Source organism: Streptomyces sp. NPDC020958 (assembly GCF_055562175.1).
This window is the reverse complement of sequence record NZ_JBVHFU010000003.1, coordinates 280,315-337,985: the sequence shown is the minus strand read 5'-3', so window position 1 is coordinate 337,985 and position 57,671 is coordinate 280,315. Positions and strand designations below refer to the sequence as shown.

The window sequence follows — 57,671 nt, the reverse complement described above, 5'->3', positions numbered from 1 at the left end:
GCGGCGGCAAGGGTGCCGCCCGGACCACGCCCGACCTCACCGCCGACGACATCATCCGCACCGCCTCCCTGACCGTGCAGGTCAAGGACGTGCCCAAGGCCCTCGACGCGGCCCGCGGCACCGCCGAGAGCGCCGGCGGCTACGTCGGCGAGGAGACCACGAGCCGGGACCCCGCGGGGCACGAGCGCACCCGCGTGGTCCTGCGAGTGCCCACCGAGCGCTACGACGAGGTGCTCGGCGACCTCCAGGGCGCCGGCAAGCTGCTCGACCGCACCGCGAAGGCGCAGGACGTCACCGGCCGGGTGGTGGACGTGGAGAGCCGGATCAGGTCGCAGCGGGCCAGCGTCGCACGGGTCCGCGAGCTGATGGACCGCGCGGACAAGATCGGTGACGTGGTCACCCTGGAAGGGGAGTTGAGCAGCCGCGAGGCCGATCTGGAGGCGCTGCTCGCCCAGCAGGCGTCCTTGAAGGACCGCACGAGCCTGGCCACGATCACGCTGTCGCTCACCCGGACGCCGGCCCACCGTGCCGCCGGGGACGACTCGCCCGGCTTCGTGGACGCCCTGGCCGGGGGGTGGCACGTCTTCGTGACCATGCTGCGCTGGATCGCCCTGGCGCTGGGCGCGGCCCTGCCGTTCGCGGCCCTGGCGGCCCTCGTGGCGCTGCTGTGGTGGAAGGTGGTGCGCCGCCGCGGTACGACCGCCCGGCCCGGCAGCGACACCTGAGCGAACCCGAGGTGCCCGCGCCCCGTAGCGTGTTCGCATGAGCATGGACAGTGGGCGGGAACGACTGGTCGTGATCGGCGGTGACGCCGCCGGCATGTCCGCGGCGTCCCAGGCGCGTCGGCTGCGGGGACCTGACGAGTTGGAGATCGTGGCCTTCGAACGCGGCCACTTCAGCTCCTACTCGGCGTGCGGCATCCCGTACTGGGTCGGCGGTGACGTGGCCCAGCGGGACCAGCTGATCGCCCGGTCCCCCGCCGAGCACCGCGCGCGCGACATCGACCTGCGGATGCGTACCGAGGTCACGGAGATCGACGTGGCCGGGAAGCGGGTACGCACCCGTGCCGTCGATTCCGGCGCCGAGTCCTGGACGTCGTACGACAAGCTCGTCATCGGGACCGGGGCGCGCCCGATCCGCCCGGACATGCCGGGTGCGGACGCTCCGGGCGTGCACGGTGTGCAGACCCTCGACGACGGCCAGGCCCTGCTGGACACGCTGGGACGCACGCGTGGCCGGCGCGCGGTGGTCGTGGGCGCCGGTTACATCGGGGTGGAGATGGCCGAGGCGCTGATCAACCGCGGGTACGAGGTCACGGTCGTCAACCGGGGCAGCGAGCCCATGTCCACGCTCGACCCGGACATGGGCCGCCTGGTGCACAAGGCCATGGAGGGCCTGGGCATCACCATGGTCGACGACACGGAGGTCACCGGACTGCTCACCGGCGAGGACGGCAGGGTGCGCGCGGTGGCCACGGAGGACGCCGAGTACCCGGCGGACGTGGTGGTCCTCGGCATCGGCGTCCGCCCCGAGACGCGTCTCGCCGAGGCGGCGGGCCTGCCGCTGGGCCGTCACGGGGGACTGCTGACCGACCTCGCGATGCGGGTGCGCGGCCATGAGGACATCTGGGCGGGCGGGGACTGCGTGGAGGTGCTCAACCTGGTCTCGGGCCAGGAGCAGTACGTCCCGCTGGGCACCCACGCCAACAAGCACGGGCAGGTCATCGGCACGAACGTGGGCGGGGGGTACGCCACGTTCCCGGGTGTCGTCGGCACGGCGGTGAGCAAGGTCTGCGACCTGGAGATCGCCCGCACCGGCCTGCGCGAGAAGGACGCCCTGCGGGTGGGCCTGCGGTTCGAGACGGTCACCATCGAGTCCACGAGCCGCGCCGGCTACTACCCCGGCGCGAGCCCCATGACCGTCAAGATGCTCGCGGAACGCCGCACGGGCCGCCTGCTGGGCGTCCAGATCGTCGGAAGGGAGGGCGCGGGCAAGCGGGTCGACATCGCGGCGGTCGCCCTGACCGCCAACATGACGGTGGAACAGATGACGGCCCTGGACCTGGGCTACGCCCCGCCGTTCTCACCGGTGTGGGACCCGGTACTGGTGGCGGCCCGAAAAGCGGCGGCCAAGGTGAGCGCCTCGCAGGGGCCCGCGACAACGGTCAAGCCGTCCCGCTGATCCGCGGCAGAGAAGTGACCCCGGCCCCTCCCGGCGCAGCCGCGGCGGCAGCCTGCTGCTCGGCCCCGGGACGGGCGTGTGCCGCCGCGGGCCGGGTCGAGCGCAGCCGGTTGCTCACCGCCTCGTCCAGCGTCACCGGCCGCTGCATCTGCGCCGCCAGCCGCCCGGCCTCCTGACCGAGGCGCGCCACGTCCTCCCAGGGAAGCCGCACGACGAGGGAGAGCTCCGCCTCGCCGTCGGGCAGGGCCTGCATGGGAGGGAACGCCTGAGGAGCAACCCGCTCGTTCATCGCCTGTCCTTACGTCGCCTGAACCAGAAGTCGGTTGCACAGACATACGCACGCGGCCGGTGCGACGTTCACATGAACGCCCGGCTTTGGCCGGGCACTCCCTGGGCACTACTTAGCTGTGGTCATTCCCGTCCATGACGTCAACCCGGTGCGTCGCACGCCGTACGTGACGTACGCGCTGATCGCCGCGAACGTCCTCGTGTTCCTGTTCACCCCCGGCATAGCCGGCTCCGTGGCCGGCGGCAGCGACCTGGCACAGCTGTGCCACCTGCAGGCCTTCACGGACCACTACGCGGCGGTCCCCAGAGAGCTGATCCACCATCAACTGCCGCAGGTCGTACCGACCGGGGAGGTGGGCGTCGGCCGCCACGGTGCCGGCTGCGTCGTCGGCCCGCCGAACTACCACAAGTCGCCGGCGCTGTCCGTCCTCACGGCGATGTTCCTGCACGGCAGCTGGCTGCACCTGCTGGGCAACATGCTGTTCCTGCTGATCTTCGGCAACAACGTGGAGGACCGGATGGGACACATCCGGTTCCTCCTCTTCTACGTCTTCTGCGGCTACGCGGCCGGCTACGGCTTCGCGCTCCTGAACGCGTCCTCGGGCGACCCTCTGATCGGCGCGTCCGGCGCGATCGCCGGCGTCCTGGGCGCCTATCTGGTGCTCTACCCGAGGGCCAGGGTGTGGGTCCTGGTGCCCTTCCTGATCTTCCTGCCGCTACGACTGCCCGCCTGGCTGGTCCTGGGCTTCTGGTTCGTGCTCCAGGCCGTGTACTCGTCCGGGGAGGGCGTCTCGGACGCGGGCACCGTGGCGTACGCGGCGCACATCGTCGGCTTCCTGGTGGGCATGCTGCTCGCCTGGCCGCTCAAGCCGGGCACGCCCCCGCCGCCGGAGCCGCGCGGCCTGCTGTTCGGCAGGCGGGCACGGCCCCGGCACGGCTGGTAGCGGAACGGGTCAGCGGGCGCTCTGGGTGTGGACGTACTCCACGAGGCGGGTCAGGGCGTCCGGGTCGGTGGACGGCATCACACCGTGGCCCAGGTTGAAGACGTGCCCTTCGAGACCGGCGGCCGCGTCGAGCACCTCGCGGGCCTTGGTCTCCACCGCCTCCTTGCCGGCGAACAGGACGGCGGGGTCGAGGTTGCCCTGGAGCGCCTTGCCGGGGCCGACCCGGCGGGCGGCCTCGTCGAGCGGGACCCGGTAGTCGACACCGACGACGTCGGCGCCGGCCTCGCCCATGAGGCCCAGCAGCTCGCCGGTGCCGACGCCGAAGTGGATGCGCGGGACGCCGTACCCGGAGACCGCGTCGAAGACCTTCGCGGAGGCGGGGAGGACCGAGCGGCGGTAGTCGGCGGGGGCGAGCGCGCCGGCCCAGGAGTCGAAGAGCTGGACGGCGGAGGCGCCGGCCTCGATCTGCACCTTCAGGAACGCGGCCGTGATGTCGGCGAGGCGGTCGAGCACGTCGGCCCAGAGCTCCGGGTCGCCGTACATCATCGCCTTGGCGTTCTCGTACGTGCGGGAGGGACCGCCCTCGATCAGGTAGCTCGCGAGGGTGAAGGGGGCGCCGGCGAAACCGATCAGCGGGGTCGCGCCGAGCTCGGCGGTGAGCAGACCGACCGCCTCGGTGACGAAGGAGACGTCCTCGGGGGTGAGGTCGCGGAGCTGGGCGAGGTCCGCGCGGGTGCGGATCGGGTTCGCGACGACCGGGCCGACGCCGGGCTTGATGTCGAGGTCGACACCGATGGCCTTGAGCGGGACGACGATGTCGCTGTAGTAGATCGCCGCGTCCACGTGGTGCCGGCGCACGGGCTGGAGGGTGATCTCGGCGACCAGCTCGGGCCGCGTGCACGACTCCAGCATCGGGACGCCCTCGCGCACCTTGTGGTACTCCGGCAGCGAGCGGCCGGCCTGCCGCATGAACCACACGGGGGTGTGGGGCACGGGTTCGCGCCTGCACGCCTTCAGGAAGGCACTGTCGTACGTCGCTGTCGGCTGCTGGCCCGCGGGGCTTCCGTTCGCACTCACGACGGCAAGTCTCGCACGCCCCGCCGGCCGGGCCTGCGGCACCCTCGGGGCCTTAGGTGGTGTCTCTCCCTGCGCGAAGGCGTCGTTCCCCTTACTCTTCCCCGCATGGCTGCGGCTCAGGGACGACTGTCGGACGGCGCTGGCGGGATGGACGAGGGTAAGGGCACCGGGGAGGGTGACGGACATACGGGGAGTACGGCGCCACCGCCGCCGCCGGCCTTCCGGGCCGCGGTCGACGCGCTGCGCGGCGCCCGGCTGCGGCCGCAGGTCGAGGTGGAGCCGACGCCCGCGCCGCAGCGCCTCGCGCCGTTCGCGTACGCCGTCGAGGCCGCGGTGGTCGACGGCGACCAGGACCTCGCCGACGGCCGGCTGGTGCTGCTGCACGACCCGGCCGGGCACGACGCCTGGCGCGGTACGTTCCGGCTGGTCACGCTGGTCCGTGCGGAGCTGGAGCCGGAGATGGCGGCCGATCCGCTGCTGCCCGACGTCTGCTGGTCCTGGCTGACCGGGGCGCTCCAGGCCCGGGGGCTGTCGTACGGGGAGCCGAGCGGGACCGTCACGCGGGCGAGCTCGCACTACTTCGGCGGGCTGTCCGAACGCCCGGCCGCCTCGCAGATCGAGATCCGGGCCTCCTGGACGCCCCGGGAGGGCCGCACCGGCGTCCCGGACACCGCGGCGCACCTCGCCTCCTGGTGCGATCTGCTGGCGCAGGTGGCGGGGCTGCCGCCGGCCGGTCCCGGCGACGCCTCGGTGGTCACCCTGCCGCAGCGCCGCGACCCGCAGGCGCGCTGACCCCTCCCCGGGCACGCCGGCCCGTCCACGGGCGTCCCGTCGACTCACCCTCCATTGACCATCTCTTTGTCGATACGGCCACTTTCTGTCCCGTACCGCAACGGCCCGAACCGATTCGATCTTCGGATGATCGATCGCGTGTCCGAATTGCACGTATTGTTACTCACCAGATCGTGATCATTCTCTAAAGGCGGACGGGTTTGGTGCCGAAGACGACTGTGACCTTGAAAGCACGGTTCGTCCCGGCTTCATCCCCACAAGCCGGCCCCGTCCCCCCACCCAGGAGGCCTGGTGTCCGTTCTCCTAGAGCAGCCCGCAAGCCTGGTCGCCTACCGCCCGAACAAGCCCACCGCCATGGTGGTCGTGGCCGACCCCCGCGTACGTTCCACCGTCACCCGCCACCTGTGGGCGCTCGGTGTGCGCGACGTCATCGAGGCCTCGTCCATCGCGGAGGCTCGTCCCCGCATCGGCAACCCCCGCGACATCTGCGTCGCCGACGTCCACCTTCCCGACGGCTCCGGCCTGACCCTCCTGTCCGAGACCCGCGCGGCGGGCTGGCCCAACGGCCTGGCCCTGTCCGCGGCCGACGACATCGGCGCCGTGCGCAACGCCCTGGCCGGCGGGGTCAAGGGCTACGTCGTCACCGGCACCCGCACCAACATCGGGCTCCCCACCCGACCGGGTGCCGCCCCCATCGGTTCCGCCGCCCGCATGCACCGCCGTCCCCCGGGTGCCCCGAGCCACCCGGGTGGCTACCGCGAGCTCTCCGGCCGTGAGGTCGAGGTGCTCCGACTGGTCGCGGAGGGCCAGTCGAACAAGGCGATCGGCGTCTCGATGGGACTGTCCGCCCTCACCGTCAAGAGCCACCTCGCCCGTATCGCCCGCAAGCTCGGCACGGGCGACCGGGCCGGGATGGTCGCCGTGGCCCTGCGCACCGGCATCATCCACTGATCCTCGTGGATCCCGTCACGTGAACCGGGTCGGCCGCAGGTCCGGTGTCACGTCGTATCCCGCTGTCCCCCGTTCGTGCATCTGATCTTCCACCGACCTGACTGGTTTACGACCCCCCGGCGCCCGTCGACGGAACGTTCCGTCGACGGGCGCCGTCCACACACAGATACCCTTGACAGGTGACCGACGCCCAAGACACCGCAGCAGACAGTTCACTGCGCACCACCGGGGGCACTCCCCCGGACGACGCCGAGTCTTCTGCGACGGAGGCGCCGATCCCTCTGCTGGAGCCGCGCGAGGGCATTCCGCCCGTGGTCGCCGACGAGGCCGCGCTCGCGCGCGTGATCGCCGCGTTCGCCGCCGGTTCCGGTCCCGTCGCCGTCGACGCCGAGCGGGCGTCCGGCTACCGCTACGGACAGCGCGCCTACCTGGTCCAGCTGCGCCGTGAGGGCGCCGGGACCGCGCTGATCGACCCGGTCGCCTGCCCCGATCTCTCGGGCCTCGGCGAGGCGCTGGCCGGCGTCGAGTGGGTGCTGCACGCGGCCACCCAGGACCTGCCCTGTCTGCGCGAGATAGGCATGCTGCCCAGCAGCCTGTTCGACACCGAGCTGGCCGGCCGGCTCGCCGGGTTCCCCCGGGTCGGGCTCGGCGCGATGGTCGAGGGCGTCCTCGGGTTCGTGCTGGAGAAGGGCCACTCCGCGGTCGACTGGTCGACCCGCCCGCTGCCCGAGCCGTGGCTGCGGTACGCGGCGCTCGACGTCGAACTGCTGGTCGACCTGCGGGACGCCCTGGAGAAGGAGCTCGACCGGCAGGGGAAGCTGGAGTGGGCCCGGCAGGAGTTCGACGCGATCGCGGCCGCGCCGCCGGCCGAGCCCAGGAAGGATCCCTGGCGCCGGACGTCCGGGATGCACAAGGTGCGGCGGCGCCGGCAGCTGGCCGTGGTGCGGGAGCTGTGGGAGATGCGGGACCGGATCGCGCAGAAGCGGGACGTGTCGCCGGGCAAGGTGCTCAGCGACGCGGCGATCGTCGAGGCGGCGCTCGGCCTTCCGCCGAACGTGCACGCCCTCGCCGGGCTGAACGGGTTCGGACACCGGATGGGCCGACGCCAGCTGGAGCAGTGGCAGAGCGCGGTGGACCGCGCCAAGGCGCTGCCGGACGCCGCGCTGCCGCAGCCGGGTCAGCCGGTCACGGGACCGCCCCCGCCACGGGCGTGGGCCGACAAGGACCCCGTCGCGGCGGCCCGGTTGTCCGCGGCGCGCGCCGCGGTGTCGGCCCTGGCCGAGCGGCTCAACATGCCGCAGGAGAACCTGATCGCGCCGGACACCGTACGGCGGCTCTGCTGGGAACCGCCGCGGGTGGTGGACGCCGAGTCGGTCGGGGCCGCGCTGGAGGGGTACGGCGCACGACCGTGGCAGGTCGAGCAGGTGACCCCGGCCCTGGTGACGGCGCTGACCCCGTAGGTGTGCCGACCGACGGGGCGCTGAGCCGCTCCCGGCTCCGGGGCGCGGCCCAGGCCCGGTCCGGGCCGGATCAGTCCCCCGCGCCCCGGAGGGAGGACCCTTCCGGGTCCGGGTCCCCGTCGGGGGCGGCCTCCGGGTCCGGGTCGGGGGTGGCTTCGAGGAACGCCGTGTAGAGGTGTTTGCCCCGGGTCACCGAGAAGTCCATCTCCGGCAGTACCTCCGGGACCGCGATCGCGGTCACCAGGTTGCGGTACATGCGCGAGACCCGCGCCTCCACGTTCCCCAGGTGCCGGTCGAGGGTGTTCGAGATCAGCACCACCCCGGCCCAGTTCCCCGCGAGCTGGTAGGCCTGCTCCGCCACGTCGACGAAGGGTTTCAGCTCGCCGCGCCGCTGGGCCTCGGTGAGCTGCCCGGTGTTGAAGACGATCCAGTCCGGCCAGGGAGTGCCGTAGGTCTCCGGCGCGCTGCTGTGGAACGACAGCATCAGGGCGGCCTGAAGTGCGCTCTCGTGGGAGATCCGGTGCGCCAGGATCATGCCGATGTCGACCACTTCCTGGAGCTTGAGCCGCTGCTCCCGCAGCCCGTCCATGGTCAGCGTGTCCGTCATGATGGCGCTCGCCACGTCGAGCTTCCCGCCGGGGAAGTGCCGGTAGAAGGCTCCCTTGCTGGTGCGCGCCGCCGTGATCAGGTCGCTGACCGAGGCCCCTTCGTAGCTCTCCGCGACGAACAGCGCGCCGGCCGTGTCGAGGATGCGCTGCCTGGTGTCGAGGGCACGCTGTTGCCGACGTCGCGGCCTGCGCGGGTTGGTCATGCACTCTCCCGGATGGCTCCACCGATTCCCGGGCCAAGGAATACCAGACGGACGGGGCCCACGACCGACGCCTGCTTGACGCCACCGGACGGGCGTTCCAGACTTGGCGGCGGAAGAAGAGACCGTTCGGTCCCTTCTGGCATCGTACAGAGCAGAGCAGCATGGCGATTTCATCGGTATTCCAGGTGAGAGCTGCTGCGACAGACGGGACCGTTCGGTCCCGACCAGGCCGGGAGCACTGCAATGAGCGTCTCCGACACCGTCGGCACCGTGGCGGTGATCGCCCCGTACGACGCCGGCGACGCGTATCCGTTCGTGTACGCCCGGCACGGCTGGCGGACGGTGGCCGTCGTACCGGAGCACCGGCTGCGGCCGCCGGCGTACCGGAACGCCACGGTGGCCGCCGGGTACACCGGCACGGTCGTGCACCGCGGGGTACGGCAGACGGTCAAGGCGTTGCGGGCCCTCGGGGTGTCCGCCGTCGTGGCGGGCGGTGCCGGGGGCGTCGAACCGGCCGAGCGGATCGCCTGGCAGCTCGGCCTCCCCGGAGCGGATCCGGCCTCCTCCCCGCTGCGGTACGACCGCGGGGCACAGGCGGCCCGGCTGTCCCGGCTCGGGATACCCGCCCTGCGGGGCGTCCGTACGACCAGTCCCGCCGCCGCGGTGGCCTGGGTGCGGGCCTGTCCCCTGCCCGGCTACCTGCTCGCGCCGGCGACGGCCGGATCCCCGGTCGAGCCGGTGGAGTGCGCGGACGCGCCCCAGATCATCGCTGCCTGGCAGGCCGTACGGGACGCGGCCGTCCGGTACTCCGGCAGCCCGGACCTGGTGCTGACCGAGCGGCCGCCGTCCCGCCGGTGCACGGTCCGCACCGTCACCCGGCCGGGCCCTGACGGCCGCCCCGAACACGTCGTCACCGCGCTGCGGGCGCACGGCCGCACGGGTCACGGCCGACCGGACCGCACGGCACGGCTCCTCGCACACCGCACGGCGCGGGTGCTCGACGCGCTCGGCGTGGTCTGCGGTCCGGCCACCACCCGGTTCGCCCTCGGGGCCGACGACGAGCCGCTGCTGGTGGACTCGCTCGCCGCCGGCGCAGCCTCACAACTCCCCCTCTTCCCAGGACAGTCCATGACCGAATGGCCACCGCCCGCCACCGCCCGCCCCGCCGACGTGCCGCCCACCATGACGCGGAACGCCCGCATCCTGGAGCTGCGCACACCGCGCGAGGAGCCGTCCGTCCCGCCTCGGACGGCTCGTCTCGTGGCACCCCGCACGGCCGGGACGGTCGCGGAGGTCGAGATCACGCCATGATGAGGCGCTTCGGCAGAGGTCCTCTCGTGTGACCTTCGCCGCTCCCGCCGCCAGGGGTGGGCAGTCACGTTACTGATAAGTAGCATGGGGCTGAGCGCGCGCTCAGCGCGGCCGCAGCAGTGCAGACCCGCATCTGGAGGAGAGCCATCGTGCCTCGTACCGTCAGGGACGTCGTCTTCGTCGACGGCGTCCGCACCCCGTTCGGCAAGGCGGGCCCGAAGGGCATCTACCACGAGACCCGTGCCGACGACCTCGTCGTGAAGGCGATCCGGGAGCTGCTGCGCCGCAACCCCGGCCTGGACACCAAGAAGATCGACGAGGTCGCCATCGCCGCGACCACCCAGATCGGCGACCAGGGTCTGACCATCGGCCGTACCGCGGGCATCCTGGCGGGTCTGCCGCAGTCCGTGCCCGGCTACTCCATCGACCGCATGTGCGCCGGCGCCCTGACCGCCGTCACCACGGTCGCCGGCTCCGTCGCCTTCGGCGCGTACGACGTCGCCATCGCCGGCGGTGTCGAGCACATGGGCCGCCATCCGATGGGCGAGGGCGTGGACCCGAACCCGCGGTTCGTCAGCGAGAAGCTGGTCGACGAGTCGGCGCTGTTCATGGGCATGACCGCGGAGAACCTGCACGACCGATACCCGGCGATCACCAAGCTGCGCGCGGACGAGTACGCGGTGCGCTCGCAGGAGAAGGCCGCCAAGGCGTACGCCAACGGCAAGATCCAGGCCGACCTGGTGCCGATCTCGGTGCGCCGGACCAACCCGGAGGGCGGCGAGACCGGTTGGGGTCTCGTGACCGCCGACGAGCCGATGCGCCCGGGCACCACCCTCGAGAACCTCTCGGGTCTCAAGACGCCGTTCCGGGTGCACGGGCGGGTCACCGCCGGCAACGCGGCCGGTCTGAACGACGGTGCGACCGCCTCGCTCATCGCCTCCGAGGACTTCGCCCGCGAGAACAACCTGCCGGTGAAGATGCGTCTCGTGGCGTACTCCTTCGCGGGCGTCGAGCCCGAGGTCATGGGCTACGGCCCGATCCCGGCGACCGAGAAGGCCCTCGCGCAGGCGGGGCTGTCCATCTCCGACATCGGCCTGTTCGAGATCAACGAGGCCTTCGCCGTCCAGGTGCTGGCCTTCCTCGACCACTACGGCATCGCGGACGACGACGAGCGCGTCAACCAGTACGGCGGCGCCATCGCCTTCGGTCACCCGCTGGCCTCCTCGGGCGTGCGTCTGATGACGCAGCTGGCCCGCCAGTTCGAGGAGCAGCCGCACGTCCGCTACGGCCTGACCACCATGTGCGTCGGCTTCGGCATGGGCGCGACGGTCATCTGGGAGAACCCGCACTTCGAGGGGGACAAGTGAGCACCACCGCCGAGCTTCTGAAGCAGGCCTCCGACCTGTTCCCCGACGAGGTCGTGACGTCGGCGCACGTACGCCACTTCGACCTCCCGTTCGGGGCCGGCCGGTTCGCGCTGATCACCCTGGACAACGGCCTGGACCACACCAAGCCCACCACCTTCGGCCCCGCGTCGCTGGCGAACCTCAACACCGCCATCGACCAGGTGGAGAAGGAGGCCGCCGACGGCACGATCGTCGGTGTCGGTGTCACCGGCAAGCCGTTCATCTTCGCGGTCGGCGCCGACCTCAAGGGCGTCGAGCTGCTCAAGGAGCACGAGCACGCGCTCGCCATCGGCAAGGGCGGCCACGAGGTCTTCAAGCGCCTCGCGGGCCTCGCGGTGCCGACCTTCGCGTACTACAACGGTGCCGCGATGGGCGGTGGCGTCGAGGTCGGTCTGCACTGCGAGTACCGCACGGTGTCCAAGGCCATCCCGGCGTTCTCGCTCCCCGAGGTCTTCCTCGGCCTGGTGCCCGGCTGGGGCGGCTGCACGCTGCTGCCGAACCTGATCGGTGCCGACAAGGCCGTCTCGGTCATCATCGAGAACAGCCTGAACCAGAACAAGCAGCTGAAGGGCCAGCAGGTCTTCGACCTCGGCATCGCCGACGCCCTCTTCGCGGGCGCCGACTTCCTGGAGCAGTCGCTGATCTGGACCGCCCAGGTGCTGAAGGGCGACATCAAGGTGGAGCGCCCGGTGATCGACCGCGGCGAGGCCTGGGACCAGGCCGTCGCGCGCGGCCGGTTCGTCGCCGACTCCAAGGTGCACGGGGCGGCCCCGGCCGCCTACCGCGCCCTGGACATCATCGCCGCCGCCAAGAACGGCGACCTCCAGCAGGGCTACGACGCCGAGGACCAGGCCCTCGCCGACCTGATCATGGGCGGTGAACTGCGCGCCGGCATCTACGCGTTCAACCTGGTGCAGAAGCGCGGCAAGCGGCCCGCCGGCGCCCCGGACAAGAACCTGGCGCGCCCGGTCACCAAGGTCGGTGTCGTCGGCGCCGGTCTGATGGCCTCCCAGCTCGCGCTGCTCTTCCTGCGCCGCCTGGAGGTGCCGGTCGTGCTGACCGACATCGACCAGGAGCGTGTCGACAAGGGCGTGGGCTACGTCCACGCCGAGATCGACAAGCTGCTCGGCAAGGGCCGGATCAACCAGGACAAGGCCAACCGCCTCAAGGCCCTGGTCACCGGTGTGCTGGACAAGGCCGAGGGCTTCGCGGACGCCGACTTCATCATCGAAGCGGTGTTCGAGGAGATCGGTGTCAAGCAGCAGGTGTTCGCGGAGGTCGAGGCGGTCGCCCCGGCGCACGCGATCCTCGCCACCAACACCTCCTCGCTGTCGGTGACGGAGATGGCCTCCAAGCTGAAGAACCCCGAGCGGGTCGTGGGCTTCCACTTCTTCAACCCGGTCGCGGTCCTCCCGCTCCTGGAGATCGTGCGCGGCGAGAAGACCGACGACGCGTCCCTCGCGACCGCGTTCGCCGTCGCCAAGAAGCTGAAGAAGACCGCGGTCCTCGTGAAGGACGCCCCGGCGTTCGTCGTGAACCGCATCCTCACCCGCTTCATGGGCGAGATCCAGAACGTCATCGACGAGGGCACCCCGGTCGAGGTCGCGGAGAAGGCGGTGGAGCCCCTCGGCCTGCCGATGTCGCCGCTCGTCCTCCTGGAGCTGGTCGGTCCCGCCATCGGCCTGCACGTCTCGGAGACCCTCAACCGGGCCTTCCCGGACCGCTTCACCGTCTCGCCGAACCTCGCGGCCGTCGTCAAGGCGGGCAAGCGCGGCTTCTACGTGTACGACAGCGGGAAGCCGGAGCTGGACCCCGAGGTCGCCGCGCTGCTGAAGCAGGGCGACTCGGTCCTCAGCGAGGAGCAGGTCCGCGACCGCGTCCTGGACGCCGTCGCCCAGGAGATCGGGCTCATGCTCGACGAGGGCGTCGTCGCCGAGGCGCAGGACATCGACCTGTGCCTGATCACGGGCGCCGGCTGGCCCTTCCACCTGGGCGGCATCACGCCGTACCTGGACCGCGAGGGTGTCTCGGAGCGCGTGAACGGCAAGAAGTTCCTGGCCCCGGGCGTGGCGTCGGTCCCGGCGTAACGGCCGGTCAGCCGCAGGGGGCCGCCGCAGTGCTGCGGAGGCCCCCTGTCGTCGTTCCGGCAAAATGCCGGTTGTCATGAGGAAATCGAACACGCTCACAGGTCCGGTGTCCGGCCGGAAGGCGCTGCTCGCGGTCGTGGTGGCGCTCGCCGCCCTGGCCGCGGCCCTCTCCTGGCCGGACCGGAACGGGCACGGGCACACCGACCGCACGTTCCGCGTCTGGCAGTGGAACATCGCGGGCAACGCCCTGCACCACGGCGCCGTCGACGACGGACTGGCCGAGGCCGCCGTCGACTCCGTACGCCACCGCGAGGCGGACTTCGTCTCCCTCAACGAGGTCTGCCGGGGCCAGTTCGACCGGATGAGGGAACTCCTCGCCGGCAGCGGCTGGCCCAGCGGTGGCGGGACGTTCGCCCGCTTCGCCGCCACGCGTGCCGCGTCGCCCGGACTGTGCGGTGGCACCGGCGACTACGGCATCGCCCTGTTCAGCAGGGACCCGCTCGGCGCCTCGCGGGAGTACGTCCTGCCCTCCGACGGCACGGCGGAACACCGGCGGCTGCTGTGCGCGGCGCTGCGGGACGACCCCCGGATGAAGTTCTGCACCGTGCACATCACCACCAGCAACGCCGTGGTCTCCGGGATTCCGGACAACGTCCGGCAGCTCAGGGCGGTCCTGAAGGTCCTGGACGGCTTCGACGCGGCCGGTCAGGCGTACATCATCGCCGGCGACTTCAACGCCCAGCCCGACTACGCCCGGCTGAACGCGTTCTACGCTCCCTCGGCGTCCACGGCCGCCAACCCCGCGAACACGGGGAGCCACCGGGAACTGGACGACGCGGACAAGGCCCACTGTCCCGGGTACGGGGCGTGGACGGCGCTGGGGACTCCCGGCGGCGCGCCGCCCTGCGGGGGCCGTGCCAAGATCGATGAGATCTTCGTGCGGGAGTCGCGTCTGGCCGGGCCGTACGCGGCCGTCGCCCTGTCCGTCCCCACCTCGTGCCGGGGGCTCGTCCGGTGTTCCGACCACCGTGCTCTCGTGGGCACGGTGCGGCTGCGCATGCCCTGATCCCCCGGGGTCCGTCCGGTCACCAGCGCCCGTGGAACGGCAGGTGCTCGCACTTCTCGTCCCCGCAGGCCTCGCGGGCGCGGACCGCGGACTCCCGGATCCAGTTGCCCTCCGGAATCCCGTGGATCCTCAGCCGCAGCGAGGCCGGCCGGGAGTGCAGGGCGCTGAACACCGACACGAAGTCGACCTGGTAGGTGCCGGGCTTCCAGTCGTGCGGATGGCGCACGCTCCAGGTGCCGTCGTCGCGGACCGGGGCCTCGGCGATCAGCCGGCCGCCCTCCAGCAGCATCACCTTGGTCACGCCGTGGTCGGCGGTGCCGGAGAAGCGCGGCCGCGGACCGCTGAAGGCGCCCTCGCGGGGGCCGAGGACGACCGGGGGCTCGACGTGGTCCCGGACGGTGAAGGGCACCGACGCGACCTCGGTCACGCCGGAGTCCCTGAGCCCGACCGCCTGCAGCAGGTGGTCACCGCCGGGCCAGCTGACCGCCCGGCGCCACTGCCAGGTACCGGTGGGACCGACGGAGGTGCCGCCGAGGTAGCCGCCGTTCTCGAAGAACAGCAGGTAGGACGTGCCGGGCGGGGCGGTTCCCGCGAACTTGTGCAGCGGGCTGACGATCTTCGAGGCGGTGGGGGCGGCGATCACGGGTGCCGGGCCGGTGATCTGGTTGCCGCCGTAGAGGACGGACTCGGGGTGGGCGACCGTGAACTCGGCGGTGACCGGCGGGTACTCGCCCGCACCGAGGCGGTCGGGGTCGACGAGGCCGGGTGGCAGGGTGCGGGCGTGCGGGAGCGCGGAGCAGAGGATGCGGGCCACCTCGCGGGCACCGGCCTCGTTGAAGTGGGTGGAGTCGACGATGCCCTCGGGGTGGTGGGGGTGCTCGCCCGGGTCGGTCCAGCGGAAGAGGCCCCGCGCCCGGGTGGGGCCGAGTTCCTGCAGCAGCCGCGTGGTGTAGTGGTTCAGGTCGATCAGGTCGGCGCCGGTGCCGGCCGCGACCTCGCGGATCACGTCCGGGTAGACGTCGTGGGTGTTCAGGACGTTGCCCTGGACGTCGAAGACACAGCGCGCCGTCGGGGTGAGCAGCAGCGGCACGGCTCCCTCACCGCGGATCGCGTCCACGTAGAGCCGCAGGAACTCGGTGAACTCGCGGGGGCTGTGGTAGCGCAGCGGGACGTTGACCCGCTGTTCGACGGCGCCGAAGTCGATGGCCACGACGTCACCGGGGACGAGCGAGTTGAGCAGGCTCGCCATCCGCTCGGTGTAGTAGGTCCGCGCGGTCATGGCGTCGCGGGCGTAGTTCTTGACCTCGTGGTGACCGGAGAGGAACGCGTCGACGTACTGGCCCCAGCCGGCCATGGGCGCCTCCTCCGGTCTCCGGGAGGTGGCCACGGAGTTGCCCAGGATGCAGAAGGTGTTCATGGTTCCTCTCAGAGCGGCCAGCCGGGCAGGCGCCCCGCGTGGAAGAGCCGGTTGCGGGGCGAGCCCGCCTCGAACTGGCTGGCTATCGGGAAGTAGCTGGGCAGGAACGCGGCCAGGGTGGCGTCCTGCTCGTCCTCGGAGATGTCCCCGTCGTGGAAGTCGTTGAGGCAGAAGACGTCGTTGGCCCGTTCCGCGAGGAGGTGGTTGAGCCTCTTCACCTGCTCGCTGAGACCGACGTTGACGAATCCGCTGGAGATGCCGCCCGGCACGCTGCGGCCCGTGTAGTAGCCGAAGTAGTGGTGCAGCGACGAGGCGACGGACACGTCCGAGGGGTCGCGCAGCTGGTTGCGGGCGGTGGCGCCGAGCGCGTCCGGGAACTGCTTCTCCAGGTCGTACATGACGCTGCGGCGCAAGGGGTGCGGGGCGTGGATGAACGAGTTGACGAGGGTCCGACCGAACATCCAGGCCACCAGCTGCCGGTTGTTCTTCGCCGCCATGCGGCTGAACTCGTCGCCCTCCGTGATGGGGTTCATCGGGATGGCGTTCGAGGACATGAAGTGCTTCGACTGGCCGTTGCCGAGGAAGAACAGACCGGGCTGGAGGGGGCGGGCGGCGAAGACGTCGTCGTTGAAGTACAGGAAGTGCTCGGCGAGTCCGTCGATGTGGTGCAGCCGGCTCTCGATGGCGTGCGAGTTGTACGTGGGCAACGCCCCTTCGCTGCCGAAGATCTCGGTGTGGTCCACCACGCGGACCCGGGGGTGGTGGGGGTCCAGCCACTGCGGGACCTGCCGGTCCGTGACCAGGTAGATGTTCCTGATCCACGGGGCGTACATGTCCAGGGACCGCAGTGAGTACCGCAGTTCGTCGCGGTTGCGGAAGCGGGCCGCGCTGGTGGCCGCGTCCTCCGTCTCGATCCCCTTGGCGGCCAGCACCGCGTTCTTGCGCTCCAGCCAGGAGACGTCGGAGCCGTCGACCCAGGTGTAGACGGCGTCGACCGGGAACGCGATGTCGTGGTGCAGGGTGCCCGCGAACGCCTCCAGGGTCGGGTACTGCCGCCCGCCCAGGACGGTCGGCACCCGGCGCAGCGCGCTCTTGGGCACCCGTGAGCCGATCAGGGTGCGGTACGGGGAGACGATGGTGCCGGAGTCCTCCGGGTCGTCCTCCCAGAACGCGACGGTGCAGCCGTAGGCAGCCCCGAGCCGCAGGGTGCGGGACGGTGTGACGACGCTCTGGTAGACGCGCACCCCGGCGCATTGCGTGCGCAGGTACTCGGTGGCGAGTCCGGCGAGCGTGGTGGCGACCGAGGCGTCGGCGTCGTTGAGCAGTGCCGTGTAGACGGCCTGCTTCGCGAAGTGCTGGGCGAGCGCCTTGAGGACGGCCTCGCGGTGGTCGGCGTGCACGGCGACGGTGTGCCGCACCTTCGTGGTCCGGGAGACGAAGTACGGGATGCGGGCCGCTTCCAGCGCGGCGGCCGTCATCGCCAGGTTCGCCTGGACGGTGTCGAAGGGGGTCTCCGCGTCGATCAGGCGGCACAGCTGTCCGCCGTCGCGCACCAGGTCGCCGTTCTCCTTGAGGAGCCGCTCCTCGGTCTGCTGGAGCCGGCTGGAGTGCTGGGTGCTGCGCGGGGCGGCGGCCGCGGCCCGGGCCTGGCCGCCCGCACCGGCGATCATGGCGTGCGCGGCGATCCGTTCGGCCTTCAGCGCGGCGCGGCGACCGCTCGCCCGGTCCGCCTCAAGGGTGGTGAGCAGGCCGTCCCACTGGTCGCCGGCCCGGAACCGCAGCGCCGCCTCGGCGGCGAGGCTGCCCATGCCCAGGCGCATCTCGGTGTTCTCGATCATGTCGAGCAGCGCGGCGGCCAGGGCCTCCGTGTCCCCGGGAGTGGTGAGGAGGCCGGTGCGCCCCTCGTGCACGATCTCCCGCGGGGCGTGGGGACTGTCGTACGCCAGGACGGGCACCCCGGCGGCCTGGGCCTCGCGCAGCGCCAGTCCCACGGCGTCCTCGGTCGCGGTGCTCAGGGCGATGCTCGCCTTGGCCCACTCCTCGGCGAGGCTGGGCGGCGCCTCCCCCACGAACTGGACGGTTCCGTGCAGGCCGAGCTGGTCCCGGTGGCCGGTGAGCCGGTTGCCGAGCGGGCCGTCACCGATGATCCGCAGGACCCAGGTGGGGTGCAGCGGGCTGACCCGCGCCCAGGCGGCCAGGGCGTCGGCGATCCCGGAGCGCTCCTCCAGCCGGGCGGCCAGGGTCACCATCCGGGTCTCCAGTGTGGAGCGGGGCCGGAACCCCTCCGGGAGCGCGGGCGGGATCACCACGAGCGGCGGGGCACCGGCGCCGAACGTCTCGGTGTACCACTCGTGGGAGCGGGCGCACGCCAGCGCCACCGCGTCGCAGCGCGTGATGTGCCGGAGCAGGGGTTCGGCGGCGGGGCCGGCCACTTCCGGCGCGCTCAATTCGTAGTGGACCGTGAGGACGTGCGGCGGGGCGAACCGCGCGGCGTAGGCGAGCAGGGCCGGCGAGGTGGTGACGAGGACGTCGACGTCGGCGTCCTGGAGCGCGTACTCCAGTTCGATGTCGGCGAGTCGGTGGAAGCGGTCGTCCCAGCGGCGTTCGACGACCTCGCTGGGTACCGCGCTCAGGGCGAGGCCGGTGCCGGCGTCCAGGGTCGAGCGGCGTACGGGCCGGTGCTGGAGCGCCTCGACGAGGAACCTGACCGGCACCCGGGGGTCGGGCGGTGTGAAGCGCCGGCGCCGCGCCTTGAACACGCTGATGACGCTGACCTCGTGCCGGTCGGCGAGCGCCCCGGCGTGACCGAGCACGGCTCGTTCCTCGCCGCCCAGCACATCGGCCTGGGTCAGCAGGAAGGCGATTCTCATGGGTTCCTCTGCTCCGCCCCGGCACCGTCACCGCAGGTGAACCGGAGGTTCCCGGCGGGGGTGTAGCGGGGTTCGATCATCATCAGGGTGTCGCGTCGCGGTGCCACGAGGATCTTCCGCATCGCGAACACCCGCCCCGGCGCCTGGACGTCGTGCAGCCGGCGTCCCAGGCGCAGGGGCGCGCGGGCGTCCGTGTGGACGAGGACGTCCCAGTGCACGTGCCGGCTTCCGGTGGGGACCATCTCGGCCAGCGGAACGTCCACCCGCCATACGCCGGGCTCCACTTCGTCCAGCGGGCGCGTCACACTCCGGCCGGCCGCGACGAACTCGGCCTGCCGGGCGCCGGAGCCGACTCCGAGCAGGCGCAGATCGACCTCGATGCGCGCGTGCTCGATGTGCACGTTGACCACCTCGGCGGCGGGCCGCGCCTTGGCGCACACCACGCGGGCGTCACCGCGCACGGTCCGGCCGAGCCGGTAGCGGTCGGCGGTGACCGGCGACGACCTCATCGGGCCGGTCGTGCCCGTCGGGGGCTTCGTCAGCTCCGCGAGCAGCAGCGGGAACTGGCGGACCCGGCGCCCGGTGCCCACGTCCAGCCGCAGTTTCCAGCGCCCCGGGGTGACGGGCACTCCTCTGGTCCCGGTGCCCAGCAGCACCGCCGCGTCGACGAGGAAGCGGCCGTCGCCCCCGGCGTAGACCCGGGCGGGGACCCGGTGCCGGTGGCGTCGACGCCGTACGACGATCTCGGCGTGGTCCGCCTCGGTCACCGAACCGGGCAGTTCGGCGTGCAGGTTGACGGTCTGGCCGTCCAGCAGGGCGGCGTAGCGCAGACGTGCGGTACGGCCGGCTCGGCGGGGCAGGAAGAGCCGGTTCATCAGCCAGGCACGCGGCCGGGCGAGCCGGACCGCGGCACGGCGCCGGACGGCGGCGAGAAGACGACGGCGCGCGCTCATCAGACGGGCGCCCCCTGCTCGACCTGGTGCCGCGCCGGGGACAGCGCCCGGTCGGGGAGTTCGTACGGGCTGGCGACCGGGAAGTAGGCGTCGAGGAAGCGGGCGACCATGCGCGTCTGCGCGTCCCGGTCCTCGGGGACGATCGTGTCGTTGATGCAGAAGGTGTCGAAGTCGCGCCGGGCGACCAGCCGGTTCAGCCGCTGCTGGGCGCGCTGCTCGCCGATGTCGATGTAGACGTAGCGCAGGTCGCCGACCGTGGCCCGGGCCGAGTGGTAGGCGTAGTAGTGGTGCAGCGACGAGGCGACGGGCGTGTCGTGCGGGGAGCGGAACCGCGAGTGCTGCGTGACCCAGTGCGCACGCGCGTAGACCTGCTCGATCTCGGCGAGGACGGAGCGCCTGAGGGCGTGCGGGGTGTGCTTCATCTTCTGCGAGACGAACGTGCCGAACTGCTGGGCGATCAGGCCCCGGCTGTTCTTGCCGGCGGCGTTCACGGGCAGGTCGTCGGGGGAGATCTGCCCGGACGGGATCAGCGCCTTGGACATGAAGAATTTGGTCAGGCCATTGGGATGGAAGAACTGCTCGGGGCGGACCGGACGTCCGAAGAACACGTCGTCGTTCAGGTAGAGGAAGTGTTCGGCGAGGTCCGGGATGTGGTGCAGCTGGCTCTCGATGGCGTGGGAGTTGAAGGTCGGCAGCGCACGGGAGTCGGAGAAGATCTCCCGGTGGTCCACCACCCGCAGGCCCGGGTACTCGGTGTCGAGCCAGCCGGGCACCTGCCCCGCGGTCACCAGGAAGATGTTGCGGACCCAGGGCACGAACTGGTGGATCGAGCGCAGGGAGTACCGCAGTTCGTCGCGGCTGGTGTACCGGGCGTCGTTGTCGGCCTGTTCGTGCAGCGACGCGGAGCCGCCGTCGTACTGCCGGCGTACGGCGTCCTTGTTCGCCCTCCAGACGGGGTCGGAGTCGTCGACCCAGGTGTAGACGATGTCGATCGGGTACCGGTGGTCGCCGATCAGGGCGGCCGTGAACTCGGGCAGCGTACAGGTCTGGCCGGTGCCGTAGAGGAACGGGACGGGGCTGAACAGGCGCTGTTCGGCGAGTCGCCGTTCCCCGCCCACCGGGGTGCTGGTGATCACGGAGTTGGGGCGGGGCGCGACGAGTTCGCCGTCCTCCTCCGTCCAGAACTCCAGCTCGCAGCCGGACTCGTGGCCGAAGGCGAGGTTCTCCGTGGGGTCGCACACGACCCAGGCCACGTTCAGCACCTTCTGGGAGCGCAGTTTCCGCCAGGCCTGCGCGGACGAACCGGCACGGGACTGGCCACCGGAAGCGGCGCGGACGTATCCCGGGTCGCGGCCGCAGACCAGTTGGAGGACGTCCTCGACGTCCTCGCGGAGCGCCGCGGGCACGGCCACTGCAGGAACGGTTCCTCCCGTGCCGCGCACGGCGAAGTACTCGATCTCCGCCTCTTCGAGGATGGCCACCAGGAGATGGAGGTTGCGTGCCCTGGCGGCCCATTCGGTGGCGCCGGGCACGACCATGGCCCGCACGTGCTGACCGTCGAGGCGGATCACCCGCAGGACGGCCCCGGCGCCCTGCCGGGCGGGACCGCCGGCCGCCCCGAGGACGGCCCTGGCCAGGGCGGTGCGCATGGCGTCCGCCGCCGTCAGGAACCGCATGACCCCCTGGCGCAGCGGACGGGGGATCCGGCGGACGATGCGCCGCCGGGCCCGTACCGGCACCAGTGATCGGTAGGTCGAAACGAGCGCGCTCGCCTCAGGATTACCCGGGCTCACCCCAACTCCTCAGCACCTTGGCAAGGGCTGAGACCCCCCTCATGCCCCGTACAAACGATTCAGCTCGCCCGCCGCTCGCTTCCGGACGAACGAATCAGGCCACCGGATCTTCACATCTTGGTCAACCCATTGTCTAGCTGTTTTCTTACCTGTGAGATGTGTGTCACTTACATTTTCTTCAACTGTGCTTCACCCGGTCACACCCGGACGGACCGGCCCAGCACCAGCCCCGCCTCGGCCGACTGGCGCGCCACGCACAGTGCGCCCGCCTCGTCCAGGAAGGCCAGGACGACCCGCCCGTACGCGTCCCGGGCCAGCGCGGGACCGTGCGCACAGCGCTCCCCGGTGGGCGACCACCACACGCCACCGCCCTCGTTCTCCGTGCCGAAGGCCGCGAGCGCGATCTCCCCCGCCTGGTCGCGCGCGGCGAGAACCGTGCAGTCGTACCCGTCGAGAGCGGTCCGCAGGGCCGCGATCCGGCCGACGGCGGGTGCCCCGCCCAGCGGGATGACCCAACTGCCGGGACGGTGCGCGACGATCCCGCCGGTCGCCGCGTCCGTCCAGTAGAAGGTCACCCGGTCCTGGGCGGTCTCCAGCACGGCGGGGCTGCCCTCGGCCACGGTGACGGCCAGGTTGGGGCAGCGCTCCGGGTCGCCGTCCGGCGCGGACTGGGACCAGCGCATCGCGGGTCCCTCCCCCGGCACGAACAGCTCGATCCGGCCGGTGCCGGTGGCGGCGGCCGTCATGCCCGGCCGGACGCCACCGCCGCGCAGATCCCGCCAGGGCTCCCAGCGGCCGTCCGGCGCCTCCCGGCGCAGGCAGACCCCGCCACCCGCGTTGCGGACGAACACGTGCACCCGCCCCGACGCGCTCACGGCCGCGGCCGGTGCCGCCACCAGCGCCGCGCGCTCCGGGGTCCGGCCGGGATTCCCCATCGAGCGCCACTCGGTGACCGGCCTGCCGGTCTGGTACTGCACCGCGTGCACGATGTCGACGGGGGCGGAGCCGCCCGGTTCCCGCCGGGCGACCAGGTGCACATAACCGTCGGCCCCCTGGGCGGCCGACACCTCCGTGACGCCCGGGGCGGCGAAGAAGTCCGGCCCGGTCCACGACGGTCCGCCGGGGCGCGCCTCGGTCCAGCGCAACAGCCCGCCGTCGGAGCGCGCGTAGGCGGTGAGTCTCCCGTCGCGACCGCGCAGGAGCCAGCGGCCGTCCACCACACCGACGGCCCGGGGACCTTCGTACGGCACCCGGCCCGCGGCCCATCGCGGTGCGCCGGCTCCTCGCGGTGTGCCCGCGCGTCCGCGCCCGGCACGCCCGGTCCTGGCCCCCATCCGGTGCCCCCTCTTCCCGTTCCTCCGGCAGCCCCCCGCCGGCGCCGACCGCCTCCCCGGCCTCCCAGAAAGTCGCTCGCCCGAGGGCCTGCGTTCATGTTTTCGTCACTCCGACCGCACAACTGTCCGGACGGGGTGTCTATAGTGCAACGTCATCCGGCAGATCACGGACCGGCCCTCCCCCACCCGAGTCCCCACGCCACCGCATTCGCCCTCCGGGGCACGACACATGAGGACTCGAACCAGGATGAGCCACGTATCGACGCCGTCCTCCGACGACACCGACGGCGCCGCCGGGCCCGGCGGCGGGCGCGGCCGCAGGCGTGGGCGTACCGGCAAGCGCCGGACCGGCCGCTGGATCCTGCTCTCCCTGGCCGTGCTGGTCCTCGCCGGGGCCGGCACCGCCTACTGGCTCTACAGCGGGATCGACGGCAACATCAAGGGCGTCGACATCAACAGGTCGATCGGCGACGACCGGCCGGAGAAGCTGCCCACCTCGGGCCAGAACGTCCTGATCCTGGGCTCCGACTCACGGGCCGGGGCCAACGCGAAGCTGGACGACGCCAAGGTGTCCGGCGCCCGTTCGGACACCGCGCTGGTGATGCACATACCCGAGGGCCGCAAGCAGGCCGTCGCCGTCAGCATCCCGCGCGACACCCTGGTGACCCGCCCCGGGTGCACCAAGGCGGACGGCACCCAGGTCGCCTCCGCGAAGCGCGTGATGTTCAACTCCATCTACTCACAGGTCGGTCCGGCCTGCGTGGTCAAGACGGTGGAGCAGATGTCCGGCGTCCGCATGGACCACTACGTCGAGGTCGACTTCGCCGGCTTCAAGGGCCTGGTGGACGCGATAGGCGGGGTGACCGTCACCGTCGACCAGGACATCCACGACTCCTCCAGCGGCCTGAACATCACCAAGGGCACCCACCGGCTGAACGGCACCCAGGCCCTCCAGTTCGTGCGCACCCGGCACGGCATCGGCGACGGCAGCGACCTCGGCCGGATAGGCCTCCAGCAGCAGTTCATGATCGCGCTGCTCTCGGAGATCCAGAAGCAGGACCTGCTGGGCAGCCCGGTCAAGGCCTACAAGATCGCCGACAAGCTGACCGCGGCGCTCACCACCGACTCCGAACTCGCCTCCCTCACCAAGCTCGCCGAGTTCGGCCGCAGCCTGAACGGCGTCAGCCCGTCGACCATGGAGACGATCATGCTCCCGGTGGCGTACGACAAGATCGACCCGAACCGCGTGGTGGCCGCCGAACCGCAGGCGGCCACACTCTGGAAGGCGATCCGCACCGACTCCACCATCCCGGAGTCGGCGAAGAAGTCCCCTGCCACCGGCGGCAACTGACGACTCGTCAGCCCCTGTCAGACCTCGCGCCAGGACTCCAGGGCCAGCCCCGGTTCGTCCTTGCGCCGGGTGAGGAGGAGCTGACCGGTGGCCGGGGACAGGGTCGCCGCGGTGACGCGGCCGGACTCGTCCGTGGTGAGGGCGACCGTCGCGTCCGCGGGGAGCTGCGGGCCGGACTCGGCCCACCAGGCACCGGCCCGCTCGTCCTCGGTGGGGTAGGCGGCGAAGGCGACCCGGCCGCTCGCCGAACGCTGGGCGAGCAGGGTGCAGTCGTGGCCGTCCAGTTCGCAGCGGATCGCCGCGACCGGGCCGGGGCCGGCCGACGGCAGCAGCGCGGCGGGCTTGCCGCCGGGGCGCCAGGCGCAGAGGTCGCCGGCGGCGTCCGTGTAGTAGAGGGTCGTGCTCCCGGGCGAGGTGGCGAGGGCGGCGAGGGTGCCCGGCCGGACCGGTGCTTCCAGGGCCTCCTGGAGCACGGGCGGACTGCCCGCCTCCTCCTGACGCCAGTACAGGATCCCGTCGGGTACGGCCGCGTAGACCTCGACACGCCCCGACGCACCGGTCACCGCCGCGAGTCCGTCCTCGACCAGCCGCCCCTTCAGGTCGCGCCAGGGGTCCCAGCCGCCCTTCTCCTTCTGGGCGACCATGCTCACGCCGCGCCCCGGGTTGCGGACGAACACATGGGCGCGGCCCTCCGCGTCCACCGCGACCGCGGGGGTGCCGGTGACATCGCCCTTCTTCGCCGGGTGGCCGATCGGCTGCCAGTCCATGGCGGCCAGATGAGGGCGGTAGTGGGTCGAGTGCACAAGGCCCGACTCGCTCTTGACGGTCGGCCGCCAGGCCACCAGGTGGGCGTACCCGTCGTCGCCCCGGCCCACCGAGAAGCCGGGGTGCAGCCGTTGCTCGCCGCCCATCCGCCGGGGGGCACCCCAGGGACCGCCGGGTCCGCGTTCCGCCCGGCACAGCACGGCGTCACCCGACGGCAGATACACGCTGAGCCGGCCGTCACGGCCGCGATGGAGCCAGTCGCCGTTCACCGCTTCACTCTAAGCGGGGCCGTCCCGGGCCGTGGGGCGGCCCCTGGCGTGCGAGGCTTGGGGCATGGATGAAGAAGCTCCGCTGCTGGTGATCGTCGACGGCGCGAACGTCGTCGGGTCGCGGCCGGACGGCTGGTGGCGGGACCGCAGGGGCGCCGCCGAGCGGCTGCGGGACCGGCTCGCCGAACGGGGGTTGCCGGGCCGTCCGACCCCGGTGGAGCTGGTGCTCGTCGTGGAGGGCGCGGCCCGTGGGGTGGCGTCGGTGCCCGGGGTACGGGTGGAGTCGGCGCCGGGCAGCGGAGACGACCGGATCGTGGAACTGGCCGCCGAGGAGCCCGGCCGCCCTCGCCTCGTCATCACCGCCGACCGTGAACTACGGCGCCGGGTCACGGAGTTGGGAGCGGAAGTGATCGGACCCAGCGCCCTCCTGCAGTGACCGGGACGAACACCGGCGGCCCGGAGCCGGACCGGGCCCCCGGCGCCACGGCCGCAGGCTGAGCGCGGTGCTCCACCGCCCGGAACCCGAGGCCCTGCGATCGCCGGCGCCCGGGGCCCCCGGTGATCCCCCGACCAGCTCGGTCGGTATCGGCGGCAGCGGTGCCGCCGCCGATACCGACCGCCGAGGCCGCGCCCACGGCCCTCTCGCAGCGGGCCGAATGCCCGCGCCGCTACGCTCCGCTGAGCCCCGCGCCCCGACTTGGCGCCCGGTGCCACCGGCCGGGGCCGCTGCTCTCCGCCGGGCCTCCCGCGCCCGACGGAGCGCCCGGCGCCGCCGACCGGGGCAGCCACTCCTCGCGAGCCCCGTCACTACTCCCCCGGTGCTCTGACGTACAGCAGCGCTCCGTCCACCTCGCCTGCCTGTTCGTAGTCGGCCGTGAGCAGGCGGTGCAGGCTCGGGACGCGGTCGGGGGCGTACGGCTTGCCCCGGGAGTCGTCGATCACCAGGGTCGGCGGGCGGGCGGCCAGTTCCGCCCGGAAGACCGGCCAGGTGCCGGCCACGGCGTACTTCTCGCCGACCTGCGGTCCGTCCCGGCCGCCGCTGAAGTTGGTGAGGAGGCCCGCGGTCAGGTAGCGGGTGGCGGGGGCGCGGCCGGCGAGCCAGTACGTCTCCGGGTGTATGCCCCAGACCAGGACCCTGTCACCGGGCGCGCTGCGGCGGTCCAGGGCGAGCGCCAGCCGCTGGGCGTGGGCGAGTTCGGTGCGCGGGGCGCACAGTCCCCAGGTCAGGAACAGGGCGCAGGCGCAGCAGGACGTGAGGACGGCGGCCGTGACCCGGTCCCGCGGCAGGACCTGGAGCGCGGCGGTGGCCAACAGCGCCAGAGGCGGGATGAGTTGCAGGAAGTAGTGGCCGAAGAAGTGGAACCCGAGGGTGACGGCGGCCGCCGACGCGGCCAGCCACAGCCACAGGTCGGCGGCCCCGGTCCGGGCGACGCGCAGGGCCCGTACGACCGGCGGCAGCAGGCCGGCACAGGCCGCGGTGAGGATCGCGGTGTTGGTCAGTGCCCGTCCCAGCACGTGGAGTTCGGAACCGGTGAAGGAGGCGTAGGCGCCGGATCCGGTGACCGTCCAGAAGGCGAAGCCGGCCGGGTCGGTGACCAGGGCCGCGCCCAGCACCGGCAGGACCGCGCCGGCCGCCAGGCGCAGCGTGGCCGCGCGCGCGTCGCCGTACCGGTGCAGGAGCCACACCACCGGCAGCAGGACCGCGCCGCCGGTCTGCTTGGTGAGGACCGCGCACGCGACGGCCACCCCGGCGGCGGCCCAGCGGCGACGGTCGGCGCACCACATCGCGGCCGCCGTGCAGGGCAGCATGAACACCTCGAAGGTGGCCGCCTGGGCGTCCTCGGGGTTGAGCCCCACGGAGACCAGCAGGTACAGCACCCCGGCGGTACGACCCGCGCGGTCGCCCCAGCGGCGCCGGGCGAGCGAGGCGAGGAGCACGGCGGTGGTCAGCTGCGCGAGTACGGCGAGGACCCGGACCGGGGCGAGCGAGCCGGACCCGAAGACCGCGAACACCCCTTCGTACAGCCAGGGCAGCAGGGGTGGCTTGCGGTCCACGACCGTCTGGTACAGCTGCCCGCCCCGCGCCAGCATCCCCGCCTGTACGGCGAGGTAGCCCTCGTCGGGGTTCCACAGCGGCCGGACGAAGGACGGCACCCTGGTCACGCAGGCCAGCACGGCGAGCGACGGCAGCAGCCGGGTCCAGTACCCCTTACGTACGACTACGGACCGTGGCTGAGCGAGGGGCGCGGCGAGCATGGAGTGCACGCTATCCGCCCCGGGGTCCCGTCAGGACGGGACATACGGGGCCGGAGCGGTGAGCCTGATGATTACGGAGCGTCCGCCGGGGTGCGCTGCGGCCCGGCGAGGCGGCTGTGCGTGCGGCCGTAGAAGAAGTAGACGACGAAGCCGATGACCATCCAGACGGCGAACCGCAGCCAGGTCTCGGCGGGCAGGTTGAGCATCAGCCACAGCGAGGCCAGCACGGACAGGATCGGCAGCACCGGCACCCACGGGGTGCGGAAGGACCGCTCCAGGTCGGGGCGGGTGTTGCGCAGGATGATCACGCTGATCGCGACGACGATGAACGCGAAGAGGGTGCCGATGTTCACGAGTTCCGCGAGTTCGCTGAGACTGGTGAAGCCGGCCACGATCGCGATGATGACGCCCAGCAGGATGGTCGGCCGGTAGGGGGTGCGGAATTTCGGGTGGGTGTGCGAGAAGAACCGGGGCAGCAGCCCGTCCCGGCTCATCGCGAAGAACACCCGGGACTGGCCGAGCAGCAGGATCATGCACACGGTGGTGAGGCCGACTGCGGCGCCGAAACTGATCAGACCGGCGAACCAGGGGTGCCCGGTGGCCTTGAACGCGTCGGCGAGCGGGGCGTCCACGGACAACTCGGTGTACTTCTGCATGCCGGTGACCACGACGGCCACGGCCACGTACAGCGCGGTGCAGATGATGAGGGAGCCGATGATGCCGCGTGGCACGTCGCGCTGCGGGTGGCGGGTCTCCTCGGCGGCGGTGGCCACGACGTCGAAGCCGATGAAGGCGAAGAAGACGACGGACGCGGCGGTGAAGATGCCCATCACACCGAAGTTGGACGGCGCCCAGCCGATCATCAGCTGGATCAGCGGCGCCTTGAGGTTGCCGCCGGCCGGCACGGGCTGCTTCGGCGGGATGAAGGGGCTGTAGTTGCCGCTGTGGATGAAGAAGGCGCCCGCGATGATGACGACCAGGACGACGGCGACCTTGATGGCGACGACGACGGAGGTGACCCGGGCGGAGAGCTTCATGCCGATGACGAGGATCGCGGTGAGGACGAGGACGAGGGCGGCGGCGAGGATGTCGAAGCCGAAGCCGTGGGCGCCGTCCCTGCCGCTGAGGTACGCCGGCAGATGCCAGCCGGCGTTGTCCAGCAGCGAGTGGATGTACCCCGACCAGCCGACGGCGACCACCGCGGTGCCCAGCGCCAGTTCAAGCACCAGGTCCCAGCCGATGATCCAGGCGGGGAACTCGCCGAGCGAGGCGTAGGAGAAGGTGTACGCGGAGCCGGCCACCGGGACGGTGGAGGCGAACTCCGCGTAGCAGAGCGCGGCCAGGCCGCAGACGACGCCGGCCACCACGAAGGACAGGGCGACCGCGGGCCCCGCGTTGTTCCTGGCGGCGGTGCCGGTCAGGACGAAGATGCCGGTGCCGATGATGACACCCACGCCGAAGACCGTGAGGTCCAGGGCCGAGAGCGACTTCTTGAGCGCGTGCTCCGGTTCCTCGGTGTCCTTGATGGACTGCTCGACGTTCTTGGTCCTGAAGAGGGTACTGCTCACGTGCCTACCTCCCACGTTTGTCGTCCTCGACATGATCGAGAGGGCCGGAGACGCGTATGCCCGGCAAGGGAAGGTTCACGCAGATGGGCCGGTCTCGCCACCGGAGAGGTGAGACCGGCCCATCGGGGTGGTGCGGGACAGCGCTGGGGGTGCGGGCCGGTGGGGGCCGGTCGCGCAGTTCCTCGCGCCCTTTCAGGGGCGTTTCACCCTAGTCTCTTGCGGGCTCCACCGAACCGACGTCCGTCGGCTGGCCGTCCAGCTTCGCCACCAGGCCCGTGACCTGGCGGGCGATGTCGGGGGCCGTCAGGCCGATCTCCGCCATGATCTCGGGGCGGGAGGCGTGGTCCAGGAAGCGGGGCGGGATGCCGAAGTCGCGGAGCGGGACGTCCACGCCCGCGTCCCGCAGGGCCTGGGCGATGCTGGAGCCGACGCCGCCGACGCGGACGTTGTCCTCCACGGTGACGACCACCCGGTGCCGCTCGGCCAGCGGGGCCATCGCCTCGTCCACCGGCTTCACCCAGCGGGGGTCCACCACCGTGGTGGAGATGCCCTGCTTGTCGAGGAGGCCGGCGATCTCCAGGCACATCGGCGCGAGGGCGCCCACGGAGACCAGGAGGACGTCCGGGGTGTCGGTGCCCGGCTCGCGCAGCACGTCCATGCCGCCCACCTTGCCCACGGCGGGTACGGCGGGGCCGACGGCGCCCTTGGAGAAGCGGACGACGGTCGGGGCGTCGTCGACCTCGACGGCCTCGCGCAGCTGGGCGCGGACCTGGTCGGCGTCGCGCGGGGCGGCGAGCCTGAGGCCGGGGACGACCTGGAGGATCGACATGTCCCACATGCCGTTGTGGGAGGCGCCGTCGGTGCCGGTGACGCCGGCCCGGTCCAGGACGAAGGTCACCCCGCAGCGGTGCAGGGCCACGTCCATCAGGACCTGGTCGAAGGCGCGGTTGAGGAAGGTGGCGTACACGGCGAAGACCGGGTGCAGGCCCGCGGTGGCGAGGCCGGCGGCGGAGACGGCGCCGTGCTGTTCCGCGATGCCGACGTCGTAGATCCGCTCCGGGAAGGTGTCCGCGAACTTCTTCAGGCCGACCGGCTGGAGCATGGCCGCCGTGATCGCGACGATGTCGGCGCGTTCCTTGCCGAGTTCGACCATCTCGTCGCCGAAGACGGAGGTCCAGTCGGCGCCGGAGGCCTTGACCGGCAGGCCGGTGTCGGGGTGGATGGGGCCGATGCCGTGGAAGCGGTCGGCCTCGTCCTGGAGGGCGGGCTGGTAGCCGCGCCCCTTCTCGGTGAGGCAGTGCACGATCACCGGGCCGCCGAACCGCTTGGCACGGGCCAGGGCCGACTCCAGGGCCTCGATGTCGTGGCCGTCGATGGGGCCGACGTACTTCAGGCCGAGGTCTTCGAACATGCCCTGCGGGGCGATGAAGTCCTTGAGCCCCTTCTTGGCGCCGTGCAGGGTGTCGTAGAGCGGCCTGCCGACGACCGGGGTGCGCTCCAGGAGGTCCTTGCCGCGGGCCAGGAAGCGCTCGTAGCCGTCGGTGGTGCGCAGGGTGGCCAGGTGGTTGGCGAGGCCGCCGATGGTCGGGGCGTACGAGCGCTCGTTGTCGTTGACGACGATGACCAGCGGGCGGTCCTTGGCGTCGGCGATGTTGTTCAGCGCCTCCCAGGCCATACCGCCGGTGAGGGCGCCGTCACCGATCACGGCGACCACGTGGCTGTCGCGTTCGAGCAGCTGGTTGCCCTTGGCGATGCCGTCGGCCCAGCCGAGCACCGTGGAGGCGTGGCTGTTCTCGATGACGTCGTGCTCGGACTCGGCCTGCGAGGGGTAGCCGGACAGGCCGCCCTTCTGCTTGAGCCTGGAGAAGTCCTGGCGGCCGGTGAGCAGCTTGTGCACGTAGGACTGGTGGCCGGTGTCCCAGAGCACCTTGTCCTTCGGCGACTCGAAGACGCGGTGCAGGGCGATGGTGAGCTCGACCACGCCCAGGTTCGGACCGAGGTGTCCGCCGGTCTTGGAGACCGCGTCCACGAGGAAGCTCCGGATCTCCTCCGCCAGCTGGACCAGCTCCTCGGTGCTGAGCCGGTCCAGATCGCGCGGTCCCCTGATACGGGTCAGCAGCGGCACCCGTGCCTCCTTGCAGTAGAGCTGATCGAGCTGTTGCCGGGCTCGTCGAGTCTAATGTTCCGCCCGGGCGGCCGACGCGCGGGCTGTACGTCATACGTCACGCGAACGGCAGTACCCATCGAAGGGGTTCCTGAGACACGGCTGTGGCCCGGCGCCTGAACGGTGCCGGGCCACTTGTCCCACTCAGGGGCGCTGGGGGTACCCCCGGCCGAAGGTTGGGGGAGGAACCGCGCGACGCGCTATCCGCGTCCGGCCGCCTTCTGGCTCTTGCGGGAGACGGAGTCGATGACGACCGCGCCCAGCAGAACCCCACCGGTGATCATGTACTGGATCGACGTGTTCATGTTGAGCAGGTCGAGGCCGGTCTGGATGGACTGGATGACCAGCATGCCCAGGAGGGCCGACCACACCGAACCCCGGCCGCCGAACAGCGACGTACCACCGATGACCGCCGCCGCGATGGCGAGCATCAGCGTGTTGCCGCCACCGGCGTTGAGCGTCGCGCTCGCCGTCTGACCGGCGAAGAACATGCCGCCGATCGCCGCGAAGCCACCGGAGATCGCGAAGACCGTGATGCGGACCAGCGGCACGCTGATACCCGCGCGGCGGGCCGCCTCGATGCCGCCGCCGACCGCGAAGACCTTGCGGCCGAACGTCGTGCGACGCAGCACGAAGTCGACGATCACCAGGGAGGCGAGGAAGATGACCAGCGCGTTGGAGACACCGGCCGCGCTGTTCAGGACGGCCGCGGCCACGAAGGACGCGATCGCGAGCAGGGCGACGCGCACGATGATCTCGCTGGTGGGCCGGAACGGCACACCGGCGGCCCGGCGCCGGCGCTGCTCGTTGAACTGGCCCAGGGCCGACAGGACGACACCGAGGCCGGCCAGCAGGTAGGCGCCGATGATGGCCTGGTCCATGAAGAAGGACGACTGGCCGAGGATGTGCACCGGGCCGGAGTCGGCCGGGATGTTGATCGTGCCGCTGTCGCCGAGCAGCCACAGCATCAGACCGTTCCAGCCGAGGAAGCCGGCCAGGGTGACCACGAACGCGGGGACGCCGATCCTGGCGAAGAACCAGCCGTGCAGCGCGCCGATGCCGACACCGGTGATGATCGTGAGGATCAGGGCGAGCCACTGGTTCATCCCGTGGTTGACCACGAAGACGGCGAACACGGTGGAGGCCAGGCCGCTGACCGAGCCGACGGACAGGTCGATCTCGCCGAGCAGCAGCACGAACACCAGGCCGATGGCGAGCATGCCGGTGGCCGAGAGGAAGTAGCTGATGTTGGAGAGGTTGTCCGCGCTGAGGAACAGGCTGTTCTTCAGCTGGAAGATCGTCCAGATGATGATCAGGCCGATGACCACCGGCAGCGAGCCCAGCTCGCCGCCCTTCACCTTGCGCTTGAACTCGGTGACGTAGCCCTTGAGGCCCTCTTCACGGACCAGCAGCCGCGGGTCGACGACCGCGACACCCGCGGCCGTGGGGTCCTCGGCCGGTGCGGCGACCGTGGCGGTGGCCGCGGCGGCGTCGGCGGCCGCGCTCTTCTCGACCTTGGGCGACTCGTCGCCCTGCACGGTCTTGTTGGATGTCTCGCTCACTTTGCCGCCTCCGTGGTGCGACGCTCCGCACGACGGGTCACGGCGTTGTCCGTGGCACCCGTGATCGCGGCGATGATCTCTTCGTGGCTGGTGCTCTTCACGGGGAAGGAGCCGTTGTTCTTGCCCAGGCGCAGCACGGCGACGGTGTCCGCGACCGCCTTGACGTCGGCCATGTTGTGGCTGATGAGGATGACGCCGAGGTTGCGCTCGCGCAGCCGCTCGACGAGGTCGAGGACCTGCGCGGTCTGCTCGACACCGAGGGCCGCGGTGGGCTCGTCGAGGATGACGACCTTGGGGTCGCCGATCAGGGCGCGGGCGATGGCCACGACCTGGCGCTGACCGCCGGAGAGGCTGGCGATCGGGATGCGCACGCTCGGGATCCGGATGGAGAGCGTGGACAGCAGCTCGCGGGCCTGCTTCTCCATCGTCACCTCGTCGATGACGCCGCGGTGCAGCAGCTCACGGCCGAGGAAGAGGTTGCCGACGACGTCGAGGTTGTCGCAGAGCGCGAGGTCCTGGTAGACCGTCGCGACGCCGAGCCCCTGGGCGTCGTGCGGCTTGTTGATGCTGACCGGGTTGCCCTCCCACTCGATGACGCCCTCATCGATGGGGTGCACACCCGCGATCGTCTTGACCAGGGTCGACTTTCCTGCGCCGTTGTCGCCCACCAGGGCGACCACTTCTCCGGCGTGGACCTCCAGTTCGACGTCGGTGAGTGCCTGGACCGCACCGAACCTCTTGGAGACTCCGCGCAACGCCAGCACGGGCGTAGCGGACACGTGAACCATCTCCTTCGCCGCCTGACCGGCGGGGATGCCGCGCTTGCTGATCAGGCGCGGAGGGACGTGCGGCAGCCCGGGGCTTCCTCGGGCGGACGCACGTGGTTTACAAGATGAACATGCGCGAATCCGCGGCACTTGGCAACGGCTCCGTCCGACGCCCGCTCCGGCAGCGGGGTATGAAGGCCGGAGCGGGCGTCGGAGGGGTTTCGCGAGACCGCCGGACGGGGGCGCCCCGCTCGCGCGGGGGCATCGCTCGTCGGGCGGCCGGGGCCCGGGTGTCGTCCTGCGGTCACCCGGGCGCTGGCGGCCGGAGCCCGGTGGCTCCGGGGCGGGTTACTGCAGGCCGGCGGCCTTGCAGGCCTTGGCGAACTCGGCGGTGCAGATGTCGGAGACGGTGTACAGACCGTCCTTGATCACCGTGTCCTTGATGTTGGCCTTGGTGACCGACACCGGGGTCAGCAGCTGGGAGGGCACCTTGTTGCCGGAGCCGCTGGTCTGCGTGGTGGTGGCGAGCGAGGAGATGCTCTTGCCCTGGAGCAGGTCCACCGCGATCGTGGCGGCGGCGTCGGCCTCCGGCTTGAACGCCTTGTAGACGGTGGAGGACTGGGTGCCGGCGACGATGCGCTGGATACCCGCGAGCTCCGCGTCCTGACCGGTCAGCGGGATGCCGCTGATGCCGGCGCCCTTGAGGGTGGTGGCGATACCACCGGCCATGCCGTCGTTGGCGGAGTAGACGCCCGCGATGTTCTTGGCGCCCAGCTGGGTGATGGCCGCCTTCACCTTCTGCGCGGCGACGGTGTCCTTCCACAGGCCGGACTGCTCGTAGGCGATGTCGACCTTGCCGTCCAGGGCCTCGTGCGCGCCCTTCTTGAACTGGCCGGCGTTCGGGTCGGCGTCGTCACCGTTGATCATGACGATCTTCGACTTGGTGGTCGCCTTGGAGCCGAGGGCGTCCAGCAGGGCCTGACCCTGGAGCTGGCCGACCTTGACGTTGTCGAAGGAGACGTAGGCGGAGACGTTGCCCTGCGCGAGGCGGTCGTACGCGACGACCTTGATGCCCTTGGCCACGGCGGCGTCGATGGAGGACTTGATGGCCGCGGAGTCCTGGGCGGAGATCACGATGACCTTCACGCCCTTGGTGACCATGCTGCTGACCTGCTGGGCCTGCTTGGCCGCGTCACCCGCAGCGTTCGCGTACTCGACCTTGCAGTCGGCACACAGGGAGCTGACCTGCGCCTCGAAGTACGGCTTGTCGAACTTCTCGTAGCGCGCGGTCACGCTGTCGGGGAGCAGCAGGCCGATGGTCTTGCTCCCACCGGAGGAGCTGCTGCTCGACGAGTCGCTCTTCTTGTCATCGCCGGCCTTGCCACAGGCGGCGAGCGACAGCGCCATGGAAACCGCGGCGGTGCCGATGACGACTCTACGCATCGTTGCGTTCATTTGAGGGGTGCCTCCCTGACAGGGCCGCAACGCTGCGGCCGAGGTGGCTCGAAGTCAACTCGGCCGCAAGTTCGACGTCAAGAAGTAAATACTTAACGAGATGGCAACGGCGCCATTCGTTCTCTAAGTGAAGGCAGGTGCAACAGCGGGTGACGCCCCGTCCAAAAGGGTCGAATCGCCCATCTCGCTGAGCGCGAGAGCGAGCGCCCCGAGCACCTCGGCGCGGCCGCCGAGGGCCCCCGGGAGCACCGAGAGCTGTCGTGCCGCGCTGGGGATCGCATAGCGGCCCACGGACTCCCTGATGGGCCCGAGAACCAGCTCTCCGGCCTCGGCGAGGTCGCCGCCGAGGACCACCCGGCTCGGGTTCAGCAGGTTGCAGAGGTTCGCCACGCCGCTGCCGATGTGGCGGCCCACATCGCCGATCACCCGGCGGCAGCCCGGATCGCCGTCCCTGGCCAGCCGCACGACGCCTTCCATGGTCAGGTCGGTGCCGTGGCTGGGCTGGAGCAGCGGCAGGACGTAGCGGGCCGCCGCGAAGGTCTCCAGGCAGCCGCGGTTGCCGCAGCGGCAGACCGGACCGGCCTCGTCGAGTGTAATATGTCCGATTTCTCCGGCGGTACCGCCGGGCCCCCGGTAGATCTTCCCGTTGATCACCAGACCGGCGCCGACACCGCTGGCGACCTTGATGTAAGCAAGATCACGTACGCCCTTGCCGCTGCCCCAGACCAGTTCACCGAGGGCGCCGAGGTTGGCGTCGTTGTCCACGTGCACGGGGACGCCGAGCCGCAGTCTGAGCTCTTCGGCGGGTCTCGCGCCGATCCAGCCGGGCAGGATGGCGCTGGAGCCGAGGGTGCCCGACTCGACGTCGATCGGGCCGGGCACGCCGACCCCCACTCCGGCGATCTTCGAGCGGTCCACGCCGGTCGCCGAGACCAGGCGGTTGACCAGCTCTTCGGCGCGGTCGAAGCCCTGGCTGGACGACGCGTCCACGTCGAGCGGCTCGGACTCCTCGGCCAGCACCTGGTGGGCGAGGTTGCCGATCGCGACGCGCAGGTGGGTGTGGCCGAAGTCGATCCCTATGACGATGCCCGCGTCACCGCTGAGACTCACGCTGCGGGCCCGGCGGCCGCCCGCCGACGTGGGCGTGACCTCGACCGTTCCGCCGTCCTTGAGCTCGCGCACGATGTTGGAGACCGTCGCCGCCGACAGGCCGGTCGTGCGCGCGATCTCCGCCTGCGTGAGCGATCCGGCCAGTCGTACGGCCCGTACGACTCGTTCCAGGTTGGCTCGGTGCAGCGACGACTGCGACCCCGGAGTCTCCATCGACCCATCCACTCCTGCCATCGGAGGCGGCCACGATGCCGCCAAGGTGGCCCAGGTCACATCTGCGGAACCGGGCCACTTACAAGTTATGAACTCCAAGCTCTTCTGAACGGGTTACCGCCGTCAAGTCCTTGAGAGAAATCGTTGGCGGTTCGGGGGTCGCCCGAGGGACATGCGATGGACATGTCTAGGCCACTCGTGAGCAGGTGGGAGAGGGGGTGGCGGGGCAGGTCCGGTGGGTGCCCGCGGGTACGTCGTGGCTGGTCGCGCAGTTCCCGGCGCCCCTTTCGGGTCGCGAACCTTCGGCCTATTTCAGGGCGCCCGCCGTCAGTCCCGCCACCACCTGGCGCTGGAAGACGATGTAGGCCGCGAGCACCGGGAGCATCGCCATCACCAGGCCCGCGAAGAGGCCGGACCAGTCGCCCTTGTAGCCCTGGCTGACCGCCAGCTGGACCAGGCCCTGGGTGAGGACGTGTTTGTCCGGGTCCGTGTTGAGGACCGTCGGGAGCATGTACTGGTTCCACTGACCGAGGAAGTTGAAGATCCCGACACTGATCAGGCCGGGCTTCGCCATCGGCAGCATGATCTGGAAGAACGTGCGGGTGTGCGAGGCGCCGTCGACGAAGGCGGCCTCGGCCACCGAGGTGGGCAGGGTGCGGAAGAAGGCCGTGAGGAAGAACACCGTGAACGGCAGCGAGTACGCGATGTAGACCAGGATCAGCCCGTGGATCGTGTTCAGCAGGCCCAGGTTGTTCACGACGTAGAACAGCGGGACCAGCGCCAGCATGATCGGGAAGCTCATGCCGCCGATGAACAGGTAGTAGATGAAGCGGTTGCCCGGGAAGTCGAAGCGGGCGAGGACATAGGCGGCCATCGAGCCGAGGACCAGCGTGCCGATGAGCGAGCCGCCCACCACCAGGACGGTGTTCAGGAAGTAGTCGCTCATGTTGGCCTGGGTCCACGCCCGCGACCAGTTGTCGAAGTGCAGCCGGTCGGGCAGCGCCCACGGCGAGCTGAAGATCGACCTGTCGTCCTTGAACGACGTCATCACCGCCCACAGCAGCGGCGTGACCACCATGACCGCCCAGATGACCAGGATGCCGTGCGAGAAGACGTTGAGGACCCCGCCCTCGCGCTTCGCCCGGGGCGGCGCCGGTTCGGGGGTGTCGGCCTTCGTGACGGTGACATCGGTCTCGGTCGTCGTCATCGCTTCAGTACTCCAGCCGCTCGCGACGGCCCAGCCGCATCACGATCGCCGCGAAGGCGAGCGTGACGACCAGCAGGGCGACGCCGATGGTGGTGGCGTAGGCGGCCTGACCGTCCCGGAACGCCTTCTGGTACACGTACAGGACCAACACGGTCGTCGAGTAGTCGGGCCCGCCCGGTCCGGTCGTCATGATCTGCACGACCGCGAACGACTCGGCGCCGAGCGCGAGGATGCCCATGTACACCCAGCCGGACTGCACGGTGTCCCACAGCAGCGGCAGGGTGAGGCGGAAGAACGTGGTGGCGCGGCCGGCGCCGTCGAGCAGGGCGGCCTCGTAGAGATCGGTGGGGATGGATGCCATGCCCGCCGAGAAGAGGACCACGAAGAACCCGACCGTCGACCAGACCAGGACGGCCATCACGCACCACAGGGCGAGGCTCGGGTCGCCGAGCCACAGCGGCTGGACACCGTCCAGACCGATTCCGCGCAGGAGTGAATTGATCGCGCCGCTGTCCGGGTTGTACGCGAAGGCGAACAGCAGCGAGACGATCGCGATGGAGAGCACCTGCGGGAAGAAATAGACGATCTTGTAGAAGGAGGAGCCGCGGACCCCGGAGACGACGGGGCCGCCGCGCCTTTTCCGGCCGCCGACATTGATCATGAAGGCGAAGAACAGCGCGAGGCCGATCGTCACCAGCGGCAGCACGACCGCGAACATCAAGCTGTGCTGCAAGGACTTCCAGAAGATGTCGTCGTGGAGCATCCTTTGGTAATTGTCCAGGCCGACCATCTTGAGCTCGGGGCTGAGCCCGGTCCAGTCCGTGAACGAGTAGTAGATGGACTGGACGAAAGGCCACACCACGAAGAGCGCGTACAGTCCGAGGGGCAACGCCAGAAACCCCACGATGAACCGGTACTTGCCGTGCTGCATCGCCACTCCGGTGCCGTCGGGATCAGCGGTTACTGGTGCTTGTAGTGCTTGATCGAGGTGTCCTTGGCGGCCTCGTCGGCAAAGCCCTGGATCTTCTTGACGGCCTCGGCCGGGGTGAGCCGGCCGGCCATCATCTCGCCGAGGCCGGCGACCCCGATCTTCTCCTTCTGGAGCTGCACGTACCAGTCCTGGAGCCGCGGGTTCACCACGTTCGACCCGGCCAGCTTCAGCGCGGCGACACCGGAGGTGAGACCCGGGGTGAGGCTGATGCCGTCGGTGCCGCCGTTGTAGGCGGTCAGCGACTTCACCTTGCTCGTGAAGTTCTTGGACGAGGCCTCGCTGAGCATGATGCGCAGCTGCTCCATGCCGCCCTCGGCGTTCTTCGCCTTGGCCGGGACGATGAACGGCTCGCCGCCGGAGGCCCAGATGGTGCCGAACGGCATCTTGTCGTTCTTGTCGATGCCGGTGGGCGCGGAGACGGCGAGGTCGAAGTCGGAGGGGATGACGTTCGCCGACTCGTTCTCCACCCAGGAGCCGTTCGGGATGAACAGTGCCTTGCCCTGCGCCCAGGCGGTCTGCGACTGGATGTGGTCGAGTCCCGGGGTGCCCTTGAGGATGTAGCCCTTCTTGTAGAGCTCGTAGTAGGCCTCGAAACACGCCTTGACGGCGGGGTGTTTCCAGGCGTTCGGCTCCAGGTTGTCGATCGCGTTCAGGACGTCCACGCCGCCGACCTTGCCGATCATCGGGTACAGCGAGAAGGGGATGTAGTACGGGTACTTGCCCGCGTAGGTCCAGCCGGCCATGCCCTTCTTCTTGGCCTTCTCGCAGACGGCGAGCATCTGGTCCCAGGTCTGCGGGTACTCCGCGTCGAGGGAGTCCAGGGCCTTCCGGGAGTACCAGACGCCGTAGACCGTGTAGGCGTAGTACATGATCCAGACCGGGTCGCCGTCGAACTGGCCCATCTCGACGATGCCGGGGCGCAGCGTGTCGCGGACCTTCTTGTTCGGGTCGTCGTACGACGGCGCGTCGAGCAGCGGGGTGAGGTCGGCCAGCTGGTTCTTGCCGACCAGCACGCCCATGTCCATCTGCTCGGCGCCGGAGTTGTCGATGAGGTCCGGCGGGGTGCCCTGGTTGAAGCGGGGCTGGAGGGTGGACTGGATCTTCTGGGTGGCGGAGAACTTGACGTGGGCCTTCGGGAAGTCCTTCTGGTAGATCTTCACCGCGTCCTGGGCGTACTCCTTGCCGAAACCGCCGTCGAAGAGGACGAATTCCAGCTGCGCGCTCTCGTTGACGCCCAGCGGGTTCTTCGCCGTCTTCTTGCCCGTCTTGTCCTTGGACTGGCCGCCACCGCCGCTGCTCGCGCAGGCGGAGAGGAATCCGACGGTGGGGACGGACAGCAGGCCGAGTGCGGCGGACCGCCTGATCAGATCGCGGCGGCCGACCCCTTCGGCGCCGTTCCTCGGTGCGGCACCAAAACCGTGGTGTGCTGCAGAAGTGGATCCCATGCTCAAGTCCTCGCCTTCTCCAGGACTCAGGCGGTGAACCGGATCCTCCCCGGCACCGCGGTCGGGTCGTGCTGGGTCGTGCAGGAAGTCGTGCGGGAAACGCCGACAGGTATAGTCCACTTTCCGTCAGCGGGGCAAGATCGAGTGCAGGGTTGGCCGCGGGTCTTTTCCTAGTTGAGACCTGTCGGAAATATGAGCGATCCGGGTACGCCTTGCCGGAAAAAGAACCGACATAGCCCCCTGAATGCCGCAGCCAACACCCTTGACATCACGGACCACTTGACCACCTACTGGTTCCTGCGCCACCAGCTGACAACGTTGTCTCACGGGGCAGGGAGGGTATCCGTTTTGATGCAGCGGACAACGCAGCGAAGAACAGGACACAGATCCGGTACGGCGGTCGTGATCACGGCCGCCGTCGTCATGGCACTGGGGTCCCAGGGGGCCGCGGTCGCCCTGCCCGCCAAGGCACCGGCCGCCGCCACCCGGTTCGCGTCCTCGTTCGAGCCCGGCGATCCGGCACCCGACTGGACGGACACCGTGGACACCGACCCGGCCGGCGCCCCGCGCGCCTCGGGTGTCGACGGCGGCTACAGCACCGGCATCCCCGGCAACGTCACCGACCACGTGACCGACCTGCGGGCGAGCGGCGAGAACACCGGCGCGGGCGAGGTGAAGGAGAACCTGGTCGACGGCGAGCCGGGCACCAAGTGGCTCACCTTCGAGCCCACCGGCTGGGTGGAGTTCGACTTCGCCAAGCCCGTCAAGCTCGTGACGTACGCCCTCACCTCGGCCAACGACTACGACGAACGCGACCCCAAGGACTGGACCCTCGAGGGCTCGACCGACGGCAAGGACTGGAAGGCCCTCGACACCCGGACCGACGAATCCTTCTCCGAGCGGTTCCAGACCAGGTCGTACGACCTCGCCGCACCCGCCGAGTACCAGCACTTCCGGCTCGACGTCACGAAGAACAACGGCGCGCCCGACATCCTCCAGATCGCCGACGTCCAGTTCTCCACGGGCGGCAACGGCGGCCCGGTGCCCGAGGACATGCTCTCGCTGGTCGACCACGGCCCGAGCGGCTCCCCCACCGCGAAGGCACGGGCCGGCTTCACCGGGACCCACGCCCTGCGCTACGCCGGCCGGCACACCGGAACCGGGCGCGCGTACTCGTACAACAAGGTCTTCGACGTGAACGTGAAGGTGGGCCGCGACACCCGGCTGTCGTACCGGATCTTCCCGTCGATGGCCGACGGCGACCGCGACTACGACGCGACCAACGTCTCCGTGGACCTGGCCTTCACCGACGGCACCTACCTGAGCGGCCTCGGGGCGACCGACGAGCACGGGTTCGCGCTGACCCCGCGCGGGCAGGGCGCGTCGAAGGCGCTCTACGTCAACCAGTGGAACGCCGTCTCGTCGGCGATCGGTTCGGTGGCGGCGGGCCGGACGGTCGACCGGATCCTGGTGGGGTACGACTCCCCCGCGGGACCGGCGAAGTTCCGCGGCTGGATCGACGACGTGTCCCTGGAGCCGGTGGCCCCCGAGAAGCCCCGGGCGCACCTGTCCGACTACGCGCTGACCACCCGCGGCACCAACTCCAGCGGCAGCTTCTCGCGCGGCAACGACTTCCCGGCGACGGCGCTGCCGCACGGTTTCAACTTCTGGACGCCGGTCACCAACGCCTCCTCGCTGAGCTGGCTGTACGAATACTCCCGGGCGAACAACGACGCCAACCTGCCGACGATCCAGGCGTTCAGCGCCAGCCACGAGCCGAGCCCCTGGATGGGCGACCGGCAGACCTTCCAGGTGATGCCCTCGGCCGCGGCCGGCGCCCCGGACACCGGCCGCCAGGCGCGCGCACTGGCCTTCCGGCACGACGACGAGACCGCCCGGCCGTACTACTACGGGGTGCGGTTCGAGAACGGCCTGAAGGCCGAGATGACGCCGACCGACCACGCGGCCGCCCTGCGCTTCACCTACCCGGGCGACGACGCGAGCGTGGTCTTCGACAACGTGACCGAGCAGGCGGGCCTGACCCTCGACAAGGAGCACGGGACCGTCACCGGCTACTCGGACGTCAAGTCCGGTCTTTCGACGGGCGCGACGCGGCTGTTCGTGTACGGCGTCTTCGACAGGCCGGTGACGGGCGGCGACTCCCACGGCGTGCAGGGCTACCTGCGCTTCGCCGCGGGCGCCGACCGCACCGTGACGCTCCGCCTGGCCACCTCGCTCATCAGCGTCGACCAGGCGAAGGACAACCTGCGCCAGGAGATCCCGGACGGCACCTCCTTCGACACGGTGAAGGCCCGCGCCCAGCGGGTCTGGGACCGGCTGCTCGGCAAGGTCGAGGTGGAGGGCGCCACGGCCGACCAGCTGACCACCCTCTACTCCAGCATGTACCGGCTGTACCTGTACCCCAACTCCGGCTTCGAGAAGGTCGGTTCGACGTACCAGTACGCATCGCCGTTCTCCCCGATGACGAGCCAGGACACCCCCACGCACACCGGCGCGAAGATCGTGGACGGCAAGGTGTACGTCAACAACGGGTTCTGGGACACGTACCGGACGACGTGGCCGGCGTACTCGCTGCTGACACCCGCTCAGGCGGGCGAGATGGTCGACGGTTTCGTCCAGCAGTACAAGGACGGCGGCTGGACCTCCCGCTGGTCCTCGCCCGGGTACGCCGACCTGATGACCGGCACCTCCTCGGACGTGGCGTTCGCGGACGCCTACGTCAAGGGCGTGCGCTTCGACGCGAAGGCGGCGTACGAGGCGGCGCTGAAGAACGCGACGGTCGTGCCGCCCTCCCCCGGCGTCGGCCGCAAGGGCATGTCGACCTCCCCCTTCCTCGGCTACACCAGCGACGACACCCGCGAGGGCCTGTCCTGGGCGATGGAGGGATACGTCAACGACTACGGCATCGCCGAGATGGGCAAGGCCCTGTTCGAGAAGACCGGCGAGAAGCGGTACCGGGAGGAGTCGGACTACTTCCTCAACCGCGCCCGGGACTACGTGAACCTCTTCGACCCCAAGGCCGGTTTCTTCCAGGGCAGGGACGCCCAGGGCAGGTGGCGGGTGGACGCGTCGTCGTACGACCCGCGCGTGTGGGGCTACGACTACACCGAGACCAACGGCTGGGGCTACGCCTTCACCGCCCCGCAGGACAGCCGGGGCCTCGCCAACCTGTACGGCGGCCGGGCCGGTCTGGCCGACAAGCTCGACGAGTTCTTCGCGACGCCGGAGACGGCCTCTCCCGACTTCGTGGGCTCCTACGGCGGGGTCATCCACGAGATGACCGAGGCCCGGGACGTCCGGATGGGCATGTACGGCCACTCCAACCAGGTCGCCCACCACGTCATCTACATGTACGACGCGGCCGGTGAGCCCTGGAAGGCGCAGGCCCACGTCCGGGAGGCGCTCTCCCGGCTCTACCTGGGCAGCGAGATCGGCCAGGGCTACCACGGCGACGAGGACAACGGCGAGCAGTCGGCCTGGTACCTCTTCTCCGCCCTCGGCTTCTACCCGCTGGTCATGGGCAGCGGCGACTACACCATCGGCTCCCCGCTGTTCAGGAAGGCGACGGTGCACCTGGAGAACGGCCGTGACCTGGTGATCCGCGCGCCGCGCAACAGCGCCACGAACGTCTACGTACAGGGCGTCCGCGTCGACGGCCGCCCCTGGACGTCGACCTCGCTCCCGCACTCGCTCGTCGCCAGGGGCGGGGTCGTCGACTTCGCGATGGGCCCGAAGCCGTCGGCCTGGGGCACGGGCCGCAACGCCGGGCCGGTCTCGATCACCCGGGACGACCGGGTCCCGGCACCGCGCTCGGATGTCCTCGCACCCCAGGGCGCCCTGTTCGACAACACGTCGGCGACCCAGGAGACGGTGACGTCGGTGGACCTGCCGGTGCCCGGGCCGGTCAAGGGCGCGCAGTACACGCTCACCTCCCCGTCGGACCACACGAGGGCCCCGACGGGCTGGACCCTCCAGGGGTCGGCGGACGGGACCACCTGGCGCACCCTGGACCGACGTTCGGGTGAGTCCTTCGACTGGGACCTGCAGACGAGGGCGTTCACCGTCCCCAAGCCCGGGACCTATGCGCACTACCGGCTCGTCCTGGACGGCGAAGCGACCCTGGCGGAGGTGGAGTTGCTGGCCTGAGGGCGCGCCCGCCCGCGCCGGGCGGACCTGGTGCTTGGGCGCGTCCCGGGCACCGGGTTCCGCCCGGAGCGGGTCGCGAGGGACGTGGGGCGGGAGCGGTCCGGCCCGTCGGCGGGTTCCGGTCCGCCGCGGTGGGAGCGCTCCCACCCCACGTCCTGTGAAGCTAGCGCGAACGGGGGCGGGTGTAAACGGTGTGGACGGAGCGGGCCGTTCGGGAACCGGGGGAAACAGCCGGGCGTCCCAGCGGCATCCCGGCGGCACCGCGCTGCCGCAGGTCAGACGGCTGCCGTCGTCCCGCCCTCCCAGGTGACCGAAAGCGCCTGGCGGGGGCACGGGCGGCACCGACACCCTTTTGCCGCCGGGCCACCGGGCCACCGGGCGCGGCACGCCGTGGCGAGGGAAGGCACCTCGCCCGACCACACGGGAGGAATCATGAACAAGCGCGGGATCACCGCCGTCGCCGCCGGCCTCGCGGCCGTCGCCCTGGGGTTCACCCCCGGCACGGCCGAAGCCGCCGACAACCAGCCGCTCAGCGCCAGCACCACGGGCGCGTCCGTCTCGCTGACCGTCGACTGGACCGGTTCCGAGTCGTTCACCCTGCGCAACGTGAAGCTCAGCGACACCTCCTGTGACGCCCACCCGGTGTACTTCTACGTCACCGCGCCGGGCTTCCAGTTCCCGAACCACTGGAACTCCAGCGGCTGCGGCACCACCAGCACCTGGAGCAGCTTGTCCGGCAGCCTGGTGGGCGGCATCCACAGCCTCGGGGTGACGGTCTGCCGCGACACGACCTTCGACAACTGCAGCTCGTCCGGCCTGTCGATCAATCCCTACGACTGACACCGCCCTCCTCGTTCCTGGGCCCTGTCGTCACATTCCCGCCTGCCCCGCGACGCCATGCACGCTCCCCCAGCCTCCGGCCGGGGGGACCCCCAGAGCACGCACCTGACGCCGCAGGGCCGCCCTCCGGGCGACGACGGGAATGTGACGACAGGGCCTAGACCGGCGCGGTCCGGGCCCGCAGCGGTGAGTCGGCGGGCGGGGGTTCGGTGCCGGGGAGTTCGACGGTGAACTCCGTGTGGCCGGGTGTGCTCCGCACGTCGATGCGGCCGCCGTGGGCCGTCGTGATCGCGGCGACGATCGCCAGGCCCAGACCCGAACCGCCCTCCAGGGCACCCGCGCGGGTGCGGGAGGCGTCGGCCCGGGTGAAGCGTTCGAAGACGGTCGGGAGCAGGTCCGGCGGGATGCCGGGGCCGTCGTCGCGGACCCGGACCACCGAGGTGGTGGGGGTGGTCTCGACCGTCGCGGTCACGGTCGTGCCCGCGGGGGTGTGGATCCGTGCGTTGGCCAGCAGGTTCGCCACCACCCGCTGCAACCGGGCCGCGTCGCCCAGCACCAGGGCCGAGCCGTCCGGGGCGAGTTCGAGCTGCCAGACGTGGTCGGCGCCGGCCGCCCGCGCGTCCCACACCGCCTCCGCGACCAGCGCGGCCAGGTCCACCTCGGCGGACCGCAGCGGGCGGCCCTCGTCGAGGCGGGCCAGCAGCAGGAGGTCCTCCACCAGGCCGCGCATGCGCGCGGACTCGGCGTTGACCCGGCGCCAGGCCAGACCGGACTCGACGCGGTCCGCGCCGCGGTTCATCAGCTCCGCGTACCCGACGATCGAGGCGAGCGGGGTGCGCAGTTCGTGGCTCGCGTCGGCCAGGAACCGGCGCATCCGCTCCTCGCTCCGTCTGGCTTCGGCCTGGGACGCCTCGACGTGGTCGATCATGCGGTTGAGGGCGGCGCCGATCTGGCCGGCCTCGCTGCCCGGGTCGGTGTCCCGTTCGGGCACCCGGGTCAGGCCGGTGACCTGGCCCCGGCCGAGGGGCGCGTGGGTGACCTCGGCGGCGGTGGCGGCGACCCTGCGGAGGGGGCGCAGCTGCCGTCGTACCACCACCGCGCACACGGTGCCCGCGGCGGTGAGGCCGAGGGCGGCGACCGCGGTCTCGACCTCCACCAGGCCGTCGATCATGTCCCGTACGTCGTCCATGGGCAGGCCGGTCAGGACCCGGATGCCGTCGGCGTCCAGCGCGGCGACCCGGTAGGTGCCGAGGCCGGGGACCGTGCGGGTGCGGGGCGCGCCGTCGGGGGTGATGCCCTGGAGGGCGGCCCGCTGGGCGCTGGTGAGCGGCTGCGGGGACGCGTCCTGGCTGACCACGGCCGCGCTCAGGATGTCCCCCCTGGCGTCGGTGCGGGCGGCGAGCATGCCTGCCGGCCGGCCGCGCTCGCGCAGGAAGGTCAGGTCGCGGGTCAGCTCCGGGTGCAGGGCGGCGCCGGCCGCGTTGCGTTCGACCGCGTTCCCGACCCGGTCGTCCAGGTCGCCCATCAGGTAGGCGCGCTGGACGAGGACGGTGGTCAGGGCCGTGGCGGCGCACACGCAGACCAGCACGGCGGTGACGAGGACGAGCAGGCGGGTGCGCAGCGACCCGCCCCGCAGCCGGGCGGTCATCTGCCGTCCTCCACGGGCCGTACGACACGGCCCATGCCGCGCACGGTGTGGATCATCGGCGCCCGGCCCCGGTCGATCTTGCGCCGCGGGCCGGAGATGCAGACCTCGACCAGGTTGCCGCCGCCGTCGAAGGAGGTGCTCCAGACGTGGTCGAGGAGCTGGGCCTCGCTGAGCACCTGGCGCGGATGGTCCAGGAGCAGGCTCAGCAGGTCGAACTCCGTGGCGGTGAGCCTGATCGGGGTGCCGGGCCGCCGCGCCTCGCGGGACTCCCCGCTCAGCCCCAGGTCACCGAGGACGCGTACGGAGTCGCCGGCGGGGGGCTGTTCGCTGCCGGCCCGGCGCAGCAGACCGCGCGGCCGCAGCACGACCTCCTCCGGGAAGAAGGGCTTGGTGACATAGTCGTCGGCCCCGGCCTCCAGGCCGTCGATACGGTGTTCGACGGCGGCGCGGGCCGTGAGCATCAGGACGGGCAGCCTCGGCATCTCGTAGCGGAGTCTGCGCAGCACCTGGAGTCCGTCGAGGTCGGGCAGCATCCCGTCGAGCACCACCGCGTGCGGGGCGCAGAGCAGGTCGGTGAGACCGGGCTCGTCGTCGACGATCAGGACGCGGACTCGGCCGGTTCGGGCCCCTGCGGTGGCGGACATGTAGCAAGTCTGTGCCGGTCTCCTGAGGGGATGCTGTGTTCCCGCTGAGCCGAAGCCGTGGGACAGGACGGGCGCGCGGGCCGGAATGCGGACGCGAGGACCGGTGCCGACCGGCCGCGGCCGGGTCCGCCAAGCGGGAATTTGCGCCAACTCTCTTGGCCGAAGCGGGCATTGGCACACTCCGGCCACCGTGTTCCCTTGAGCCGCCGCCGACCCGGCGCCCACTCTGATCTCTGGCTTCCGCTTACCGGGCGGAAGCGTTTCCACGTTCAGGGGAGGACGTCCACCCATGCGAAGACTCCACGCCCTGTGGGCCGTGGCAGGAGCGGCCGGACTGCTCGCGGGGGCTGTCACGCCCGCGACATCCGCTCCCGGGTCCCCGGTCACCACACCCGTCACACCCCTCACGGGTCCGCACACCACCGCCGCACCGCAGACTGTCACCCTCATCACCGGCGACACCGTGACCCTCACCGTCGGACCGGACGGCAAGAACGCCGTCGACGTCCGGCGCGGCAAGGGCCGTGAGGCCGCCACCTTCCTGTCGAGCGAGAAGAACGGCGAGATCAGCGTCCTGCCGGCGGACGCCATCCCGCTGATCAAGGCCGGCCGTCTCGACCCGGCTCTGTTCAACGTCTCCCAGCTGGTCGAACAGGGGTACACGGACGCGAAGACCGGCAGCACCCCGGTCATCGCCACGTACACCAAGGGCGCCGAGACCCCCGAGGGCACGCGCCGGACGCTGGCGCTGCCCGGGATCGACGGCGCGGCGCTCAGCGCGAAGAAGTCGACCGCGTTCTGGTCGGACATCGCCCCGCCGCTGGGCACCGCGCCGACCGCGAAGGCCGCGAAGCAGCTCGGTGACGGCATCGACAAGATCTGGCTGGACGCCAAGGTGAAGGCGTCCCTCGACGTGAGCGTGCCGCAGATCGGCGCGCCCGAGGTGTGGAAGGCGGGCTACAACGGCACGGGCGTCAAGGTCGCGGTCCTGGACACGGGCGTGGACCTCGGGCACCCGGACCTGGCCGGGAAGATCGCCGGCTCGGAGAGCTTTGTACCGGACGAGACCGTGCAGGACGGCTTCGGCCACGGCACCCATGTGGCGTCCACGATCGTCGGCTCGGGCGCGGCCTCGGGCGGCCGGTACAAGGGGGTCGCGCCGGGCGCCCAGTTACTGGTCGGCAAGGTGCTGGACAACACGGGCAGCGGACAGTCGTCCTGGATCATCGCGGGCATGGAGTGGGCGGCGCACTCGGGCGCGAAGATCGTCTCCATGTCCCTGGGCGGTACCGCGTCCGGCCCCTCCGACGTGCTCAGTCAGACGGTCGACGACCTGTCCGCGGACACCGGCACCCTCTTCGTGATCGCGGCCGGCAACGCGGGCCCGGGCGAGCAGACCGTGGGCACCCCGGGTATCGCCGACTCGGCGCTGACGGTGGGCGCGGTGGACAAGTCCGACAAGCTGGCCTCGTTCTCCAGCCGGGGTCCGCGCCTCGGCGACTTCGCGGTGAAGCCGGAGATCACCGCGCCGGGCGTGAACATCACGGCGGCCCGCGCCGCCGGTACCACCATGGGCACGCCGGTCGACGACTACTACACCACGGCGAGCGGCACTTCGATGGCGACCCCGCATGTGGCGGGCACGGCGGCGCTGGTCGCCGAGGCGCATCCGGACTGGACGGGCGAGCAGATCAAGGAGGCCCTCGCCAGTACCGCGAAGACGAACGCCGACAACTCCGTGTTCGAGCAGGGCGACGGCCGGGTCGACGCGGTACGCGCCGTCGAGCAGGACGTCTTCGCGACCCCGACGCTGAGCTTCGGCAGGTTCGAGGACGGTGACACCGGGGTCGTCAGCAAGGACATCACGTACACCAACACCACCGGCAGTGCGGTGGAGTTGAAGCTCTCGTCGTCGCTCGCCGACCTCACGCTGGGCGCGGACACCCTGACCGTGCCCGCCCACGGCACCGCCTCGGTTCCGGTCGGCGTCGACCCCGGGCAGGAAGCCCAGGGCCGGTACTCGGGCCATGTCACGGCGACCGCCGACGGCATCCAGGTCACCACGGGCGTCGGCTTCGAGAAGGCGCCGAAGACGTACAACCTCAAGGTCTCCCTCGTGGACCGCGAGGGCAACCCGTCCACCGGGGCGTCGATCTACACGCTCCAGGAGCTGAACGGCGCCTACCCCGACGAGTACGGCTTCATCGGCACCGGCTGGACCTGGCAGGTACCGGCCGGTACCTACTCCATCGCGACCTGGATCCCGGACCGGGACGCGGGCGGCCTGGCCGTCGGCACGTCGGTCGTCGGCAACCCCGAGATCAAGGTCGACAAGGACACCGCGGTCGTCCTCGACGCCCGCAAGGCGGTGGAGATCAAACCGAAGACCAAGCAGGACTCCGAGTTCCGGGGCTTCAGCACCAACTGGCACCGCGCGGGGCCGGGCGGCGCCTGGGGGCTGACCTACAGCCAGGGCTTCTGGACCACGCACGTCTATGTGGCGCCGACCCAGCAGGTCACCGTGGGCACCCTGGACTTCTACGCCAAGTTCCGCCTGTACGCGAAGGAACTGACGGCGAGCGTCACCAGCCCGGAGAAGACCGCGCTGTCCTCGCTCTACTATTCGCAGACGTACAACGACTTCCCGTTGAAGATCAGCGGGAAGCACACCGTGCAGGCGGTGGACGCGGGCGGCGGTACCGAGGCCGACTTCGCGGGGCTCGACGTCAAGGGCAAGGTGGCGGTGGTCGGGCTGGGCGCCACGGAGCGGGCCCAGACCGCTCTGGACAACGCGACCAGGGCCGGGGCGGGTTACCTCATCGCGTACCGCAAGACACCCGGATTCTGGATCGAGGCCGTGGACCGCGCGACCAGCGTCCCGCTGATGATCGCCACCGGCGAGGAGGGCGCCGAGCTCGCCGGCCTGCTGAAGACCGGCAAGAAGGTCACCCTGAAGCTGAGCGGTACGCCGGTCAGCCCGTACGTCTACAACCTGCTCGCCGCGCAGAGCGGCGCCATCACCGCGAACCAGACCTACACCCTGGACAAGTTCCACACCGTGAAGCGGAAAGCCCGTTACTACGGGGCCACGGCCGGCGAGATGGGCGCGGACACCCTGTACACCTTCCGCCCCTGGCAGCTCTTCGGCGTCGAGAACAGCGTCTACACGCAGCTGGGCACGGAACGCGACGAGTACTACTACGTCGACCCCGACACCCGTACCTGGCACGTCGTCTATCCGAACTGGAAGGCGTCCAAGGGCGAGTGGAGCCCGCTGCGGACCTTCGCCGAACCGGGTACGGAGCCCACCGAGGACTGGCTGCGCCAGGTCGTCCGGCCGGGAAGCAGCGAGGAGTACGGCCTCTCCGTCCGCGACGGTGACAAACTCACCCTCTCGGTGCCGGAGTTGACCGACTCCACACCCGGTCACTACGGATACGTCGACGGCGTCGACAACACCGCGAAGGGCAAGCTCTACGCGGACGGGCAGCTGGTCGGCGACTCGACGCGCGGCGGATACGGCACCTTCGACGTGGCGGCGGACAAGACCGCGTACCGCTTCGAACTGGACGTACAGCGCCGGGCGGAGTGGGCCAGGTACTCGACGAGCACGCACACCGAGTGGACCTTCTCCTCGGCGCACACCGTAACGAAGACGGCGTTGCCGCTGCTCACGGTCGGTATCGCCGCGAAGCGTCTCGATCTCCTCAACCGGGCCGACAGCGGGCGTGCGGTGGAGGTCCGGCTGCCGGTCGCGAACCAGCTGGGGAGTGTGAGGGCGAGCAGTCTGAAGGCCTGGGTCTCCTACGACGACGGCACCTCATGGAAGGAAGTGGAAGTCAAGGGCGGCACGGCGCGGTTCAAGCCCGCGAAGGGCGCCGAGACGGTGTCGCTGCGGGTGCGGGCCACGGACCGGAACGGCGACGGGATCGACCAGACCGTGCTGCGGGCGTTCGGCCTGAAGTGAGCGATTGCCCTGAGCCACTGTAAGGATTCTTAACAAAGAACCTCTACCGTGGCGAGCCATGGTGAACACCGCACAAGATCCTGCAAGACAGACCCCTGCTGCGAGCCCCTGGGCCGCGGTGGGGGTCTCCGCCTTCGACGAGATGGTGTACCGGTCGATTCTGCATCAGCCCGACGCCGGCGCGGCCGGCTGGGCGCTGCTGACCAGGGCGACCCCGGCCCAGCTGCGCGAGGCCTGCAACCGGCTGCTCACCCTTGGTCTGCTCCAACCGCCGGACTCCATGGGCGGGTTACGAGCGGTCGACCCGCGGGTGGCGATCCGCGCCCTGATCCGGCGGCGCGAGACGGAGTCCGAACTTCTCGCCGCCACCGCTGAGGAGATGGCCACGGCGTACGAGGCCGGCCTGCTGCGCGAGGAGCCGACCCGGCTGATCGAGGTCGCCTCCGGCGAGGGCGCCATCGCGGCCCGCCTGGAGGAGATGTACGCCCGTGCCGAGCACGAGGTGTGCCTTTTCGACACGCCGCCGTACCTCGCCCCGCCCGCACCGCAGGTGGATCTCCAGGCCGATCTGCTGAAGCGCGGGATCGTCTCACGCGGCATCTACGCGGCGAGCGGCCTGGAGGATCCGAACACTCTGTCCCGCGCCTGGAAGATGGTCGAACTCGGCGAGCAGGCAAGGGTGTTGCCGTCCGTGCCGCTCAAGCTGCTGGTGGTCGACGGGCACCGGGCGATGCTCCCGCTGACCTCGTCCGCGGCGGGCGGCTACTGCGCCGTCGTCGTATGGCACTCGGCGGTCACCGAGGCGCTGCAGAAGCTCTTCGAGCTGGCCTGGCAGCAGGCGACCCCGCTCGGCCGGCCCGAAGGGAACGGCGAACTCTCCGAGGACGAACAGACGTTGACACGACTGCTGGCGGCCGGGATGAAGGACGAGGCGGTGGCCCGTCACCTGGGGGTGAGTCTGCGAACAGTGCGGCGGCGGGTGAGCGACCTGCAGGAACGGCTCGGGGTGGCGAGCCGTTTCCAGCTCGGACTGCGGGCCGCTCAGCGCGGCTGGCTGTAGCGGGACGACGCGGGGCCGCGCTCCCTCCGACAGGAGCGCGGCCCCGACTGGCGGTCGACGTCACATCGTCCGCGGGGCCCGCTCGGACGCCGCGTCGCGGCCCGGTTCGTACTCGAAGCGTGCCGGCTCGGTGTTGCGCGTCAGCGGTGGTCGACGTAGGCGACGAGCCCGCCGACGGTCAGGCCCAGCGCGCATCCGCGGCGGAAGGCCGCGTAGCGCATGACCGGGGTGTGCTGGGCGTGGGTCATCGCGTACGGTGCGCGGATCCCCAGTTCCACGCCGCACAGGCACACGACGTAGCCGTGACGCAGGGCGGCGGCCTCCCACTCGGGGTCGTGCGGGACCCAGGTCCGGGAGTAGATCTCCCCGTCGGGCGTCCGCAGTTCCAGCCGGGAGTAGGTGTATCCGTAGCACTCCTCCAGTTTTGGCTGTTCATCGGGTATGTCGTGCAGCTCCCATCCGGGGATCGAGGGCAGGTCGCAGAAGACCTCGGGCGGCAGGCGCCTCATGCCGAACAGGATGGCGCCTTCGAGCTGCGGTTCCTCGGGTATCTCGTCGAGCGAGGCTCCCTTCGGCACGACGTACCCGAAGTAGCCCACGCCCACGGCGCGACGGAACTCGAAGAGGGCAGTGGGCATGCGGGGTGTCTGTGCGGGATCGATGGTGATGGTGCCTTCCGCAGTCTCCAGGCCCCCCAGCACGCACTCGAGCTGCAGCGCGGGGTCGTCGCAGAACAGGATCCGCCCGAGGTCGTCGACCTGTTCGAACTGATACCGGCTCATCTCCTCCAGCCCTCCGGTCGGTTGCCGCCGTTCCGCGTCCGCGAAGCAGACGATGGGATGTTGAACCATCCTATTGAAGGGTCGTTCAACAATCCATACATTGGAACGCGTGCACCACCAGGCCGACGGGTGCTGCTAGGCGCCGTGAGCACCGGCGCGGCGTGGGCGCCAGGGCTCCGGCAAAGTTGTTGATCACGCTGTCAGGAGCAGGTTGACGGGACGGTCGGTGGCGCGTGCGTGATGCCGTACGGCGGCGGCGATGTTCTGGTGTCCGTCCAGGCGCAGCAGCGTGATCGCGGTGTTGCGCAGACCCGCCATGACGAGGGGCGCGTTGCCGGTGCGGATCTGGGAGCGGTCTTCGTGGAAGGTGACGTCGCGGACCCAGTGCAGGCGGTTCTCGATCTCCCGGTGCGGCTGCGTCCATGCGGCCAGGACGGCGGGCGGCGCGGTGCGGGCGTCCGCGCTGGTGATCAGGTAGACGATCTCGATGGTCCGTCGGCCCTTGCGGGTGACGGTGCGCCACAGTTGGGCGACTTGCCGGGCCCCGGCGAACTCGACCCATGCCGGCACGTCGACGATCTTGATCGTGCGAGTGGCGCGGCGTCCATGTCCTCGGTCCGTCCTGGTGACGGCGGGTTCGAAGTCCAGGGGAGCGCCTTGAGCTGTGCGTACAACGACTTCTGATTCGCCTTCACGGTCAGGACGTGGTCTCCTCCGGCCCCTGGTCACCAGGGTTCGAGGAGTTCGATGGTTTCATAATCGGCTCAGTCACCTTCTGTTGAGTCCTCCACTGCCTCACTGACGAAGGCGAGAGACTTGCTGACGTCGCGATCCTCCGGCTGAGCGACGGCGACGACACCCAGCTGCAGCACATCGCCTGGCGGCGCTCGTTCGCCACACGCTCGCAAGGACAGAAGAGCCCCGCACCTGGTACCAGGTGCGGGGCTCTTCGTCGTCGTAGGATGCGCAGCTCCGCTCCGGGAACAGATCGCGTGCGATCACGGTCGCAGGCGCGTCATCCGCCCCGTCGAGCACGAGCGCCCCACTCCCCGCGAGATGCAGGGGCAGGGCACTCGTTCACGTCAGGTCAAGAACCGACAAGCTGGCGCAGCACGTACTGCATGATGCCGCCGTTGCGGTAGTAGTCGGCCTCACCGGGGGTGTCGATCCGGACGACCGCGTCGAACTCGACGCCCGTGTCGGTGGTGACCTTGACCGTGCGCGGGGTGGTGCCGTTGTTGAGCTCCTCGACGCCGGTGAAGGAGAAGGTCTCCTCGCCGGTCAGGCCGAGGGACTCGGCGGAGGCGCCCTCCGGGAACTGGAGCGGCAGGACGCCCATGCCGATGAGGTTCGAGCGGTGGATGCGCTCGTACGACTCGGCGATGACGGCCTTGACGCCGAGCAGCGCGGTGCCCTTGGCGGCCCAGTCGCGGGACGAGCCGGAGCCGTACTCCTTGCCGGCCAGGACGACCAGCGGGATGCCCTGCTCGATGTAGTTGCGGGAGGCGTCGTAGATGAACGCCACCGGCGCGTCGGCCTGGGTGAAGTCGCGGGTGTATCCGCCCTCGGTGCCCGGCGCGATCTGGTTGCGCAGGCGGATGTTGGCGAACGTGCCGCGGATCATGACCTCGTGGTTGCCTCGGCGGGAGCCGTAGGAGTTGAAGTCACGACGCTCCACACCGTGCTCGGTGAGGTACTTGCCGGCCGGGGTGTCGGCCTTGATGGCACCGGCGGGCGAGATGTGGTCGGTGGTGACCGAGTCGCCCAGCTTGGCGAGGACGCGGGCGCCGGTGATGTCGGTGACCGGGGCCGGCTCGTGCTGCATGCCCTCGAAGTACGGGGGCTTGCGGACGTAGGTGGACTCGGGGTCCCACTCGAAGGTGTTGCCGGTCGGGATCGGCAGCGACTGCCACTGGGCGTCGCCGGCGAAGACGTCGGAGTAGGACTTGTTGAACATGTCCTCGCCGATCGCGTTGGCGACGACGTCGTTGACCTCGGCCTCGGTCGGCCAGATGTCGGCCAGGTAGACCGGCTTGCCGTCCTGGTCGGTGCCGAGGGCGTCCTTGGTGATGTCCACCTTCATGGAGCCGGCGAGGGCGTACGCGACGACCAGCGGCGGGGAGGCCAGGTAGTTCATCTTGACGTCGGGGTTGATCCGGCCCTCGAAGTTCCGGTTGCCGGAGAGGACCGCGGTGACCGCGAGGTCGTGGTCGTTGACGGCCTTGGAGACCTCCTCCGGCAGCGGGCCGGAGTTGCCGATGCAGGTGGTGCAGCCGTAACCGACCAGGTTGAAGCCGACCTTGTCGAGGTAGGGCGTCAGGCCCGCCTTGTCGAAGTAGTCCGTGACGACCTTGGAACCCGGGGCGAGGGTGGTCTTGACCCAGGGCTTGCGGGTCAGGCCCTTCTCGACCGCCTTCTTGGCCACCAGGGCGGCGGCGACCATGACGTACGGGTTGGAGGTGTTGGTGCAGGAGGTGATGGCCGCGACGGTGACCGCGCCGTGGTCGATCTCGTAGGTCGAGCCGTCGGGGGCGGTGATGGTGACCGGGTTGGTCGGGACGCCGTTGGCGGTGGCCGGGGAGTCGGAGGCCGGGAAGGACTCCTTGCCCGCCTCGTCGTCGTCGGCGACGTAGTTGCGGACGTCGCTCTTGAACTGCTCGGCGGCGTTGGCCAGGACGATGCGGTCCTGCGGGCGCTTCGGTCCGGCGATGGAGGGGACGACCGTGGAGAGGTCCAGCTCCAGCTTCTCGGAGAAGTCGGGCTCGGCCTTCGGGTCCAGCCAGAGGCCCTGCTCCTTGGCGTACGCCTCGACGAGCGCGAGCTGCTGCTCGGACCGGCCGGTGAGCTTCAGGTACTTGATGGTCTCGTCGTCGATCGGGAAGATCGCGGCGGTGGAGCCGAACTCCGGCGACATGTTGCCGATGGTGGCGCGGTTGGCGAGGGAGGTGGCGGCCACGCCCTCGCCGTAGAACTCGACGAACTTGCCGACGACGCCGTGCTTGCGCAGCATCTCGGTGATGGTGAGGACCAGGTCGGTGGCGGTGGTGCCGGGCTTGAGCTCACCGGTCAGCTTGAAGCCGACGACGCGCGGGATGAGCATGGAGACCGGCTGGCCGAGCATGGCGGCCTCGGCCTCGATGCCGCCGACGCCCCAGCCGAGCACGCCGAGGCCGTTGACCATGGTGGTGTGCGAGTCGGTGCCGACCAGGGTGTCCGGGTAGGCCTGCCCGTTGCGGACCATGACGGTGCGGGCCAGGTGCTCGATGTTCACCTGGTGGACGATGCCGGTGCCCGGGGGTACGACCTTGAACTCGTCGAACGCGGTCTGGCCCCAGCGCAGGAACTGGTAGCGCTCCTTGTTGCGGCCGTACTCCAGCTCGACGTTCTGCTTGAAGGCGTCGTTGGTGCCGAACTTGTCGGCGATGACGGAGTGGTCGATGACCAGCTCGGCCGGGGCCAGCGGGTTGATCTTCGCCGGGTCGCCGCCGAGCTCCTTGACGGCCTCACGCATGGTGGCGAGGTCGACTACACAGGGGACGCCGGTGAAGTCCTGCATGATCACGCGGGCGGGCGTGAACTGGATCTCCTGGCTGGGCTGGGCCTGGGAGTCCCAGCCGCCGAGGGCGCGGATGTGGTCGGCGGTGATGTTCGCGCCGTCCTCCGTGCGGAGCAGGTTCTCCAGCAGCACCTTCAGGCTGTACGGAAGGCGAGCCGAGCCTTCCACCTTGTCCAGCCGGAAGATCTCGTACGACTCGTCGCCCACCTGCAGCGTGCTGCGGGCGTCGAAGCTGTTCGCCGACACGACAGTCTCCTTCATTGATGTGCGCGTACCACCACGATCCTGCCGCCACGCCGACTTGGCCGGTCCACTAAGGTAAGGCTAAGTTAGGTAACCCTTACTCGGGTGGCGGTCCCGGTGCGCCTGGCAGATATCTCGATGTCGAGATAACTCTAGTACACCCGGGCCGAATGGTCATGCCCAGGCGTCGCGGCCGGCGAAAGGAACGGGCATCGTGGACGGATCGCGCACATGGGCCACGACCGGGCAGACGCGGCCGACGACGCCCGGAACGGATGCGGGTCGGTCGCCCCGTGACGACCCGCCACGAAGCTCCGCCCGGGAGGCGCCCGGCACGCGCCGCTCGGGCCGGCCGGCACGCCTGTCGCGTGCCGCCGGCCCGGCGGCCCGGCCTCACGTCAGATGCCGTCCGAAGAAACGGTTCCCGTCCTCCGCCTCGAACCACGGGGTGCCGGTGTGCCCGCCGAGGTTGGCGTGCAGGGTCTTCTCCTTCGTGCCGAAGGCGTCGAACAGGTCCAGGGCCCGCTGCCGGGGGTTGCCCTCGTCGTCCCACTGCAGCAGGACCAGCAGGGGAACGGTGACCTGCCGGGCCTCCTCGCGCTGGGCGCGGGGCACGTAGCCGCCGGCGAAGAAACCGGCGGCAGCGATCCGCGGTTCGGTCACCGCGAGGCGGATGCCGAGGGCCATCCATCCCGAGTACCCGACCGGCCCGCTGATCCCGGGCAGCGACAGAAGGGCGTCCAGGGCGGCCCGCCAGTCCGGGGCCGCGTTCTCGACCAGCGGGCCGATGAACGACTCGAAGATCTCGTCGACCGGCTCGCCGGCCCGCATCGCCCGGCGGAGGTCGGCGCGGGCCTGCTCGTCGGCGGCGGAACGGGGCCGGTCACCGCACCCGGCGGC

General features: G+C 70.8%; 41 protein-coding genes (2 of these 41 only partly in view). 16 read left to right on the top strand and 25 right to left on the bottom strand.

Annotation, left to right across the window (positions count from 1 at the left end):
* Positions 1-725, top strand: partial view of a DUF4349 domain-containing protein gene (locus ACZ3KP_RS11750; protein ID WP_467498544.1) — the 3' portion only. It extends 163 nt beyond the left edge of the window; the window shows 725 of its 888 coding nt (coding positions 164-888); the start codon falls outside the window, past its left edge; its stop codon occupies positions 723-725.
* 37 nt (positions 726-762) lie between these two features.
* Positions 763-2,181, top strand: coding sequence for an FAD-dependent oxidoreductase (locus tag ACZ3KP_RS11745; RefSeq protein WP_467498542.1), 1,419 nt, complete (start codon positions 763-765; stop codon positions 2,179-2,181).
* On the opposite strand, the gene ACZ3KP_RS11740 is transcribed toward ACZ3KP_RS11745, so the two are convergent.
* Positions 2,165-2,470: a hypothetical protein gene (locus ACZ3KP_RS11740; protein WP_358976037.1), complete on the bottom strand. Its 306-nt coding sequence runs from the start codon at positions 2,468-2,470 to the stop codon at positions 2,165-2,167. The genes ACZ3KP_RS11745 and ACZ3KP_RS11740 overlap by 17 nt on opposite strands.
* Positions 2,471-2,588: 118 nt before the next feature.
* Between ACZ3KP_RS11740 and ACZ3KP_RS11735 the strand changes: the two genes are divergently transcribed.
* Positions 2,589-3,413, top strand: a complete 825-nt coding sequence (locus ACZ3KP_RS11735; protein ID WP_467498539.1) for a rhomboid family intramembrane serine protease — start codon at positions 2,589-2,591, stop codon at positions 3,411-3,413.
* Positions 3,414-3,422: 9 nt separating this feature from the next.
* On the opposite strand, the gene hemE is transcribed toward ACZ3KP_RS11735, so the two are convergent.
* Positions 3,423-4,490, bottom strand: a complete 1,068-nt coding sequence (gene hemE / locus ACZ3KP_RS11730) for a uroporphyrinogen decarboxylase (protein ID WP_467498537.1) — start codon at positions 4,488-4,490, stop codon at positions 3,423-3,425.
* Positions 4,491-4,595: 105 nt separating this feature from the next.
* On the opposite strand from hemE, the gene ACZ3KP_RS11725 reads away from it, so the two are divergent.
* The 3 genes from ACZ3KP_RS11725 to ACZ3KP_RS11715 all read left to right on the top strand — a co-directional run bounded on the left by ACZ3KP_RS11725 (position 4,596) and on the right by ACZ3KP_RS11715 (position 7,693).
* Positions 4,596-5,282 (top strand): DUF3000 domain-containing protein, encoded by a 687-nt coding sequence (locus ACZ3KP_RS11725; protein WP_358976029.1) that lies wholly within the window; start codon positions 4,596-4,598, stop codon positions 5,280-5,282.
* Positions 5,283-5,573: 291 nt separating this feature from the next.
* Positions 5,574-6,233, top strand: coding sequence for a helix-turn-helix transcriptional regulator (locus ACZ3KP_RS11720; RefSeq protein WP_005481878.1), 660 nt, complete (start codon positions 5,574-5,576; stop codon positions 6,231-6,233).
* A gap of 179 nt (positions 6,234-6,412) precedes the next feature.
* Positions 6,413-7,693 carry an HRDC domain-containing protein gene (locus ACZ3KP_RS11715; RefSeq protein ID WP_467498534.1) on the top strand — a complete coding sequence of 427 codons (1,281 nt, stop codon included), beginning with the start codon at positions 6,413-6,415 and terminating at the stop codon, positions 7,691-7,693.
* 70 nt (positions 7,694-7,763) lie between these two features.
* On the opposite strand, the gene ACZ3KP_RS11710 is transcribed toward ACZ3KP_RS11715, so the two are convergent.
* Positions 7,764-8,504: a TetR family transcriptional regulator gene (locus ACZ3KP_RS11710; RefSeq protein ID WP_467498532.1), complete on the bottom strand. Its 741-nt coding sequence runs from the start codon at positions 8,502-8,504 to the stop codon at positions 7,764-7,766.
* A 243-nt stretch (positions 8,505-8,747) separates the two neighbouring features.
* On the opposite strand from ACZ3KP_RS11710, the gene ACZ3KP_RS11705 reads away from it, so the two are divergent.
* The 4 genes from ACZ3KP_RS11705 to ACZ3KP_RS11690 all read left to right on the top strand — a co-directional run bounded on the left by ACZ3KP_RS11705 (position 8,748) and on the right by ACZ3KP_RS11690 (position 14,374).
* Positions 8,748-9,815: an ATP-grasp domain-containing protein gene (locus tag ACZ3KP_RS11705; RefSeq protein WP_467498530.1), complete on the top strand. Its 1,068-nt coding sequence runs from the start codon at positions 8,748-8,750 to the stop codon at positions 9,813-9,815.
* 149 nt (positions 9,816-9,964) lie between these two features.
* Positions 9,965-11,182, top strand: a complete 1,218-nt coding sequence (locus tag ACZ3KP_RS11700) for a thiolase family protein (RefSeq protein ID WP_358987292.1) — start codon at positions 9,965-9,967, stop codon at positions 11,180-11,182.
* Positions 11,179-13,308: a 3-hydroxyacyl-CoA dehydrogenase NAD-binding domain-containing protein gene (locus tag ACZ3KP_RS11695; protein ID WP_467498527.1), complete on the top strand. Its 2,130-nt coding sequence runs from the start codon at positions 11,179-11,181 to the stop codon at positions 13,306-13,308. Before ACZ3KP_RS11700 ends, ACZ3KP_RS11695 begins: the two co-directional genes overlap by 4 nt.
* Positions 13,309-13,384: 76 nt before the next feature.
* Positions 13,385-14,374, top strand: a complete 990-nt coding sequence (locus tag ACZ3KP_RS11690; RefSeq protein ID WP_467498525.1) for an endonuclease/exonuclease/phosphatase family protein — start codon at positions 13,385-13,387, stop codon at positions 14,372-14,374.
* A 19-nt stretch (positions 14,375-14,393) separates the two neighbouring features.
* On the opposite strand, the gene ACZ3KP_RS11685 is transcribed toward ACZ3KP_RS11690, so the two are convergent.
* The 5 genes from ACZ3KP_RS11685 to ACZ3KP_RS11665 all read right to left on the bottom strand — a co-directional run bounded on the left by ACZ3KP_RS11685 (position 14,394) and on the right by ACZ3KP_RS11665 (position 22,741).
* Positions 14,394-15,791 (bottom strand): hypothetical protein, encoded by a 1,398-nt coding sequence (locus ACZ3KP_RS11685; protein ID WP_467498523.1) that lies wholly within the window; start codon positions 15,789-15,791, stop codon positions 14,394-14,396.
* Positions 15,792-15,799: 8 nt separating this feature from the next.
* Positions 15,800-18,661, bottom strand: a complete 2,862-nt coding sequence (locus ACZ3KP_RS11680) for a stealth conserved region 3 domain-containing protein (RefSeq protein WP_467498521.1) — start codon at positions 18,659-18,661, stop codon at positions 15,800-15,802.
* On the bottom strand, positions 18,658-19,614 hold the full coding sequence (locus ACZ3KP_RS11675) for a hypothetical protein (RefSeq protein ID WP_467498519.1): 957 nt from the start codon (positions 19,612-19,614) through the stop codon (positions 18,658-18,660). Before ACZ3KP_RS11675 ends, ACZ3KP_RS11680 begins: the two co-directional genes overlap by 4 nt.
* On the bottom strand, positions 19,614-21,290 hold the full coding sequence (locus ACZ3KP_RS11670; RefSeq protein ID WP_467499235.1) for a stealth family protein: 1,677 nt from the start codon (positions 21,288-21,290) through the stop codon (positions 19,614-19,616). Before ACZ3KP_RS11670 ends, ACZ3KP_RS11675 begins: the two co-directional genes overlap by 1 nt.
* Before the next feature lie 314 nt (positions 21,291-21,604).
* Positions 21,605-22,741: a DUF8189 domain-containing protein gene (locus tag ACZ3KP_RS11665; RefSeq protein WP_467498517.1), complete on the bottom strand. Its 1,137-nt coding sequence runs from the start codon at positions 22,739-22,741 to the stop codon at positions 21,605-21,607.
* Between the two features lie 247 nt (positions 22,742-22,988).
* Here ACZ3KP_RS11665 and ACZ3KP_RS11660 point away from each other — a divergent pair, with 247 nt between their 5' ends.
* Positions 22,989-24,092: an LCP family protein gene (locus tag ACZ3KP_RS11660; protein ID WP_467498515.1), complete on the top strand. Its 1,104-nt coding sequence runs from the start codon at positions 22,989-22,991 to the stop codon at positions 24,090-24,092.
* A gap of 17 nt (positions 24,093-24,109) precedes the next feature.
* Here ACZ3KP_RS11660 and ACZ3KP_RS11655 read toward each other — a convergent pair whose 3' ends face one another.
* On the bottom strand, positions 24,110-25,126 hold the full coding sequence (locus tag ACZ3KP_RS11655; RefSeq protein ID WP_467498513.1) for a DUF8189 domain-containing protein: 1,017 nt from the start codon (positions 25,124-25,126) through the stop codon (positions 24,110-24,112).
* 64 nt (positions 25,127-25,190) lie between these two features.
* Here ACZ3KP_RS11655 and ACZ3KP_RS11650 point away from each other — a divergent pair, with 64 nt between their 5' ends.
* Positions 25,191-25,562: a PIN domain-containing protein gene (locus tag ACZ3KP_RS11650; protein ID WP_358987320.1), complete on the top strand. Its 372-nt coding sequence runs from the start codon at positions 25,191-25,193 to the stop codon at positions 25,560-25,562.
* Between the two features lie 371 nt (positions 25,563-25,933).
* On the opposite strand, the gene ACZ3KP_RS11645 is transcribed toward ACZ3KP_RS11650, so the two are convergent.
* The 10 genes from ACZ3KP_RS11645 to ngcE form a co-directional block, all read right to left on the bottom strand.
* Positions 25,934-27,382 carry an ArnT family glycosyltransferase gene (locus ACZ3KP_RS11645; protein WP_467498511.1) on the bottom strand — a complete coding sequence of 483 codons (1,449 nt, stop codon included), beginning with the start codon at positions 27,380-27,382 and terminating at the stop codon, positions 25,934-25,936.
* Positions 27,383-27,453: 71 nt separating this feature from the next.
* Entirely contained in the window at positions 27,454-28,950 is a 1,497-nt protein-coding gene (locus tag ACZ3KP_RS11640) for an amino acid permease (protein ID WP_358977723.1), read from the bottom strand.
* A gap of 208 nt (positions 28,951-29,158) precedes the next feature.
* Positions 29,159-31,075 carry a 1-deoxy-D-xylulose-5-phosphate synthase gene (gene dxs / locus ACZ3KP_RS11635; protein ID WP_467498508.1) on the bottom strand — a complete coding sequence of 639 codons (1,917 nt, stop codon included), beginning with the start codon at positions 31,073-31,075 and terminating at the stop codon, positions 29,159-29,161.
* A gap of 239 nt (positions 31,076-31,314) precedes the next feature.
* Complete coding sequence (locus tag ACZ3KP_RS11630; RefSeq protein ID WP_467498506.1) at positions 31,315-32,676, bottom strand: sugar ABC transporter permease; 1,362 nt, start codon at positions 32,674-32,676, stop codon at positions 31,315-31,317.
* Positions 32,673-33,464 carry an ATP-binding cassette domain-containing protein gene (locus tag ACZ3KP_RS11625; RefSeq protein ID WP_358977729.1) on the bottom strand — a complete coding sequence of 264 codons (792 nt, stop codon included), beginning with the start codon at positions 33,462-33,464 and terminating at the stop codon, positions 32,673-32,675. Before ACZ3KP_RS11625 ends, ACZ3KP_RS11630 begins: the two co-directional genes overlap by 4 nt.
* A 327-nt stretch (positions 33,465-33,791) precedes the next feature.
* Positions 33,792-34,886, bottom strand: a complete 1,095-nt coding sequence (locus ACZ3KP_RS11620; protein WP_132890188.1) for a substrate-binding domain-containing protein — start codon at positions 34,884-34,886, stop codon at positions 33,792-33,794.
* Between the two features lie 135 nt (positions 34,887-35,021).
* Complete coding sequence (locus ACZ3KP_RS11615; RefSeq protein WP_358977733.1) at positions 35,022-36,221, bottom strand: ROK family transcriptional regulator; 1,200 nt, start codon at positions 36,219-36,221, stop codon at positions 35,022-35,024.
* 307 nt (positions 36,222-36,528) lie between these two features.
* Positions 36,529-37,428, bottom strand: coding sequence for a carbohydrate ABC transporter permease (locus tag ACZ3KP_RS11610; RefSeq protein ID WP_360560674.1), 900 nt, complete (start codon positions 37,426-37,428; stop codon positions 36,529-36,531).
* Between the two features lie 4 nt (positions 37,429-37,432).
* Entirely contained in the window at positions 37,433-38,359 is a 927-nt protein-coding gene (locus ACZ3KP_RS11605) for a carbohydrate ABC transporter permease (protein ID WP_467498502.1), read from the bottom strand.
* A gap of 29 nt (positions 38,360-38,388) precedes the next feature.
* Positions 38,389-39,864 (bottom strand): N-acetylglucosamine/diacetylchitobiose ABC transporter substrate-binding protein, encoded by a 1,476-nt coding sequence (ngcE, locus tag ACZ3KP_RS11600; RefSeq protein WP_467498500.1) that lies wholly within the window; start codon positions 39,862-39,864, stop codon positions 38,389-38,391.
* Between the two features lie 423 nt (positions 39,865-40,287).
* Between ngcE and ACZ3KP_RS11595 the strand changes: the two genes are divergently transcribed.
* A complete protein-coding gene (locus tag ACZ3KP_RS11595; RefSeq protein WP_467499233.1) occupies positions 40,288-44,031 on the top strand; it encodes a GH92 family glycosyl hydrolase in 3,744 nt (1,247 codons plus the stop codon).
* Between the two features lie 432 nt (positions 44,032-44,463).
* The gene (locus ACZ3KP_RS11590; RefSeq protein ID WP_360560679.1) at positions 44,464-44,871 is read left to right on the top strand and encodes a hypothetical protein; all 408 of its coding nucleotides are present in this window, start codon (positions 44,464-44,466) and stop codon (positions 44,869-44,871) included.
* Between the two features lie 157 nt (positions 44,872-45,028).
* Here the strand turns inward: ACZ3KP_RS11590 and ACZ3KP_RS11585 are convergent, their stop codons facing one another.
* On the bottom strand, positions 45,029-46,519 hold the full coding sequence (locus tag ACZ3KP_RS11585; RefSeq protein ID WP_467498498.1) for a sensor histidine kinase: 1,491 nt from the start codon (positions 46,517-46,519) through the stop codon (positions 45,029-45,031).
* Positions 46,516-47,163 (bottom strand): response regulator transcription factor, encoded by a 648-nt coding sequence (locus ACZ3KP_RS11580; protein WP_467498496.1) that lies wholly within the window; start codon positions 47,161-47,163, stop codon positions 46,516-46,518. Before ACZ3KP_RS11580 ends, ACZ3KP_RS11585 begins: the two co-directional genes overlap by 4 nt.
* A gap of 289 nt (positions 47,164-47,452) precedes the next feature.
* Here ACZ3KP_RS11580 and ACZ3KP_RS11575 point away from each other — a divergent pair, with 289 nt between their 5' ends.
* Both ACZ3KP_RS11575 and ACZ3KP_RS11570 read left to right on the top strand, forming a co-directional pair.
* Positions 47,453-51,130: a S8 family serine peptidase gene (locus ACZ3KP_RS11575; protein ID WP_467498494.1), complete on the top strand. Its 3,678-nt coding sequence runs from the start codon at positions 47,453-47,455 to the stop codon at positions 51,128-51,130.
* Positions 51,131-51,188: 58 nt separating this feature from the next.
* Complete coding sequence (locus ACZ3KP_RS11570) at positions 51,189-52,190, top strand: response regulator transcription factor (RefSeq protein WP_467498492.1); 1,002 nt, start codon at positions 51,189-51,191, stop codon at positions 52,188-52,190.
* A gap of 140 nt (positions 52,191-52,330) precedes the next feature.
* On the opposite strand, the gene ACZ3KP_RS11565 is transcribed toward ACZ3KP_RS11570, so the two are convergent.
* The 4 genes from ACZ3KP_RS11565 to ACZ3KP_RS11550 all read right to left on the bottom strand — a co-directional run.
* On the bottom strand, positions 52,331-53,041 hold the full coding sequence (locus ACZ3KP_RS11565; RefSeq protein WP_467498490.1) for a hypothetical protein: 711 nt from the start codon (positions 53,039-53,041) through the stop codon (positions 52,331-52,333).
* Between the two features lie 123 nt (positions 53,042-53,164).
* Entirely contained in the window at positions 53,165-53,701 is a 537-nt protein-coding gene (locus ACZ3KP_RS11560; protein WP_467498488.1) for an ISAs1 family transposase, read from the bottom strand.
* A 358-nt stretch (positions 53,702-54,059) separates the two neighbouring features.
* Entirely contained in the window at positions 54,060-56,774 is a 2,715-nt protein-coding gene (gene acnA / locus ACZ3KP_RS11555) for an aconitate hydratase AcnA (protein WP_467498486.1), read from the bottom strand.
* A gap of 390 nt (positions 56,775-57,164) precedes the next feature.
* Positions 57,165-57,671 carry the 3' portion of a dienelactone hydrolase family protein gene (locus ACZ3KP_RS11550; protein ID WP_467498484.1) on the bottom strand. It continues 216 nt past the right edge of the window, so the window shows 507 of its 723 coding nt (coding positions 217-723); the start codon falls outside the window, past its right edge; its stop codon occupies positions 57,165-57,167.

Bases quoted from the DNA above. Each gene is read 5' to 3' on its own strand.
- ACZ3KP_RS11745 (WP_467498542.1), top strand. From the start codon at position 763: ATGAGCATGGACAGTGGGCGGGAACGACTGGTCGTGATCGGCGGTGAC.
- ACZ3KP_RS11740 (WP_358976037.1), bottom strand. From the start codon at position 2,470: ATGAACGAGCGGGTTGCTCCTCAGGCGTTCCCTCCCATGCAGGCCCTG.
- ACZ3KP_RS11725 (WP_358976029.1), top strand. From the start codon at position 4,596: ATGGCTGCGGCTCAGGGACGACTGTCGGACGGCGCTGGCGGGATGGAC.
- ACZ3KP_RS11710 (WP_467498532.1), bottom strand. From the start codon at position 8,504: ATGACCAACCCGCGCAGGCCGCGACGTCGGCAACAGCGTGCCCTCGAC.
- ACZ3KP_RS11705 (WP_467498530.1), top strand. From the start codon at position 8,748: ATGAGCGTCTCCGACACCGTCGGCACCGTGGCGGTGATCGCCCCGTAC.
- ACZ3KP_RS11690 (WP_467498525.1), top strand. From the start codon at position 13,385: ATGAGGAAATCGAACACGCTCACAGGTCCGGTGTCCGGCCGGAAGGCG.
- ACZ3KP_RS11685 (WP_467498523.1), bottom strand. From the start codon at position 15,791: ATGAACACCTTCTGCATCCTGGGCAACTCCGTGGCCACCTCCCGGAGA.
- ACZ3KP_RS11680 (WP_467498521.1), bottom strand. From the start codon at position 18,661: ATGAGAATCGCCTTCCTGCTGACCCAGGCCGATGTGCTGGGCGGCGAG.
- ACZ3KP_RS11675 (WP_467498519.1), bottom strand. From the start codon at position 19,614: ATGAGCGCGCGCCGTCGTCTTCTCGCCGCCGTCCGGCGCCGTGCCGCG.
- ACZ3KP_RS11670 (WP_467499235.1), bottom strand. From the start codon at position 21,290: ATGCGGTTCCTGACGGCGGCGGACGCCATGCGCACCGCCCTGGCCAGG.
- ACZ3KP_RS11665 (WP_467498517.1), bottom strand. From the start codon at position 22,741: ATGGGGGCCAGGACCGGGCGTGCCGGGCGCGGACGCGCGGGCACACCG.
- ACZ3KP_RS11660 (WP_467498515.1), top strand. From the start codon at position 22,989: ATGAGCCACGTATCGACGCCGTCCTCCGACGACACCGACGGCGCCGCC.
- ACZ3KP_RS11650 (WP_358987320.1), top strand. From the start codon at position 25,191: ATGGATGAAGAAGCTCCGCTGCTGGTGATCGTCGACGGCGCGAACGTC.
- ACZ3KP_RS11645 (WP_467498511.1), bottom strand. From the start codon at position 27,382: ATGCTCGCCGCGCCCCTCGCTCAGCCACGGTCCGTAGTCGTACGTAAG.
- ACZ3KP_RS11625 (WP_358977729.1), bottom strand. From the start codon at position 33,464: ATGGTTCACGTGTCCGCTACGCCCGTGCTGGCGTTGCGCGGAGTCTCC.
- ACZ3KP_RS11620 (WP_132890188.1), bottom strand. From the start codon at position 34,886: ATGCGTAGAGTCGTCATCGGCACCGCCGCGGTTTCCATGGCGCTGTCG.
- ACZ3KP_RS11615 (WP_358977733.1), bottom strand. From the start codon at position 36,221: ATGGAGACTCCGGGGTCGCAGTCGTCGCTGCACCGAGCCAACCTGGAA.
- ACZ3KP_RS11610 (WP_360560674.1), bottom strand. From the start codon at position 37,428: ATGACGACGACCGAGACCGATGTCACCGTCACGAAGGCCGACACCCCC.
- ACZ3KP_RS11605 (WP_467498502.1), bottom strand. From the start codon at position 38,359: ATGCAGCACGGCAAGTACCGGTTCATCGTGGGGTTTCTGGCGTTGCCC.
- ngcE (WP_467498500.1), bottom strand. From the start codon at position 39,864: ATGGGATCCACTTCTGCAGCACACCACGGTTTTGGTGCCGCACCGAGG.
- ACZ3KP_RS11595 (WP_467499233.1), top strand. From the start codon at position 40,288: ATGGCACTGGGGTCCCAGGGGGCCGCGGTCGCCCTGCCCGCCAAGGCA.
- ACZ3KP_RS11590 (WP_360560679.1), top strand. From the start codon at position 44,464: ATGAACAAGCGCGGGATCACCGCCGTCGCCGCCGGCCTCGCGGCCGTC.
- ACZ3KP_RS11585 (WP_467498498.1), bottom strand. From the start codon at position 46,519: ATGACCGCCCGGCTGCGGGGCGGGTCGCTGCGCACCCGCCTGCTCGTC.
- ACZ3KP_RS11580 (WP_467498496.1), bottom strand. From the start codon at position 47,163: ATGTCCGCCACCGCAGGGGCCCGAACCGGCCGAGTCCGCGTCCTGATC.
- ACZ3KP_RS11575 (WP_467498494.1), top strand. From the start codon at position 47,453: ATGCGAAGACTCCACGCCCTGTGGGCCGTGGCAGGAGCGGCCGGACTG.
- ACZ3KP_RS11570 (WP_467498492.1), top strand. From the start codon at position 51,189: ATGGTGAACACCGCACAAGATCCTGCAAGACAGACCCCTGCTGCGAGC.
- ACZ3KP_RS11565 (WP_467498490.1), bottom strand. From the start codon at position 53,041: ATGGTTCAACATCCCATCGTCTGCTTCGCGGACGCGGAACGGCGGCAA.